The sequence below is a fragment of the Parabacteroides sp. AF27-14 genome (assembly GCF_003635425.1).
GTDB classification, from domain to species: Bacteria; Bacteroidota; Bacteroidia; order Bacteroidales; family Tannerellaceae; genus Parabacteroides; species Parabacteroides distasonis.
Window position 1 is genome coordinate 171,147 of sequence record NZ_QTLZ01000005.1, and the last position, 57,671, is coordinate 228,817.

At 48.8% G+C, this 57,671-nt stretch carries 47 protein-coding genes and 1 tRNA gene (1 of these 48 only partly in view); 7 read left to right on the plus strand and 41 right to left on the minus strand.

What is annotated here, in order from left to right:
• Positions 1–612 carry the 5' end (the start) of a S9 family peptidase gene (locus DWY79_RS07755; protein WP_199705202.1) on the minus strand. The gene continues 1,500 nt to the left of window position 1, outside the view, so 612 of the gene's 2,112 nt are visible here — the first part of the coding sequence; its start codon is at positions 610–612; its stop codon lies off the left edge, out of view.
• Positions 613–697: 85 nt separating this feature from the next.
• Between DWY79_RS07755 and DWY79_RS07760 the strand changes: the two genes are divergently transcribed.
• Complete coding sequence (locus tag DWY79_RS07760) at positions 698–1,186, plus strand: SPOR domain-containing protein (protein WP_005856008.1); 489 nt, start codon at positions 698–700, stop codon at positions 1,184–1,186.
• Positions 1,187–1,478: 292 nt separating this feature from the next.
• On the opposite strand, the gene DWY79_RS07765 is transcribed toward DWY79_RS07760, so the two are convergent.
• The 4 genes from DWY79_RS07765 to DWY79_RS07780 form a co-directional block, all read right to left on the minus strand.
• The gene (locus DWY79_RS07765; protein ID WP_005856006.1) at positions 1,479–2,357 is read right to left on the minus strand and encodes a carbohydrate kinase; all 879 of its coding nucleotides are present in this window, start codon (positions 2,355–2,357) and stop codon (positions 1,479–1,481) included.
• Positions 2,358–2,532: 175 nt separating this feature from the next.
• On the minus strand, positions 2,533–5,268 hold the full coding sequence (locus DWY79_RS07770; RefSeq protein WP_122369147.1) for a substrate-binding domain-containing protein: 2,736 nt from the start codon (positions 5,266–5,268) through the stop codon (positions 2,533–2,535).
• A gap of 44 nt (positions 5,269–5,312) precedes the next feature.
• Positions 5,313–6,221, minus strand: a complete 909-nt coding sequence (locus DWY79_RS07775; RefSeq protein WP_005868094.1) for a hypothetical protein — start codon at positions 6,219–6,221, stop codon at positions 5,313–5,315.
• 5 nt (positions 6,222–6,226) lie between these two features.
• Positions 6,227–7,684, minus strand: coding sequence for an MBOAT family protein (locus DWY79_RS07780; protein ID WP_005868093.1), 1,458 nt, complete (start codon positions 7,682–7,684; stop codon positions 6,227–6,229).
• A gap of 120 nt (positions 7,685–7,804) precedes the next feature.
• On the opposite strand from DWY79_RS07780, the gene DWY79_RS07785 reads away from it, so the two are divergent.
• Complete coding sequence (locus tag DWY79_RS07785) at positions 7,805–8,272, plus strand: WbuC family cupin fold metalloprotein (RefSeq protein ID WP_005855998.1); 468 nt, start codon at positions 7,805–7,807, stop codon at positions 8,270–8,272.
• Positions 8,273–8,425: 153 nt separating this feature from the next.
• Here DWY79_RS07785 and DWY79_RS07790 read toward each other — a convergent pair whose 3' ends face one another.
• From DWY79_RS07790 to DWY79_RS07840, 11 genes are all read right to left on the minus strand, one after another.
• A complete protein-coding gene (locus tag DWY79_RS07790; protein WP_005855996.1) occupies positions 8,426–9,244 on the minus strand; it encodes a peptidylprolyl isomerase in 819 nt (272 codons plus the stop codon).
• A gap of 39 nt (positions 9,245–9,283) precedes the next feature.
• The gene (locus DWY79_RS07795) at positions 9,284–11,128 is read right to left on the minus strand and encodes a U32 family peptidase (RefSeq protein ID WP_122369148.1); all 1,845 of its coding nucleotides are present in this window, start codon (positions 11,126–11,128) and stop codon (positions 9,284–9,286) included.
• Positions 11,129–12,061 carry a homoserine O-succinyltransferase gene (gene metA, locus DWY79_RS07800; RefSeq protein WP_005855991.1) on the minus strand — a complete coding sequence of 311 codons (933 nt, stop codon included), beginning with the start codon at positions 12,059–12,061 and terminating at the stop codon, positions 11,129–11,131.
• Between the two features lie 50 nt (positions 12,062–12,111).
• The gene (locus tag DWY79_RS07805) at positions 12,112–13,344 is read right to left on the minus strand and encodes a 6-bladed beta-propeller (RefSeq protein WP_121960870.1); all 1,233 of its coding nucleotides are present in this window, start codon (positions 13,342–13,344) and stop codon (positions 12,112–12,114) included.
• A 262-nt stretch (positions 13,345–13,606) separates the two neighbouring features.
• Positions 13,607–14,986, minus strand: coding sequence for an efflux transporter outer membrane subunit (locus tag DWY79_RS07810; protein ID WP_008778263.1), 1,380 nt, complete (start codon positions 14,984–14,986; stop codon positions 13,607–13,609).
• Positions 14,983–18,147, minus strand: a complete 3,165-nt coding sequence (locus tag DWY79_RS07815) for an efflux RND transporter permease subunit (RefSeq protein WP_122369149.1) — start codon at positions 18,145–18,147, stop codon at positions 14,983–14,985. Before DWY79_RS07815 ends, DWY79_RS07810 begins: the two co-directional genes overlap by 4 nt.
• On the minus strand, positions 18,144–19,310 hold the full coding sequence (locus tag DWY79_RS07820) for an efflux RND transporter periplasmic adaptor subunit (protein ID WP_008778262.1): 1,167 nt from the start codon (positions 19,308–19,310) through the stop codon (positions 18,144–18,146). Before DWY79_RS07820 ends, DWY79_RS07815 begins: the two co-directional genes overlap by 4 nt.
• A gap of 275 nt (positions 19,311–19,585) precedes the next feature.
• Positions 19,586–20,260: an RluA family pseudouridine synthase gene (locus DWY79_RS07825; RefSeq protein ID WP_122369150.1), complete on the minus strand. Its 675-nt coding sequence runs from the start codon at positions 20,258–20,260 to the stop codon at positions 19,586–19,588.
• Between the two features lies 1 nt (position 20,261).
• On the minus strand, positions 20,262–21,008 hold the full coding sequence (fabG, locus tag DWY79_RS07830; RefSeq protein ID WP_005855977.1) for a 3-oxoacyl-[acyl-carrier-protein] reductase: 747 nt from the start codon (positions 21,006–21,008) through the stop codon (positions 20,262–20,264).
• A 20-nt stretch (positions 21,009–21,028) separates the two neighbouring features.
• Positions 21,029–21,973 (minus strand): 3-oxoacyl-ACP synthase III family protein, encoded by a 945-nt coding sequence (locus DWY79_RS07835; RefSeq protein ID WP_005868085.1) that lies wholly within the window; start codon positions 21,971–21,973, stop codon positions 21,029–21,031.
• Positions 21,974–21,990: 17 nt separating this feature from the next.
• The gene (locus tag DWY79_RS07840; protein ID WP_122369151.1) at positions 21,991–22,584 is read right to left on the minus strand and encodes a TetR/AcrR family transcriptional regulator; all 594 of its coding nucleotides are present in this window, start codon (positions 22,582–22,584) and stop codon (positions 21,991–21,993) included.
• A 150-nt stretch (positions 22,585–22,734) separates the two neighbouring features.
• Between DWY79_RS07840 and DWY79_RS07845 the strand changes: the two genes are divergently transcribed.
• Positions 22,735–22,806: transfer RNA gene (locus DWY79_RS07845), tRNA-Met, on the plus strand.
• Positions 22,807–23,001: 195 nt separating this feature from the next.
• Here DWY79_RS07845 and DWY79_RS07850 read toward each other — a convergent pair.
• From DWY79_RS07850 to DWY79_RS07910, 13 genes are all read right to left on the minus strand, one after another.
• Entirely contained in the window at positions 23,002–24,861 is a 1,860-nt protein-coding gene (locus DWY79_RS07850; RefSeq protein WP_122369152.1) for a ChbG/HpnK family deacetylase, read from the minus strand.
• A gap of 27 nt (positions 24,862–24,888) precedes the next feature.
• Positions 24,889–25,302, minus strand: coding sequence for a PaaI family thioesterase (locus DWY79_RS07855; RefSeq protein ID WP_005855973.1), 414 nt, complete (start codon positions 25,300–25,302; stop codon positions 24,889–24,891).
• A 10-nt stretch (positions 25,303–25,312) separates the two neighbouring features.
• The gene (xpt, locus tag DWY79_RS07860) at positions 25,313–25,879 is read right to left on the minus strand and encodes a xanthine phosphoribosyltransferase (protein ID WP_005855972.1); all 567 of its coding nucleotides are present in this window, start codon (positions 25,877–25,879) and stop codon (positions 25,313–25,315) included.
• Between the two features lie 6 nt (positions 25,880–25,885).
• On the minus strand, positions 25,886–27,211 hold the full coding sequence (locus tag DWY79_RS07865; protein WP_122369153.1) for a nucleobase:cation symporter-2 family protein: 1,326 nt from the start codon (positions 27,209–27,211) through the stop codon (positions 25,886–25,888).
• 8 nt (positions 27,212–27,219) lie between these two features.
• Positions 27,220–29,106, minus strand: a complete 1,887-nt coding sequence (locus tag DWY79_RS07870; protein WP_122369154.1) for an endonuclease/exonuclease/phosphatase family protein — start codon at positions 29,104–29,106, stop codon at positions 27,220–27,222.
• Between the two features lie 14 nt (positions 29,107–29,120).
• Positions 29,121–30,143 (minus strand): low specificity L-threonine aldolase, encoded by a 1,023-nt coding sequence (locus DWY79_RS07875; RefSeq protein ID WP_087343797.1) that lies wholly within the window; start codon positions 30,141–30,143, stop codon positions 29,121–29,123.
• 76 nt (positions 30,144–30,219) lie between these two features.
• Positions 30,220–30,489 carry a type II toxin-antitoxin system RelE/ParE family toxin gene (locus DWY79_RS07880; RefSeq protein ID WP_005868074.1) on the minus strand — a complete coding sequence of 90 codons (270 nt, stop codon included), beginning with the start codon at positions 30,487–30,489 and terminating at the stop codon, positions 30,220–30,222.
• Positions 30,490–30,515: 26 nt separating this feature from the next.
• Positions 30,516–30,752, minus strand: coding sequence for a hypothetical protein (locus DWY79_RS07885; protein WP_005868073.1), 237 nt, complete (start codon positions 30,750–30,752; stop codon positions 30,516–30,518).
• A gap of 68 nt (positions 30,753–30,820) precedes the next feature.
• Positions 30,821–32,503, minus strand: a complete 1,683-nt coding sequence (locus DWY79_RS07890) for a hypothetical protein (protein ID WP_122369155.1) — start codon at positions 32,501–32,503, stop codon at positions 30,821–30,823.
• A 10-nt stretch (positions 32,504–32,513) separates the two neighbouring features.
• Positions 32,514–33,674 carry a DUF4249 domain-containing protein gene (locus DWY79_RS07895; RefSeq protein WP_008780321.1) on the minus strand — a complete coding sequence of 387 codons (1,161 nt, stop codon included), beginning with the start codon at positions 33,672–33,674 and terminating at the stop codon, positions 32,514–32,516.
• Positions 33,675–33,686: 12 nt separating this feature from the next.
• The gene (locus DWY79_RS07900; protein ID WP_122369156.1) at positions 33,687–36,440 is read right to left on the minus strand and encodes a TonB-dependent receptor; all 2,754 of its coding nucleotides are present in this window, start codon (positions 36,438–36,440) and stop codon (positions 33,687–33,689) included.
• On the minus strand, positions 36,437–37,129 hold the full coding sequence (locus DWY79_RS07905; RefSeq protein ID WP_122369183.1) for a hypothetical protein: 693 nt from the start codon (positions 37,127–37,129) through the stop codon (positions 36,437–36,439). Before DWY79_RS07905 ends, DWY79_RS07900 begins: the two co-directional genes overlap by 4 nt.
• A 38-nt stretch (positions 37,130–37,167) precedes the next feature.
• Positions 37,168–38,898, minus strand: a complete 1,731-nt coding sequence (locus tag DWY79_RS07910) for an ATP-binding protein (protein WP_122369157.1) — start codon at positions 38,896–38,898, stop codon at positions 37,168–37,170.
• Positions 38,899–39,063: 165 nt separating this feature from the next.
• On the opposite strand from DWY79_RS07910, the gene DWY79_RS07915 reads away from it, so the two are divergent.
• On the plus strand, positions 39,064–39,408 hold the full coding sequence (locus tag DWY79_RS07915; RefSeq protein WP_121956633.1) for a hypothetical protein: 345 nt from the start codon (positions 39,064–39,066) through the stop codon (positions 39,406–39,408).
• Between the two features lie 119 nt (positions 39,409–39,527).
• Positions 39,528–41,699 carry a BT4734/BF3469 family protein gene (locus DWY79_RS07920; protein ID WP_122369158.1) on the plus strand — a complete coding sequence of 724 codons (2,172 nt, stop codon included), beginning with the start codon at positions 39,528–39,530 and terminating at the stop codon, positions 41,697–41,699.
• Between the two features lie 219 nt (positions 41,700–41,918).
• On the opposite strand, the gene DWY79_RS07925 is transcribed toward DWY79_RS07920, so the two are convergent.
• The 3 genes from DWY79_RS07925 to DWY79_RS07935 form a co-directional block, all read right to left on the minus strand.
• Complete coding sequence (locus DWY79_RS07925; protein WP_005868067.1) at positions 41,919–42,581, minus strand: nucleotidyl transferase AbiEii/AbiGii toxin family protein; 663 nt, start codon at positions 42,579–42,581, stop codon at positions 41,919–41,921.
• Complete coding sequence (locus DWY79_RS07930) at positions 42,536–42,862, minus strand: hypothetical protein (RefSeq protein WP_005868066.1); 327 nt, start codon at positions 42,860–42,862, stop codon at positions 42,536–42,538. Before DWY79_RS07930 ends, DWY79_RS07925 begins: the two co-directional genes overlap by 46 nt.
• A gap of 177 nt (positions 42,863–43,039) precedes the next feature.
• Complete coding sequence (locus DWY79_RS07935; RefSeq protein WP_005868065.1) at positions 43,040–43,261, minus strand: DUF4248 domain-containing protein; 222 nt, start codon at positions 43,259–43,261, stop codon at positions 43,040–43,042.
• A 141-nt stretch (positions 43,262–43,402) separates the two neighbouring features.
• Between DWY79_RS07935 and DWY79_RS07940 the strand changes: the two genes are divergently transcribed.
• Positions 43,403–43,861, plus strand: a complete 459-nt coding sequence (locus DWY79_RS07940) for a hypothetical protein (RefSeq protein WP_005855948.1) — start codon at positions 43,403–43,405, stop codon at positions 43,859–43,861.
• A gap of 41 nt (positions 43,862–43,902) precedes the next feature.
• A complete protein-coding gene (locus DWY79_RS07945; RefSeq protein WP_121956635.1) occupies positions 43,903–44,400 on the plus strand; it encodes a glucosaminidase domain-containing protein in 498 nt (165 codons plus the stop codon).
• Between the two features lie 377 nt (positions 44,401–44,777).
• On the opposite strand, the gene DWY79_RS07955 is transcribed toward DWY79_RS07945, so the two are convergent.
• The 9 genes from DWY79_RS07955 to DWY79_RS07990 all read right to left on the minus strand — a co-directional run bounded on the left by DWY79_RS07955 (position 44,778) and on the right by DWY79_RS07990 (position 57,569).
• Positions 44,778–45,491, minus strand: a complete 714-nt coding sequence (locus DWY79_RS07955) for a PDDEXK nuclease domain-containing protein (protein ID WP_353884499.1) — start codon at positions 45,489–45,491, stop codon at positions 44,778–44,780.
• Entirely contained in the window at positions 45,475–45,744 is a 270-nt protein-coding gene (locus DWY79_RS22990) for a DUF1016 N-terminal domain-containing protein (protein ID WP_233563947.1), read from the minus strand. Before DWY79_RS22990 ends, DWY79_RS07955 begins: the two co-directional genes overlap by 17 nt.
• A 114-nt stretch (positions 45,745–45,858) precedes the next feature.
• Entirely contained in the window at positions 45,859–46,086 is a 228-nt protein-coding gene (locus DWY79_RS07960; RefSeq protein ID WP_005868058.1) for a DUF3791 domain-containing protein, read from the minus strand.
• Between the two features lie 131 nt (positions 46,087–46,217).
• Complete coding sequence (locus DWY79_RS07965; RefSeq protein ID WP_005868056.1) at positions 46,218–47,339, minus strand: DUF4249 domain-containing protein; 1,122 nt, start codon at positions 47,337–47,339, stop codon at positions 46,218–46,220.
• A gap of 179 nt (positions 47,340–47,518) precedes the next feature.
• On the minus strand, positions 47,519–47,908 hold the full coding sequence (locus DWY79_RS07970; RefSeq protein ID WP_057326637.1) for a hypothetical protein: 390 nt from the start codon (positions 47,906–47,908) through the stop codon (positions 47,519–47,521).
• Between the two features lie 110 nt (positions 47,909–48,018).
• Positions 48,019–49,782 carry a RagB/SusD family nutrient uptake outer membrane protein gene (locus DWY79_RS07975; RefSeq protein WP_122369160.1) on the minus strand — a complete coding sequence of 588 codons (1,764 nt, stop codon included), beginning with the start codon at positions 49,780–49,782 and terminating at the stop codon, positions 48,019–48,021.
• Between the two features lie 35 nt (positions 49,783–49,817).
• A complete protein-coding gene (locus DWY79_RS07980; RefSeq protein ID WP_122369184.1) occupies positions 49,818–53,117 on the minus strand; it encodes a TonB-dependent receptor in 3,300 nt (1,099 codons plus the stop codon).
• A 381-nt stretch (positions 53,118–53,498) separates the two neighbouring features.
• The gene (locus tag DWY79_RS07985) at positions 53,499–55,805 is read right to left on the minus strand and encodes a beta-galactosidase (RefSeq protein ID WP_122369161.1); all 2,307 of its coding nucleotides are present in this window, start codon (positions 55,803–55,805) and stop codon (positions 53,499–53,501) included.
• 120 nt (positions 55,806–55,925) lie between these two features.
• Entirely contained in the window at positions 55,926–57,569 is a 1,644-nt protein-coding gene (locus DWY79_RS07990) for a diphosphate--fructose-6-phosphate 1-phosphotransferase (RefSeq protein ID WP_005855923.1), read from the minus strand.
• Positions 57,570–57,671 lie beyond the last annotated feature (102 nt).

Sequence of the window (57,671 nt, forward strand, 5' to 3'; positions counted from 1 at the left end):
CACCCACTCATCCCAATGCTTGTACATTAAATCCGTAATGATAACACCTGTCGCCTTATCCAAATCCGGATATTTATCAGCGGTACTGTTCACGGTTTTCACTTGCGAGATAAACAAGACCTTTTTCTCATCGGGAGAGAAAGCGAAACCCTCGATATCCTTGTCATAATCGGAAAGTCGCTTACGGTCCGTCCCATCCGGATTCATTTCCCAAAGCTGGCTGCTACCACTCTCGTTACATAAGAAAGCGATCTTGGTTCCTCCTTTGATCCATACGGCCTCGTTCTCAGCGAATCCGGTTTTCGTGATTTGCTTATTATCCGATCCGTCAGCGTTCATCACGAAGACCTCACGGTTGCTCTTGTTTTCCGGTACGCTATAATACGCCACCGTATACACCACTTTTTTCCCGTCCGGAGATACGTTCATACCGCCGATACGTCCCATGGCCCACAAAGCTTCCGGGGTCATGCGACCGTCTTTGATCCGGATGTCCGACTTCCCGATAAGGTTCTTATCACCGGTCTCCTTCACGTTCACATCCGTAGCCGGATTGCAAGCACCTAACAGTAGAGATGTTGCCATAATCATTGTTCCGATAGATTTATTCATGCCGTTATAATATATTACAATTTGAGTGCGAAAGTACTAAATATAATTTATATCTTCGCGTTACTAATTATAAGAACTGAACAGTATGAATAAGATTTGGTTATTTGGAGCCGCTGTATGTATGGTATTAGCACTCGGCTCATGTAAACCTAAACAGAGCGCGTACAAGGCTGCTTACGAACAGGCCAAAGAAAAAGAGTCGACGGCTCCTGTTGAGGTTGTAGAACAAGAGGAAGAAGTTGTTGAGGTCGCTCCTGTCTCAAAACCCAGAACCTCTACGGCTACCACTCGTACGGAAAAAATCAACGCCGCTCAAGGCGAGGACGCTAGCCGTCTGAAACGTTATAGCGTTGTTGTCGGTAGTTTCAAGAATAAGACAAACGCTTACGCATTAAAAGAACGTATGCAGAATGATGGCTATAACGCAGTGTTGGGCGAGAACGAGCAAGGTATGTTGCGTGTGATCGTCGCTAGTTTCGACAATAAAGCGGACGCCGCCGATAGCCGTGATGCCATCAAGGCGAAATACGCTCCTAACTTCCAAGACGCTTGGTTATTGGAGAGAGCTTATTAATTGTAAGCTATCAGAAAAGATAAAAGCGGAAGGTCTCGTTAGCCTGTAAGAAGAATCTTGCAGGTTATCGAGACCATTCTATTTGAAGGAAACATAAGGACATAAAAATAGCCCGACTTCAACAGCCGAGCCACTTTTCACCAATCTAATCTAACTTAACCTAAAACAAAAACCATCTTTTTCTTTTTGCCTTTCTCTTCTTATATCCTAACAACCTTTTTACCTTAAAAACGTAATACCTATTCGAAATTGTATAAACTCAAAACATCTAAACACATATGATATAAACGAATTACTCTTCATAAACAGGCCACGCACCTTCTTTCGTACAAACGAAAGCCGCTGTCTTTACAGCGAAATGATGGGCCTCGCTTAAGGACTTCCCCTTTAAGAGCGAGATGATTAGAGCCCCCGAAAAAGCATCCCCCGCCCCGACCGTATCCGCCACCGTGACCTCCGGCGTGGGCAACGTAGAGATCTCCTCTCTCGTATAAATCGTACTATGGGAGCTCCCCGCAGTCAAGACAAACATCCGAAGGCCGTATTTCTCAATAAACCATAAAGCCACTTCCCTCTCAGTTCCATTCAAGCCGAATAAGTCCCGAAGAACGTTAAACTCCTCATCATTCACCTTCAACACATTCGCTAAGTACAAAGACTCCTCGATCAACTCCTTATCATAGTATCGCTGGCGAAGATTGATATCCAGCAAACGATAAGCGTCTTTCGGCGCAAACGACGAGATCGCTTGTATCGTCTCCCGGGACTGACGGGAACGCTGGGCTAATGTACCGAAACAAATAGCGTCCGCTTTCTCCGCCAAATCAATCGCATCGGATGTAGGCGATATATGATCCCAAGCCACTCGCTCATGAATCGTATAAGTAGGGATACCTTCTCGTAACTCTACCTGAACGGTTCCCGTCGGGTAAGGCACTTTCTCGATCAAATGCTGAATATGATTCTTATCCAACTCATCAACGATCTCTTTACCCAACTCATCATCTCCGACAGCGCTGATAGCATATCCCTCAGCACCTAGGCAAGACGCATGATAGACAAAATTAATCGGGGCACCCCCAGCCTTTTTCCCGGAAGGAAGCATATCCCATAATAATTCTCCAATCCCAACGACAATTGGTTTACGTCTTGATTCAGTCACCTGTTCCATGGTCTTTCTATTAAAAACAACTTTCGTACTTATCGACACCGCAAAAGTATATCATCGTTATAAATACAACGATAACTATAGCTACAAGATAAATCACACAAGTTACATAAAAGATTTATTTCCAAGGGACAATAACAGACGTTACCCGTATGTAACATCTGTACAAGCAGCATCCTTACAAAGACTCTATAAACTCGGTTGGCGTTATATTATAAACCGCCTTAAAGCATTTGGAGAAATAGGCCGGCGAGCCGAATCCCGTGGCATAAGCAACCTCGCTAATCGTTCCGGATCGCTGCTTCAATAGGGCGGATGCCTTTTTCAAACGATAGTTACGCAAAAAGTCCGTAGGGGTAATCCCGGACAACTCCTTCACCTTTCGATATAAATGCACACGAGACAGGCCCAGTTTCTCACTGCCTTTCTCTATACTGAAATCGGGATCGCTATAATTCTCCTCTATCAAAGCGATAAACTTACGCATAAACAAATCATCCAGACTCTCTACCTTCCCTTTTGTCTCGATGGAAAGTCCCGCAGGCGATTGAGACTCTTTCAAGAAAACCTCTCGCAAACGATTACGTTCTTCCAACAATTTAATGATACGTAATTTCACGATCTCGATATTGAACGGTTTCTGGATATATTCATCCGCTCCCCCCTCAAATCCATACAAGCGTTGACTGTCATCTGAAAGAGCCGTAAGCAAGATTACCGGGATATGACTGAGGGCCATATCCGACTTAACCCGGCGGCAAAGCTCGAAGCCATTCATCTCCGGCATCATCACGTCACTGACGACCAATGATACATTTTCCTTCAATAGAATATCCAAGGCCTTGGCACCATTCTCCGCTACAAGGACATTAAAATTCCCGGACAACTCATGCTGCAAATAAGCTCGAATATCCCAATCATCCTCAACGATCAAGATCGTATAATCATATTTCTTATTCAACGTTTCTTGAACTTGGGATATATCCAAATGCGCTACACCAGAGGACGATTCGGTCGCATTCGACAGAAAGACACAAGATTCATCAAAATGAGATTTACCTTTCGGGATCTGAACGGTAAACACTGTCCGTTCGCCTTGCTCGCTTTCCACGTGGATCGAGCCTTTATGCATAAGGACAAATTCCCGTGTCAGATGCAGTCCGATACCCGTTCCCGGAGCATAGCTTTGCCCGCTTGTAAAAAAGCGCTCGAATACGGAGGCTAGGTTTTCCGGGGGAATACCCTCTCCATTATCTTCCACCGATAAGACAACCTCCGTCTCCTCCTCCCGCAAACGAATCGTAATCTTCCCCTGCTCCGGGGTAAACTTAAAGGCGTTCGAGAGCAAGTTCGTTAATATCTTCTCCATCTTGTCCGTATCCACCCAAACAAAAAGAGAATCCATTTCATGCAGGAAGGTATAATCAATTCGCTTACTCTGGGCCAGATTATTAAAATAAGATTTCACCTCTTGGATTAAAAAGACCAAATCCATCTTAGTAACCCGCAATCCCATCTTATTATTCTCTATCTTCCGGAAATCCAGCAATTGGTCGATCACACGTTTCAAGCGTTCCGCATTCTTCTTAACGATGCGGATATCATCCGCGAAAGCGCCTGCCGGGGCATCTTGCGCCATCTTGTTCAGAGGCCCGAGAATCAAGGTTAAAGGAGTCTTTATCTCGTGAGATACATTCGTAAAGAACTGCAATTTTTGTGCCGTGACTTGCTCGATACGCTGGTTCGCTACCGAGAGTTCCTCTTTCTGTTGTTGTACCAAACGATTTTTCTCATTCAACAAATGATTCTTCTGGCGCACTTTACGATTAATATAAACCGTGTAAATAGCGGAACCACCCAACAAAAGCGCCAATATCAAGATAATAATCAAGGAACTATAAAGAAAGTTATATTTCGAGAGCAATTGCGACAAATTCGCACGCTGTTTCTCGATCTGGCGTTGATATTCTACCAACCGGTCTGATTGTAAATAAAGGGTACCGGCGTTGGTCTTATCGATCATAGCGGTGCTTAATGCATACTTTTTCGTATAAGCTTGTCCGCTTAAGATCTGCCAAGCAACCTTAATAGCCACCCCACCACCTGTCGGATAATAAAAAGAGGCATCCAACTTACCCTGCGCAACCGCCTCCACGCCTAAGCCTCCTCCCAAGAGTCCATCTACGCCTATAAATTCCACGTGCCCCACCAGCGACGAATCTCGCTCCTCAATCGCCTCACGGGCCCCTAAGGCCATCATATCATTATGAGCGAAAACGATATCGACATCCTCTATGGAATCCAGCTTCAAGACTTCCTCATAGGCATTCTTCCTGTACCAATACCCATCCAACTCCCGGATTTTCACATTCGGATCAATAGACATCGCATCGACAAAACCTTGATGTCTTTCTGTAGCGGAGGAAGAGCCTCTCCGTCCCCATATCTCTAAAATCGTTGTCTCCCCCTTGATCAAGGAGCTGATGTACATTCCGATCGAGCGACCGATCTCGTAATTATCCGCTCCAATATACGTCGTATATTCATCGCTATTAATTTTCCGGTCCAATATGATAGTGGGAATACCAGCCCTGTACGCCTCAACAGCGACAGGCGTAACAGGCTCGGTCTCATTCGACGATATAATCAGCAAATCCACCTTTTTCTTGATAAAACCTTTTATCTGGCTGATCTGAGTATCATTATCCTGACTAGCATCCATTACGACCAACTCGATCTCCGGATGATTTAAAGCCTCTACTTCCATATCACGTATCATGGATTGACGCCAAATATCCGTCATCGAGCATTGAGATACACCGATGACATATTTCTTTTCTTTTTTACCGGGCGAACAGGCAAAGCAAAGAATAAGGAATAGCCAAAGCAGGATATAAAGCGGGTTTCCTTTCATGTGGTATATTTAATTCGATCGTTTATTCTACAAATATACGAAAACTATTCCGAAATTACCCCCAAACAAGTCAAGGTATCTTTTAACAACGGGGTAAATCTATGGATACCGATTTCATTCAAATGATCAGCGTCCCTATAGCAAGAATCAGGTAGCGATACAGCCGTATAATTTAAATAAAAGACCGTTTTATCATCCACATATTCCCGAGCCAAAGAATCCGTCAATTCTCGATAACTCGAAGGAACCCGTTCCATATATTCCGTGGAAACAGGGGCATTGTACAAAATAAGAGACAGATCCCGCTTCTTACATTCCTCTACGATTCGCCCCAACATCTCTTGTTGAAATGAGGATGGCAATAAATAAGCACCCTTATCATCATAGTAATGACGATCGATAATAACGTCTAGTGTTCCCCCGGTCGCCCCCGTGAAAATACGCTCGATCACATTCCTTTTAATCTCAGCTACGCAATTCTTGAACGGAACGCCAAACTCATACGAATACATGACCTCCTTACGGGTTACCGGCGAAACAGCCTCCTGTACCAAGGGTCGCAAATCCTCCCGCTCCTTCAGATGGGGATAAATAGACATATAGGCAGGAAACTCATCTTGATAGGAATCATCGGCCACGGTAAACGTATGATAACCAAACCCCAATATCACGGTTTTCAAATGGGGAAGGTAAGGCGCTTTCAAGCATAAATCGATATAGGTATTGAAATAATTCTCACTGGATTTAGCGTCATTCCTCGATTTCCCCAGCATATCGGCGGATATCGAATGTAAAGGATGGGAATCTCCCAAAATCAATACCTCTACTTCCGGATCACTCTTGAGGCTGGGTACGCTTATATGAAAATAGGAGCGGATCAACAGACAACTAAGCAACCCTAAACATCCTACCACCCCTAAATACCGGAATATAGCTATAAAGAACCTTCTCATACTTATCAGAATTGAAAATAAATGAAACCTTGTGGATTACTGGCGTCGAAACCATAGATGATGATCAGCAATACCGTATAGATAACATACCGAACCGGAAGGCTCAGGTCCTCTATCATCAACCCATGCGCCTGTTTTCGGCCGATCCATTCCACGATGAACATAAGAGCCGTGAAAAAGAAACATTTCTTCAGCAGGAGTTGCCCGAATCCCAAGCCCACAAGTTGAGGAGCCGAGAATAATGAGGCATTGAACATCCGCTCGAGGTACACAGCCGCTTGAGATATATCTTCCGACCGGAACAGAATCCATCCCAATAAGACCAGTAGAAACGTAACTCCCATCTGTGTCAATTCCTTCACAGAGGGAAGGAAACTGTTTTCCGCCACGGAATCTCTATACCTCCTATTTTGACCCAACAATAGCAATGGCAGAAACAACAACGCATGATACGCTCCCCATGCCACAAACGTCCAGTTAGCCCCGTGCCAGAACCCACTTACCAAGAAAATAACAAGGGTATTCCGGAAGCTCTTCCATTTTCCGACCCGGCTCCCCCCTAGCGGTATATAGATATAATCCCGGAACCAAGTCGTCAAAGAGATATGCCAACGCCGCCAAAACTCCGCTATATCCCGGGAGAAATAAGGATACTTAAAGTTCTGCATAAGGTCTATGCCAAACAACCGGGCACAGCCGATCGCTATATCCGAGTATCCGGAAAAATCACCGTAAATCTGTATCGTAAAGAAGAAAGCCCCCAGAAACAAGGTACTCCCATCCAACGTCTGGTAATTCTCAAACACACCGTTCACGAACAAAGCGCAGTTATCGGCAACCACCACTTTCTTGAAAAATCCCCAAAGCATCTGGCGTATACCATCCAACGCCAGATCACAATCGAAATTACGAGGCCGGAGAAACTGAGGTAACAAATGGGTAGCCCGTTCTATCGGGCCCGCCACTAATTGGGGGAAGAAACTGATATAAGCGAAGAATGCCACGATATCATGAGTCGCCTTGATTTTACCTTGGTAAACATCAATCGTATAGCTCAAAGCCTGAAACGTATAAAAGCTGATCCCGACAGGGAGCAAGATATTCAACGTCACGTAATCGGCATCCCAGCCCAATAGGTGAAGGACATTTACCAAATTCTCGGTAAAAAAATCAAAGTACTTAAATACACCCAAGATCGAAAGGTTCAGTAAAATATTGCCGGCACTTATCCACTTTTGGACCGACCGGTTGCCAGCGCATTTCTCCAAATAGACTCCACTCAAGTAACTGCATAACGACGTAAACAGGATCAGCAGCAAAAAGCGCCAGTCCCACCATCCGTAGAACAGGTAACTAACAGCTACCACAAATAGATTTTGCCACCGCAAAGACTTGAAAACAAACCAGTAACCAAAGAAAACCAATGGCAGGAATATAAGGAACTCTATGGAATTAAATAACATAAATATTTAATTTTCAGACTCAAGAATATGTATCATCAAGGCGCAAAGATAAGGAATATCAAGTATTGACCAATAAATATTTCGTATATTCGTAGCTCAGAAATACAATAAGATACAGAGATGAAGATAATCAACGAACAATTACTCGACGAGACCCAGGCCAAAGCCTTGCAGTCTCCCCGCCTGCGAATGAACTATAATTTCCATGAGAGATTGGATGATCCGATCAATCGGTTACTGAATGCCATGGAGCCCGGTACGTATTTGCGTCCGCACCGGCATTTAAATCCGGCGAAAGACGAGATCTTCTTGTTGCTGCGTGGGAAGGTAGCGGTATTCTTGTTTGACGAGGAAGGGAATATCACGGAGAAAACGATACTGAATCCAAAGGAAGGCGCTTATGGAGCGGAGATCAAGGCCGGGACATGGCACGGGCTTCTGGTACTGGAATCCGGATCGGTTATTTATGAGATAAAGCAAGGGCCGTTCGCGCCGCTAGCACCGGAGAACCTAGCGCCTTGGAGCCCCGAGGCGGAAGATACGGAGGGAGTAAAGAAGTATCTGGAATGGCTCGAGAGCCAAATATGATCGATGATACTTTTAGTATAACAAGCTAGCGATCAGCCTCGTATAACAAGAGCTATCCGAGGGTTTTAACAATGCCCATTCTAAAGTGTTTACGATGCCCATTATAAGGAGCTTACAATGGGCATCGTTACCTCCTTATAATAGGCATTGTTATTATTTCTGGAAAACCTTCGTCGATTTAATCATCACGTCGTGTAAAGGACGATCGTTCTTATCCGTCTTTACCACGGAGATCTTCTCTACGATATCGAAGCCTTCCACTACCTCGCCAAAGATCGTTACCGAGCCATCCAGATGCGGAACGCCACCGATTGTCTTATAAATCTCACGCCGTTCGGCCGGGATCACTACCGGGCCTAATACCGCCAACGTATCTTCCACCAAGATGGACGCACGGGCATGTAACTCATTCTCCAAGGAATCGGCGGCCAAGGAAGGATCTTGCTTTTTCAGCTCATCCCGGAATTTATAGTACAACCAGTTGCGGCGGATCTCATTGATACGAGCCTCTTTCTCCGCAAGCTCCTTGTCGTCCAAGACTTTCCCTTGCACAAAACAGAACTGCGTACCGGCGGAGGCACGTTCCGGATTCACGGCATCGATCTCTTTCGCGTCGATCAAAGCGCCTTTCTTATTAAAATGATTGGGTAATATCTCGGCGGGAACGGTATAACCACCATCGCCATCCCCATACAAGGCACCCGGCTCATGCGCCTTACTCTCCGGATCACCACCTTGCACGACAAACTCCTTGATAACACGGTGGAAAAGCATACCCTCATACTCGTTCGACTGGCAGAGCTTTATGAAGTTATCCCGGTGAAGAGGCGTATCGTCGTATAGCAGGACGGTGACGTCTCCCATCGTCGTCTTGATTTTCACATATACGGGTTTATTCGGGTCCAAAGGCTTATCCCCACAAGCTACCAACGTGAGCAAGAGCAGGAACAGCGAGAAAATTTGTCGTTTCATACCTGTTTTATTTATCGGATTAAGTAGTTACAAAGCCGGTTATTCCTCCGCATAGATCAACATCTGGCAATTCTTGCAGTCGAAGCGCAAACGCAAGAGCGTTTCCTTATAGCACAGCAAGTAAGGCTCCTTATAGGGAGACTTCTGCTTCTGGTAAGTAGGGCACCATCCCATACTGTACCTCAGGCAATGTTTCGTGAACATCAAAGGGACATCCTTCTGGGGAGACAACTCGAAAGCGTCTTCCACGGCAGTCACGCCATGCGCCTTATAAAAGGCACCAGCCTTGCTATTGGAGACATTCCCTAAATAAGTCAGACGCTTCTCTGGGAAAGGGATTTCCAAAGTCTCGCCTACACACGGCTTTACCGGACGAGCCTCTTCCCTGCGGTAACGAATCCGCCGGGTAGAGATAAGCCTCTCCACCCCTTGCCTACGCATCTCGGCCAATAAAGAAGAAGGGACAAACCAGTTATCGGACATCGCCACGGTGACCTCCACCGCCTCAAAAGGCGTATTTCCCAACTTAGAGAGCTGGGTACGGATATTCTCCGCTTGATCCCGCCGGGCCGGTTCTTTCTCGAACGGCTGGGTAAGCATGATACGGGCTCCTGTCTCGTCTGTCATACTTAACGTGAAGCCAAAGGCGTTATCTTGAAATTCCATCCGGACAGAGAGCTTCCGCTCGGCGGATGGCTTGGATAGCAGTTTATCAAACTCTTGATCGAAATTCCGGTACAAAGGCATCTTCGGACGGATCGCCGGGCGATCCAACGTAAAGATCCGGTTCGCCTCCACACGGTTTACCCGGAAGCCCTCCAACTCCCCTTTCTCGTTGAAGAAGGTAAGCCCGTCTCCGTTATTCAATTGTTTCAGTCCGGCGATCGTGAAAGAGTTTCCTTTCAGTTCCTTCACCGTACCCACCGGCTCCCCCAAGGACTTAGGCGTATCAAAGCTGGTGATATCCTTCGTGCGCTCCTTCCATAAGAAAGGCGTGAAACCCCGGTTGAAGCTTTTCTCCGCCACAGGTTCGAACGTGTAAGTGCTATGCCCGGCCGAGGCACGACGGTATTCCGGCCGACGGGCCAAGATAGCGTCCAGTTTCTTCCGGTACCAAGCCGTTACGTTTTTCACGTAAGATACATCCTTCAAACGACCCTCGATCTTCAAGGAAGAGACACCGGCATCCAACAACTCCTCCAAGTATTCGCCCCGGTTCATGTCCTTCAAGGATAAGAGATGCTTACCCGATACGATCTCCTTCCCGTCCGCGTCGATCAAGCTATAAGGCAGGCGGCAATACTGGGCGCATTCCCCCCGGTTGGCGCTTCGTCCGCTCAAGGCGGCACTCAGGTAACACTGGCCGCTATAGCTTACGCACAGCGCCCCGTGTACGAAGACCTCCAGAGGCACGGTCGTTCGCTCGGCGATCTCCCGTATCTGGTTCAGCGATAGCTCCCTCGCCAATACGACTTGCGTGAAACCTACCTCTTGCAGGAATCTCACCTTCTCCGGCGTACGGTTATCCGTTTGCGTACTGGCGTGCAAGGGGATAGGCGGAAGGTTCAACTGGGTGATACCCATGTCTTGAACGATCAAGGCATCCGCCCCGGCCTCGTAAAGTTGCCAGATCATTTGCTCGGCCTCTGCCAGCTCCTCTTCTTTCAAGATAGTGTTCAAGGCCACGTAAATACGAGCCGAATAGAGATGGGCGTAATCGCAAAGATGCCGTATATCGTCCAGCGTATTACCAGCGGCGGCACGGGCTCCAAACTTCGGGGCACCGATATACACGGCATCGGCGCCATGGTTAATCGCCTCCCTGCCGCAAATCAGATCCTTAGCGGGAGATAACAGTTCTATCGAACGGGGTTCTTTTCTCATTTACAAGCTTCCTAGTTTTTTGATATCTTCCCGGCGGAACGGGGTCTCTTGGTATACGTAATAGTTCAGCCAATTAGTGAACAGCAGGTTCGCGTGCCCCCGCCAACGTACCACCGGGCCTTGCGCCGGATCGTTGTTCCGGTAATAATTACGAGGCTTGTTGATGGGCAATCCCTTCCCCAAATCACGCATATACTCATCATTCAGCGTATAGGGCGAATACTCGGAATGGCCGGTGATGAAGAATTCCCGTCCGCCACGAGCCATCGCCATATAGACGCCGGATTCCTCGCTCTCGGACAATAAGGTGAGCTCGGGCACCTTCATGATATCCTCCCGGCGAATCTCGGTATGACGGCTATGAGGCACGAAGAACTCGTCATCGAACCCCCGGAAGATCGGAACAAACGGTTCCCGGAGCGAATGACGGAAGACACCGAACATCTTGGCCGGCAAATCATATTTAGGCACCCCATAGAAATGGTATAGCCCCGCTTGCGCCGCCCAGCAGATATAGAGCGTGGAGGTAACATGCGTACGGGCCCAATCGAATATCTGCGTGATCTCCTCCCAATAACTAACTTCCTCGAAAGGCATCTGCTCCACGGGAGCGCCCGTCACGATCATCCCGTCGTAGAAATCATCCGCCATCTCATCGAAATCCTTATAAAATTCCTGCATATGCTCGATGGGCGTATTCTTCGGCGTATGTCCCTTGATCTTCATGAAATCAAGTTCCACTTGCAGGGGTGTATTACTGAGGAGGCGAACCAAGTCCGTCTCGGTCGTTATCTTAAGGGGCATCAAATTCAATACGACTACCCGAAGGGGGCGGATATCCTGCTCCGACGCGCGCAAGGAATCCATCACGAAGATGTGTTCCTTCTTCAGCAGCTCGATAGCCGGTAAGTTCTTTTGTAAATTTAATGGCATTTTCTATCTCTGATTATTATATGAGCGCAAAGATAATGAGAATTTTCTCATTATCGCTTATACTTCGCCACCATGATCACGGGGTTATCCTCCTCGTGCATACCCGCGGCGATCTCCTTTAACTTGCCTTTGAGGTGTCCTTCTTGATAGGCCTCGACAAGTTCGGGGGTATTTATCCGCCACGTGAAGGCGATCTCGTCGTTATTGAAGACCGTGAGGTCGAAAATCTCGTCCACGAGGTTGGCGATCGGTACTTCTTTCGTGAAATCATCGTTATACAGGACATACTCAGATACTTCCTTTGTCTCCCTATCGTACACCAAATCGGTTCTCATCAACCGATAGTAGGTATCCATCATCGCCAAGTTCAATTCTTTCTTTACGGTCTGCATAAAACAATAGCGATCCGTAACCACACCCGGGAAAAGAAAGATCTCCGGGCTCATGGATTGAATAGAGGGAGTCCTTACGATAAAGGGCTTTAATCCATCAGCGGGCGAATAGGTGTAGACCGTATCGCAAGATGGCTCCGTAAGTAGCCAACGATCCCCGTAAGGGACGATACAAGGGTTATTAACCATACCTATGCCCTTTTCGTCGAACAATACTTGCGACACCTTTTTCTCAAAAGGAATCTCTATCTCTTTCGAGACGCTCCCGTCTTGCTTGGATATGAGCTGGAACAGATTTCTAGGCTCCAAGTCCTCCTCCTTGGTCGTGAAATTGAATGTGCGTCCACTATTGGAATCCTGGACGATGAAATGCTCATTGTCGAAATCATACAGGGAATAAAAAGCGCTAAAATCCGCAAACCCGTCCCCATTGAACTTAAAACGTCGCTTGAAATTGCCGTACAAATCATAGACCGGCACACTGCCATCGGCCCTATTCCCCACGAATATCTCCCCTTTCTCGTCATCCAGATAGACACCGCTCGTTGCGGCATACTCCTCGTTCCCCTGCCCTTTCCGATTGATATGCCGAATAGCCTTACCTTTCCGGTCATAAATAAAGATATCACCATCGACGGCCCACATATTTCGTATGATCATCACATCCTTCCCAATCGCCTGCAACCAGCCTAGCGTCACGAACTCGTCCGTCGTCTCCAACGGAATATATTCCACATCAAAAAGATCTTGCAAGATCAGTTCCTTTTTGGGATAATCCTTCGATACGTCCACCACGATAAGATCCTCTTTCTCTTGGGTAGAAGAGGTACCGCAGCCAACCATACCTCCCGTTAATAAAAACATTCCCGCCGCTATCAAGCTCTGTCTCATAATAGTCTTTTCTTTTAGTTTAAATTTAAGGATAAAGGCAAATAACATTCACCTTGCGCAATATAGGGAATTTTTAATGGCTACGCAAAGATCTGTTCGAAAAACTCGTAAATATCTCACTATTTAATGGTTATTATAAATAAGAAAACCAATGGAACCCATCCTATAACTCAATGGGATCTTGTTCGTATTCCATTGAGTTATAGGATGGGTTCCATTGGTTTATAAATTGATATCCATATATCTGCTTTAGGTATAAGGATTAGAAACCTCCCCCTAAAGCCTTATACAGGTATACCACCGACAGCAACTCATCCAGCACGGCATTGTTCAAACCGATCTGGGCGTCCAGCAAACCACGCTGGGCATCCAATACGTCCATGTAGCTGATGACACCGTTGATGTATTGCAGTTGGGCGAGTTCCAGATATTTACTGGCGGAGGCTTCCAGATTCATGCGGGAAGCACGGATCTCCTTCACCTTGCGGACGGTCACGATAGCGTTGTTCACCTCCTTGAAAGCGCCTAATACGCTCTTCTCGTAACTATAGACCTCTTGCTCGTAACGAGCCTTCGCCGCTTTCACTTTCGCCTTGTTCTTCCCCATGGCGAAGATCGGCTGCAACAGGCTTCCGGCAATAAAACCTGCCGGACTCTTCAAGATACTGCTTAACTCATCGCTCTCGAAACCGTAATTACTTGTCAAACGGATCTTCGGGAATAAGTCCGTTTGCGCCACACCCACCTGAGCGTTCGCCGCCCGAAGCTTAAACTCCGCTTGACGCATATCCGGCCGGCGCTCCAGCAAAGAAGACGGTAAGCCGATCGGTAAGGCATCCGGCAGGTGTTGGTCGCTCAAGGAAAGGCCACGGGGGATATCATCCGTATACTCGCCCAACAACATGCTGAGGTCGCTTTCCTTGATCTTGATCTGACGCTCCAGCGAGGGGATCAAGGTCTCGGTACGGGCCAACTCCACTTGGGCTTGGTTGTAAGCCGTCTCGGAAGTAAGTCCGCCCTCATAGCGAAGCTTCGCCAAGCGGACACCCTCACGACGTGCGTCCAAGGTTTGTTGCACGATCGACAACTCTTGGTCCAAGGCGCAAAGTTGATAATAATTGGCGGCTACCTCGGCGATGATGGTCAATCGCAAGGCACGCTGCCCCTCCACGGTCTGCATATAGGAAGCGATGGTAGCCTCGTTCGCCCAGCGGAGGTTGCCCCATAAATCCAATTCCCAAGATAAAGTCAGTTTCGCCCCAAACTCCGGATCGGGCTTCGGATCATCCCCTCCATAGTTCAAGCGTTCCTTTTGCGCATAGATATTCGCACCCACCTCCGGCAGCATATTCGCGAAAGAGATCCGTTTGGCGGCGATCATCTCCTTCACCTTGGCGGCGGCGATCTTCATATCCTTATTATTATCCAGAGCCTTTTTGATCAAATCTTTCAAGGTCTCATCGGCGTAAAGGCTCTCCCAAGGGATATTCTCCACGGACGCCGTATCGGTCGTATCCGTATAAGCCTCGATCCGGTCCGGCAGGTTCAACTCCGGACGTGCGTACCGCTTTCCGATCTTGCAGGAAGAGAACGCCAGCATAGAAACGACGAAAGCGGCTATATAGAAATTCTTTGTCATCATAATTTTCCGTTTTTGTGTCTCTTTAAAATAGAGGTTACCACTTCTTTCTTTTGAGCGATACGTTCCATCCGCATCTTTCCCTTTATCTTATAGATCAAGACGAAAAAGAAGGGAACCAACACGATACCTACCGTAATCGCCACCAGCATACCGAAGAACACGCCCGTACCGATACTATGGCGGGAAGCTGAGCCCGGCCCGCTAGCCAACACCATCGGAAGCATACCCAACACGAAAGCCAACGAGGTCATCAAGATCGGGCGGAAACGCATCTGAGCGGCATGGATAGCGGCTTTCACCACATCTACCCCGTTATCCACCTGTACCTTGGCGAACTCGACGATCAAGATAGCGTTCTTCGCCGCCAAACCGATCAGGGTTACCAGACCGATCTGGAAATAGATATCGTTCTCCAACCCCGTCACCCAGATACCCAAGTAGGCACCCAACGTGGCGACCGGCAAGGAAAGCAATACGGCGATCGGCACGATCCAGCTCTCATACTGAGCCGCCAAGAACAAGAAGACAAACAAGAATACCAACGCCAAGACAAATCCCGTCTGCCCGCCGGCCTGTTTCTCCTGATAGGAAAGACCGCTCCACTCCAGACCGATATTCTCGGGCAGATGCTCCCTAGCGATCCGTTCCATCGCCGCCATCGCCTCGCCCGTACTATATCCCGGGGCGGCTACAGCGTTGATCGAGGCCGTGGTGAACATATTGAAACGCTTGATCGTTCCCGGGCCGGTCGTATATTGGGTCGTGCCCAAGGCGGTCAAGGGAACCATCGCCCCGTCCTTGCTGCGCACGAAGAACAAGTCCAGATTATCCCGGGTAGCCCGGTAAGGCGCCTCCGCTTGGATATATACACGGTAAATACGGTTAAACATATTGAAGTCGTTCACGTACACGGAGCCTAGATAAGCTTTCATGGTCGAGAAGATATCGGACAAAGGGATGCCGAGGAACTTCGCCCGGTCACGATCCACGTCGAAATACAACTGCGGGATCTCGCTCTGCATAGCGGAAGACACACCTTGAAGCTCCGGCGCTCGCGAGGCGTAATACAGGAAGGTATCCGTGGCGCTTACCAAATTATCCCAGCTAGCGTCTCCCCTAGCCTCCAACTGCATTTCCAGACCACCGCTCTCGCCCAAGCCCGGGATTACCGGCGGACGGTTCACATACGACTTAGCCTCGGGGTAATAATAGAATTCCCGGCGGGCATCGGCCATCACGTCCTCTACCTTCATACCGGAGGATTTACGCTCTTCCCACGGTTTCAGGATCACCGTCAGCGTGGCACGCCCTTGGTTCGTACCGACACGGGGACTGCTACCGGTTACGTTCTGTACGTAGGCCACGGCCGGATGATGGTCGAGGAACTCGATCGCACGGTCTGTCACGGCACGTGTACGCTCCAAGGTAGTACCCTCGGGCATCTCCAGCTCTACGGTGAAGAATCCTTGGTCCTCCTCCGGGATAAAGCTGGTAGGCAACACCCGGTTCAAGACGAAGATAGCCACCAGCACCATCCCAAACCCTGCCAAGATACGGCGGGGATTAGCGATGGAGATACGCAACAACTTCGTATATTTCTTATTTCCTTTCGCCAACCACAGATTGATCTTACGGAAAATAAACGCTTTCTTCTTATGAGACGGACGCAAGATGATGGCGCACATCGCCGGACTCAACGTCAAGGCCACTACCGTGGACAGCAACACGGAAACCACGATCGTAACGGAGAACTGACGGTACAACTGCCCCGTGATACCTCCCAAGAAACTCACCGGCACGAACACGGCGGCCAATACCATGGAGGTAGCGATCAAGGCGCCGGATAATTCCCGCATCGCCTTATGCGTAGCCTCACGGGCGGTCACACGCTCCTCGGCCATGATACGCTCCACGTTCTCCACCACCACGATAGCGTCGTCCACCACGATACCGATCGCCAAGATCAATCCCAGCAAGGTAAGCATATTCAACGAGAAGCCGAAGATCAACATGAAACCGAACGTACCGATCAAGGAGATCGGGACAGCGATCGTCGGGATCAAGGCCGCACGCCAATTCTGCAACGAGAGGAACACCACGAGAACGACCAAGAAGAGGGCCTCGAACAAGGTCTTATACACCTCGTGCACGGACTGGGAGATATACTCCGTCATATCAAACGGGAAATTATACTCCAAGCCCTCCGGGAAGTTCTTGCTGATATCCTTCATCGCCTCTTTCACCTTCGTGGCGACCTCCAGAGCGTTCGCTCCCGGCAACATATAGATACCCAAGATAGCGGCGTTCTTCCCGTTGATCCCACTCTCCGTAGAATACGAGGAAGCCTCCAGCGATACCCGGGCCACGTCGCTCATCCGGACGATCGAGCCATCCGGGTTCGCCCGCACCACGATATCCTCAAACTCCTTCACGGTGGACAAACGTCCCGGGGCCATGATAGGCAAGGTGACATCCACGTCCAGCACAGGTTGCTTACCCAGCTCGCCCGCCGCCGATTCCCGGTTCTGGTCTTTCAAGGCATCCTGCAAGTCCTTTACCGTCAATCCCATATTAGCCAACCGATCCGGATACACCCAGATCTGCATGCCGTAATAACGGCTACCGATATTCGATACACGGCCTACGCCCGGGATACGGCGCAATACGTCCAACACGTTGATCGTGGCGAAGTTACTCAGATAGATCTCGTCGAACTTCGGATCGTCGGACATCAAGCTCAAGGTCATCAGCAGGCTGGGTGCCTGCTTCTCGATCGTGATACCATTCTGGATCACCTCGGCGGGCAAACGGCTCTCGGCCAGTTTCACACGGTTCTGGATCTCGACAGCCGCCAAGTCCGCGTCGGCGGATACATCGAAGGTCACCGTAATATTCAAGCTACCCGAGTTCGAGCTACTACTTTGCATATAAATCATGCCGGGCGTACCGTTCAGCTCCTGCTCGATCGGGGTAGCGACCGCTTGAGACACTGTCAGGGCGCTCGCTCCCGGATACGTGGCGCTGATCTTCACCACGGGGGGCGTAATCTGCGGATACTGGTCCACAGGCAACAATGCCAGTCCGATGATTCCGACAATCACGATCAGGATCGATAAGACGGTCGAAAAGACAGGACGGTCTATAAAGAATCCCGGTTTCATTGTTCTTCCTCCTCTCTAAGCGCTTGGATAGCCTTCTCGTCGCCGGCCTCTACCGCATGTACCTTCACGCCCGGCACCAATTTATGATAACCCTCTACCACCACTCGCTCGTTCTCGCCCAAGCCCCGTTCGATCACGACCTTGTTGCCGATCTCCGGGCCGGTCTGCACGAAACGCTTCTCGGCGATATCGTCCCTACGGATGATATAGATGAACGCACCTCCTTTCTCGATCGAGAGCGCTTTCCGGGGAACGACAATCGAACGCTCTCGGACATCCAGCAAGAGCTTCACTTTCGTGAACTGTCCGGGCAATAATTTCTGGTTCGGGTTGGATAGTTCCGCACGAACGCCAAACGTACCGGTCTTCGGGTCCACCAGCGGATCGGCGAAGTCCACGATACCTTTTACCGGGTATTCAGAGTCGTCCGCTAAGGTAACCGTCACGGTAGGCTGCCACGAACGGGTCGTATCCCGCTCGCCAAACTTCACGTTACGACGCTCGGCACGCAGGTAATCCAAGGCGGTCATCTTAAAATCGACCAATACCGTGTCGCTCTTCACGACAGCCGCCAATTTCGAATTGACACCCGGGCCCACCAAAGCGCCCACATCCACGAAACGCTCACTGATATACCCGGACAGCGGCGAGGTCACTACCGTATAGCTCAACTCCATCTCCGCTTGATCCAGATCCGCCTTGCTCATGGCGATATTCGCCTCGGCGTCTTCCAGAGCGGCCGTGGCGTTATCCAAATCCAGCTGGCTGGCGGCGTGTTGCTCGTACAACGGTTTCAGGCGTTCCACGTCACGCCGGGCCTTGGCCGCTTGGGCTTGGCTTTTCTTCAGTTGGGCTTTCGCCTTCTCTACCCTAGCACGATATTTATCGGGATTAATCATAAACAGGGGCTCATTCTGCTTCACCCGTTTACCTTCCTCAAACAACATTTTCTCTAGGAATCCCTCCACACGGGCATGTACCTCGACAAAGCTGGCGGCACGGATACGTCCCACGTACTCACCATAAATCTGCACGTCTTCTTTTGAGGGTTTGTCTACGATCACGATGGGCAATTGCTGCTCTTCCTTATGGTGGCAACCCGTCATCGCTACTACAAGGGCTATCAAGATAACCTGTACTTTTGCCAATCTTTTCTTGCTCATTCTACCTATATAAATTACTTATGTCACATTTGTTATTTAAGAAAGAAAGAATCATTCCATTTTTCTCGAGGACATCGATAATTAACGTTACTTCACTTAATAACAAACCGTATAGCGTTTATGTTAACATTTATACTAAAATTAGGGCATATCCAACTGGGGAATAAATCCACAACCAGCCGGGAAAGTCTACACTTAAAAATAAAAATCCCTTCGAATGAAATGCTTTTTCCATCCGAAAGGATTTCACAGATACCAGATCTTCATCTATTATCTTATTGATCAACCGACAACGCTTTCCACAAATTATCGTCCGGTACGGGAGCGACAATTCGCACGTTCTCTTTTGAAACCGGATGGAGAAACTCCGCACTACGTGCGTGCAAGCTAATGCCTCCATCCTTATTGGAACGATCGAAACCATATTTCAGATCTCCCTTGATCGGACATCCCATCTTCGCCAACTGACAGCGGATCTGATGGTGCCGCCCCGTCTTCAAATCGATCTCCAACAGATAATAATTATCCGAATGGGCGATCAATTTATAACGCAGGATGGCTTTCTTGGCATTCGGCCGCTCGGTATCGTAAGCGTAACTCTTATTTTGCTTCTCGTTCCGCACCAGCCAATCCACCAACTCACCCTCATCCTGCGGGGGACGGTTCTTGACGATCGCCCAATACGTCTTGCGCACCTCACCGACACGAAACATCTCGTTCAAGCGAGAGAGGGCCTTGCTCGTCTTGGCGAAAATCACGACCCCGCTCACCGGACGATCCAGACGGTGCGTGACACCGACAAAGACATTCCCGGGCTTGCAATACTTCTCCTTCAGCCATACCTTCAGCATCTCCGAGAGAGGCTTATCCCCCGTCTTGTCGCCTTGCACGATCTCACGGCAGGTCTTATCTACCGCTATAATATGATTATCCTCGTAAATAACCTCCATATTACATGTTCATACCGCCGTCAACCTGAATAACCTGTCCGGATACATAAGAAGACATATCCGAAGCCAAGAAGGTAGCGATATTAGCCACATCCTCGACCGTTCCACCACGGCGCAAAGGAATCTTCTTGCACCACTCGGCACGTACCTCGTCAGACAGCTGAGCGGTCATATCCGTGATGATGAATCCCGGGGCGATAGCGTTCGCACGGATGCCACGAGAACCCAACTCCTGAGCGACAGACTTAGCCAAGCCGATCATACCGGCCTTGGAAGCGGAGTAGTTCGCTTGTCCGGCGTTGCCATGAACACCTACGACAGAAGACATATTGATAATGCTACCCGCACGTTGCTTCATCATGACCGGGGTACAAGCATGGATAAAGTTGAAAGCGGACTTCAAGTTCACGTTCAACACAGCGTCCCATTGTCCCTCGCTCATACGCATCATCAAGCCGTCTTTCGTGATACCGGCGTTGTTCACCAAGATATCGATACGTCCGAAATCCTTCACGATCTCGGCAACGACGTTATGAGTCTCTTCAAAGTTAGCGGCGTTAGAAGCGTATCCTTTCGCCTTCACGCCCAAGGCCTCGATCTCGGCCTGTGTAGCCAAGCCATTCTCATCGATCACTAGATCCGTGAAAGCGATGTTAGCGCCCTCTTGGGCGAACTTCAAGGCGATAGCCTTACCAATACCACGAGCGGCACCTGTTACGACAGCCACTTTACCTTCTAATAGTTTCATATTACTCAAATTTTTTAATATCAATGTTTAATCAAGCAAGCTCCCGTTGAATAGCCACCGCCGAATACCGTGATAGCGATCAAGTCGTCTTTCTTGAAATTCTTATCGTTCTGGGCATATACCAAGGCCGAGCTTACGGAACCCGTATTTCCCAGCTCCTCGATATTGTGCAAAAATTTCTCGTCCGGCAAGTTCAATTGCTTGGCGATATTCGCCATGATACGCATATTCGCCTGATGGCCGATGAAATAAGTAAGGTTATCCAGCGTATAACCGTTCTTCTCCAACAAATGAAGGACATTCTTAGGCATATAGGTACAAGCTTGGATAAATACGTCACGCCCCTCCGGCATCAAGATACCGCCGTCACGAGGACGCAAGTGAACCGCCTCCATCGCTTTCGACAAATGTCCGAGACCTTGCGTGTAGACCTCTACGATCTCAGCGTCGCCCTCACCGATCCGCTCCTTGGAGATAAAGAAAGCGGCGGCGGCATCACCCCATAAATGGCCCGCCTTCGGGTCTGTCTCATTATAATAAGCGGAGTTCTTATCAGCGGAAAGCACCAAAGCCTTGGAAGCCTTCCCCATGGCGAAATATCCCTCCACAACCTCCAAGGCGTTCAAGAAAGAAGAACAAGCCGAGGATAGATATAAAGCTTTCGCGTCAGCGATAGTATACTCATGTTGAACCGTATGCGCGGCCGTCGCAACCGTATCATAGGGAGAATACGAAGCGGAGACGATCAAGTCTACCTCCGTGATATCGTAAGGCAATTTGGGAAGAGCGTCCTTCACGGCCTCAAGGCTCATGGTATTGATATTCTCCCCCTCTTTCGCTTTCGAGCGGGTATGAATTCCCGTCCGTTGCTCAATCCACTCACTTGTCAACCCGCTCAATTCAAGAAAATGTTGGTTATCTACCCGTTCTTCAGGCACATAAAACCCTGTCGCATTAATAAACATTCCTTAGTGTCTTTGATTTACTTAATCTTTATTCCGTTGAATATTAAATTCATCACATTGTCTCTACGTTTAATCCGCTGGCTGATATTATCACCCATGATCCCCCGGATATAGGGCACCTCCAGTCCTTTCAAGGCATGATGGAGCACGAGGGCGGTAATGTCCGTGTCCGGCATGCTGAATACACCTTCCTTCACGCCATCGTCCAATATTCCCTTAATGATCTCCACTTCCCGAAGGTCGAAGCTCTTGCGTACCTTCTCCACCCGCCATATATCACGGAAGAAGGTAGCTCGCAACGTACCGTTCCGAAATACCAACGCCTTTACAGCGTCCAAGCGGCTATAGATAAACGTCAGCAACTTCTCGTCCGCCGGCAGATCCTTGCTGGCCACGTCCACCAGCATCTTATGAAGCTGGTCCAGCTCCGACTCCACTACCGCCAAATAGATCTCGTTCTTGCTTTTAAAGTACGTATAAAGCGTACGTCTCCCCTTACGAGATGCCTGTGCAATATCGTTCATCGTCGTGTTATCAACCCCCATGCGGGCAAACAATTGTCTGGCCACATCCACCAACCTGTCACGTGTTTTAGAAACTGTCATCGGCATTGTATTGCACATTTTGATTAAAACTGTGCGCAAAGTACTTAAAAAAGATCGTATCTACCAAGTATATTAAAAAAAACTTGCAATAAATTTGTTTTGTAAGAAAATATCCCTACCTTTGCACTCGCAATCAAGAAATGATAGCAACTATATCGCGGAGTGGAGCAGTGGTAGCTCGTTGGGCTCATAACCCAAAGGTCGTAAGTTCGAGTCTTGCCTCCGCAACTAAGAAAAGCCTTCCGGTCTGTGACCAGAAGGCTTTTCTTTTTTCGTAACCCAATGGTTTACGGGGTGGGAATCATTGAGTTTTTCCCGTAATCCATTGACTTACGTACCGCAAACCATTCGCTTACGCCCAACAAGTCATAGGCTTACGTCCGGGGGCTCTTATTGGTTTCCCGGACGTAGGTCCTACAGTTCCTATCTCAAGGCAGGCAAGATATATTTCCATATCAAGTTGATCTCGGCCTGCATATCGCCGATATTCGCAGTCATGGCGATTACCGCATCTTGCTCGGGCAATATAATAATGTATTGTCCATTGGCTCCATCGGCACGAACGGCGTTATGGCGGCAACGCCACATCTGGTAACCGTAGCCTTGTAACCAGTCGCTATCTTTCGGCTTCATCTTCAAGTTCTCCGGTCTCATACCGGCGGGCAAAGAGGCTATCTTGGAGGTGGTGGCTTCCTCTATCCAGCTTTCGAGAAGCAATTGCTTATCGTTCCATTTTCCCTTTTGCAGGAAAAACTGACCCATTTTCGCTAGATCCTCGGTCTTGAGATACAAACCCCAACCGCCGCAATTGATGCCTTGGGGACTCTCTTCCCAAGTAGCGCCGACGATACCCAGCGGACGGAACAGACGGGGATAGAGATAATTGATCACCTTCTCACCGGTCACCTTCTGGATGATAGCGGAAAGCATATACGTGCCGAGACTGTTGTATACGAAATAGGTTCCCGGTTTATGTACCAACGGCGCCGAGAGGAAAATCTTTACCCAATCGGCCTTCTCGTTCCCCTTCTGCCGTACTAAAGCGGTGGGATCGACATCGTGGCCGGAGGACATGGTCAATAGGTGACGTATCTCCAGCTCTTTCAAGTAAGGGCTTACCTCGGCCGGTAATTGGTCGGGGAAGAAGGAGATCACCTTGTCCGTGACCTTCAATTTACCCTCCGCGACGGCGAAACCGATAGCCGTAGCCGTAAAGGTCTTGCTAACGGAGTTCAAGACATGCGGCGTATGGCGGTCGCCCTCACCCAGCCATTGCTCCTTTACGACCTTTCCATGCTGGAGGATCATGATACTATGCAAGTCTTGATCCGCCTTTTTCACCGCCCGCAGGTAATTGCCAAACGCCTTATCCAAGGCTTTCGAGGCTTCCGCACGAGGAAGTTCCTTGGTCAGGTCGTTATAGCTGATCAAGTCTATGTTCTTATCCTTCAAGGCTTGCTTCACCTTCGGACTGGTAAAAAGATCGGTCACGCCTTGACGGTCCATCGCCACGTTCTCGTAGCCGATATGCCCGACGGTTTTCATCTCCTCGTTATCCAAGGCCGGGTGATCCAAGAACATATAGCGTTTACCGGGTTCCAGCTTATCCAGCATCCGGATGAAACTGGCCTCCTTCTCGGCCGGGGTCTTGGAGGCTCCATCATACCCGGAATAGGTGAAATCATATTCCTGCATCGCCTCTACCCGATCCACGACCGGCAGATGATATTCCTCGGACAAGCGGCGCATCAGCTTCACCACCTCCGGATCGAAACCGGTCGATCCCATATGGCCGGAGATATGGCTGATCTGGGGAATGTTCTTCAAGGCCATCTCTATCTGGGCCCGGGCCTCTTGCTCGATCTCGGCCAAGCTCCATGTATTCTCCAGAATGGCCAGACCCGGGTAGGCGGGATTCGGAGACATCATCGGCAAGAAATAGCCATTGCTATCGGTCAAGCTGGGACAATGCGTCAGCGGACGCCATTTCACGTTATCCCATTCGCTGGTCAGCGTCAGGTGAAGCCCGACATCTATCCCCGGGTTCTCCCTCAACAGCCGGGCGGCCTCGGGGAACCACGAGGTGACAACCATAACCTCTATACAGGTCTCCACCCCATTCTTATACCCTTCCATACACGCTATATTGGCGGAACGGAACGACCCCATGTCATCCGCACGGATGATCAGGCGGGGATTCGTGGCAGGCTGGCTGAATGCCGGCCACGTAGCGGCGAACAACAGGCAGCCGCAAAGGATTCTTTTTACATTTGAAGTCTTCATGATATTGATAAATAAGTAACATCTTTTCTATACTTGGGGATGGACCACACAAAAGGTGCCGGAAGATTTGCTCACCAACTTATCGTCGCAATAAATCTCGCACTCACAAAAATGTATATTCCGTCCCGCCTTGATCACGGTACCCTTGGCGATCAGCTCATTACCCCAAGCGGCCCGTAAGAAAGACATTTTCAACTCTGCCGTCAGCACGTCTTTCTCCAGCGGGGTCATCGTATAGGCGGCGAAACCGGCGATCGTATCCGCCAAAGCAGCCAAGACACCCCCATGCGTCACGCCGCTATATTGTCTCTGCTCGTCATGCAAGGGCATATGCGCCTCTACACGACCTTCCTCGATAACCGTGAAGTCGATCCCCAGAAAATTCACATAAGGATTCGTCTTCGCACGGTTAATCAACTTTTCTTTTATTCTCTCATCCATATCTTTTCCTTTAACGAACCGTTATCTTACAATCATCCAGATTATCGATAATGGCGAGGCTCTCCACACGTATGCCCTTTTCACGCAGCAGGTTCCCGCCATCTTGAAACGCCTTCTCGATAATAAAACCCATACCCTCGATCACGGCTCCCGATTGCTCCGCCAACTCGACCATTCCCATGGCGGCGTTTCCGTAAGCCAAGAAATCATCGATAAACAGGATATGATCCTCCGGGGTTAAGAAGTTATTGCTGATACATACCGTATAGTCACGATCCTTCGTGAAGGAATGGACCACGGTAGAGAGCATGTTCTCCATCGTCTTCGGTTTCTTCTTCTTTACGAAGACCACCGGCAACTGCATGATATAACCCACCATAATGGCCGGGGCGATACCGCTCGCCTCGATGGTCACGATCTTGTTTATCTTACGATCTTGAAAACGACGGATAAATTCCTCGGCGATCTTATACATCAACATCGGGTCCATTTGATGGTTGATAAAACTATCCACTTTAAGGATACCGCCGGGATAACAGCGGCCGTCTTGCAAGATGCGTTGCTTCAATAATTCCATAATTTGTTATTCTGTTTGATCTTCTTTTACACGTATAAATAAATTCGCCAGAATGGCCGTCAAGCCACCCGTCGTAATACCGGAGGAGAAAATGCCACGGATCACTTGAGGAGCGGCCCCTAGAATATCCGGCATCAGCTCCACCCCCAACCCCAAGGACAAACTAACCGCCAACACCAACGTGGCCTTCCGGTTGATATCTTGGGCGGCGATAATACGGATACCTGCTGCCGCCACCGTACCGAACATCAGCAGGGTAGCTCCTCCCAGCACCGGATCGGGCATCAAGGAGAAGATAACGCCGACAACCGGGAATAATCCCAACAGGATCAGCATACCCGCGATATAATACCCCACGTACCGGCTGGCGACTCCCGTCAGCTGGATGATCCCGTTATTCTGGGCGAAGATAGAGTTCGGGAAAGAGTTGAAAATTCCGGAGATAAACGAGTTCACCCCATCCGCCAGCACCCCGCCGGAGACTCGCCTCAGGTAGCCTTCTCCCTCGATCGATTTCCCCGATATCATCGAGTTGGCGGTAATATCCCCCGTAGCCTCGATCGCCGTGATCAGATAGATCAATGCGATCGCCACGAATGAAGAGATATTAAAATCCAATCCATATTTGAAGGGAACCGGGATATTAAACCCTCTCAGGTTTTGCGAGGAGACAGCCTCCATATCCACCATCCCCATGGCGAAAGCGATCGCGTAACCGATACACAACCCTAGCACGATGGAACTCATCCGCAAATACTTGTTCTTACAACGATTGAAGAACAAGACACTCAACAAGACGCACACAGCTACTCCGACATTACGCAAACTACCGAACGTACCGTTATCCATAGCCGTATACCCCCCGCCGCAAGCGACCACTCCTACCTTGATCAAGCTCAAGCCGATGAGCAACACCACGATACCCGATACCAAGGGAGTAATCACCGAGCGCAGATACTTAAAAGTACGGCTCACGATCATCTCTACCGGAGAGGCGGCGATACAAACGCCGAAAATAAGGGGAAGCCCTCCCGCCAGGCCAGCCGTGATAATCGGGCCGATAAACGAGAAGCTGGTTCCTTGGATACATAGCAGCCCCGCCCCGACCGGTCCTAATTTACGACATTGAACGAATGTGGATACCCCGGAGGCGAATAGGGCCATGGAAACCAAGAAACCGGTCGTCTCCAGATCCAGTTTCAGCGCCCCGGCGATAATCAAGGGAGGTGTTATGATCGCAACGAAAATAGCCAGCAGATGTTGGATGGCGGCAAAAAGCGTCTCTTTCAAAGGCGGACGGTCATCGATCCCGTAAATCAAATCCGTATTCATCCTGTCTCTTATAATTTCAAGTCTAATAAGGTCTCCCCTTTTGCGTTCAACACTCGTACACTCATCTCGTCTCCTTTCTTCCGCAATACCATCACCGTAGCCGAATCGAGCTTATACCCCCCGCCTACGATCACCGGGAAGTTGTTTCCCAACGAGCCTTTCGGGTGGAAGGCGTATTGATGCGTATGGGCGGATATATTCACGTTGAAAGGGGCTTTCGCCAACAGGTTTCCCCAAAGTTCCGGACAAGGCTCATAGGCATCTCCGTTTCCGTAGATAGGGATATGGTTCAATAAAACCCGCTTCGAGGCTTGCTTAAACTCCTTGCCGCTCAATTCTTTCGAGAGGAAATTCACTTGATCTTTCCGGAGACCGGTGAAATCGTTCAGGCCATAATACACCCATGTGCTATCCGGTTTATCCTCGCCGCAATCCAGCATGACGAAACGGGTATCTCCCCAGTTGAACGCCCCATACGTCTTATCGCCCACATAGTCAAACAAGGCACGCAGGCCGATCGAGTAAGCGTTGCGTATCTCGTGGTTGCCTCTAAGGAAGAAAGCGGGTACATGACTGGCGCCCACCTTCCCGCATAAATAAGCCAAATGATACAAAGCTTCTTTCTCATTGGCGGGATCGTCTATACAATCCCCGTTAAATACCACGAAATCATAAGGGATATCACGCACTTGCCCGTATAAGGCGTCTAGGGTCGGGATATGCTTATGCAGGTCGTTAAAGATCAAGGCCGTGAAATCCTTTTGGGATGCGGAAGGGAGCGTGAAGGTGTAGAACGGGGATACCGCCGTCTCGCCAAACTCTTTCTTATAGGCTTGGTAAAGCATGATCTCTTGCGAGCATACCCGGTAGTAATAGGTTTGCCCCGGTCGTAGGTCCGTCAGCCGGATCTTATTATGCAAGCCGTTGCATATCACTTGACCGTCCACGATGGTACGGGCCTTTTTCAGGTTCAGCGTGTCCGTACCGTATTCTACCCAACTATACGTAGGGACATGGGTCTGCCACATCACCGTTATGCCGCCCTCCGTAGGATTTTGGAGATAGGGCGCCGCATAAAAGATCTCTTCCGGCTTAGCCTTCAGACGAACCTCCGTTACGACCGGGCGATGATCCGATGCCACCGCCTCTTCGGGAACCCATGCGGACAAACGGGTAAAGGGCTGTCCATTCTTTACATAACCCGCTATATAGTCCAAACAGCTATCCGGCGTGAAAGCCGGGAATGTAGCCTGTTTAGGATTGCTCAACAACTGGAAATCCTTGCTGATTTCCGTGATAAAGGGGGAATGCGCCGTAGCGTTCCAATCCCCGGCGATAAACAGGGGTTTATGCGCGGAAGCGGCTTCCCGCCGAAGGATCGGCAAGGAAAGCATCCGGTCTTCCGGCGTCAAGGAAAGGTGCGTGCAGCAGAAGATATATCTCTCAAACTCGACCCATAGCAAGCCCCGTTCCTCCTCCCGTCCGGGAAGGGCGATATAGCGGTAGCTCACCGGCTTCTCCTTGCTCAGCATACCTACTCCGTATTTACCGCCATCAAAGTCGATGGCCGGGGCGTAGGTAGGGAACATCAGGGTGCGTTCTCCCAGTGTCCGGAGCACGTCGATCCCGCCGCTTCTTCCGGTCACGCTATCTACCTCCTGTACGGCGACTACATCGGGGGCTACCTTACGTATAGCCTCCGCTATACGCTCGAGGTCCGTCACCTCATCCATGCCCCTTCCGTTGCGGATATTATAGCTCATGATACGCAACGTATTCCGCTCGGCATCGCCGCTTTGCTGTGCCAATGCCTTATTTATGGGCAAGCATCCGATCATAACGATCGCCCAAATAAACCATTTCCTCATAGGATTCGATCTAATGTTTATATTCATTTTATATCTATACCTTAACCGAATATCTCTTTCAATGACTGCTCGAACTCAGCGATATCCTCGCCGGAAGTATCCCAAGAGGTAACGAGACGGGCCTCGTTGATCTCCTCGTTCCACATATAGAAGAAATATTTATCTTGCAGCTTCCTCAACGCCTCGGCAGGGATCGTGAAGAAGAGCTGGTTGGACTCGATCTTCTGCGTAAAATGAATCTCCGGGTATTGTCGTAGCACGTCCGCTAGCTTGGCGGCGCTGATATTCGCTTTCATGGCGTTCTCCAGCCAGAGGTTATTTTCCAGATAAGGGATGAACTGGGCGGAGAGATAACGTAGCTTCGAGGCTAGCTGGGCGGATTGCTTCCGGTAAAATCGCAGGTTCTCCGTGATCTCCGGGCGGAACGAGACCACGGCCTCTCCCATCATCATACCGTTTTTCGTGCCTCCGAAGCTCAAGATATCCACGCCTGCGTCTACAGTCACTTGGCGCATCGTGCAATTCAGGTAAGCGCAGGCGTTCGCCAAGCGGGCTCCGTCCATATGCAGATACATATCGTACGAATGTAAGAGATCGGCGATCGCTTTCACTTCCTCTATCGTATAGATCGTACCTAATTCTGATACTTGGGAGATATAAACGGCCTTGGGTTGCGAATGGTGGCAAACCCCGAAGTTCTTCAGATGGGGACGGATCAATTCCGGTGTCAGCTTACCGTCCGTCGTAGAGATCGTAACGATGGCGCAACCGGTCATCCGTGCGGGAGCACCACATTCGTCTACGTTGATATGGGCGGTCTCGGCGCACAGGATGCTATTAAACGGACGGGTTACGGCTTGCAGGGCCACGGAGTTCGCCCCCGTCCCGTTAAACACGAAAAAAGGAGAAGCATCCTTGCCGAACACTTCTTGTATCTTACTCGTAGCGGCCTCTGTCCAAGGATCATCACCATATCCAACCGCATGATTATCATTTGCCTTGATGATCGCATCCATTACCCGGGGATGCACGCCGGAATTGTTGTCACTAGCGAAACTTCTCATCTTCAAATCTGATTTTTCGCCAAAAGTACGGATTTAAGATGAGAATGAGGATATCTTGAATTGTTTTTATTTCATATCAACGACGTTGACGGATGCACATCTCCAACCGCCCGGGACTTTGTCTGCAATCCCAAACAATCAAGACCTCTATTGTACAAGACTTGATTTCATAAAATAAGGCATAGTTACCAGATAGCACATAACGGATATTCTCATCCTCTGTCTTGATCCCCATACGAGGAGAAGAAAGGATTAAACGCATTATCGCCCTAAACTCTCCTAATAATTTAGTGCTGTACGTTTTACTCTTATTACGTTTATTATAATAGTCAAAAATTTCGGTCATATCATTCAAAGCTGATTGAGACCAAATCAACTTTCGTTTACCCATCGCTCCATATATCTATCCAGTCCTTCATCTTCAATAAAACGCCCCTCCGAGATATCTTCTCGCGCATGCTTTATGGCAACCTTTACTTCCGGCGAGAAGCGAAGGGCTTGCCTTTCCTCCATCCTATCAATCAAGCTCTTGATACGATGTAACAAATCATCATCATTTATGAGACTGAGCCGTTGTATCAATGATAATTTCAATTCCAATGTTCCCATAATCTTCAATCCGATTTAATTTCCCATAGTAAGGTTACAAAGATAAATAGAATAATCCATATCGCACGCTATTTTACCTGAAATTGTTCCGTCGCGTAGAGGGCCTCGCCGGTTTGGGTCAGGCCCTCGATGGTGATGGTGAAATCACCGGTCAGGTCGGAGGTGGTAAAGGGGATGGATATAGAGGACTCGCCGTTTGTCCGGATATCGGGTCGCCAAAGTAAGGTATGGCGGAAATCCGGAACAGGAGATCGCTTCTCGGCCTCTGTCCGGTAAGCGGGCATATAGAAGATGCGCTGGGCTTGCGTGCCCTCATAATCAAAGAACTGGGTGGAGTTATCGACTACCAGACCCGGGTAATTATGCTCATAAGAGGAGAAGGAGGCGATACCGTCGAATATCTGCCCACCGAATACGTACTTACCTTTATACACATCGATCTTCCGGATTTTTAGGGGATCGTACTTAAAAATGATCTCGTGATCGGTGATGGGGATACCATCCAATAAAACCAATGAGTTACCGATCGTATACCCGATCCGCTCCTCGGTCAGGACCGCCAACCGGCGAACCCCATCCATCTTACGGAAACGAAGGCCGGGGATAAACTCGATAACGACTTCCTCCATCGTCGTGAAACGGGTGTACTCATCTAAAAGATAACTCCAATCCGGTTGCCACTGGAACCAAGGCTTCTCCGCTTTTTCCCGAACCAAGGAATCAGACCGGTAAGCATGCAACACCTGTAGCCCCACGCTCCGCTTCACCAACTCATCTTGCCAAGCGGGATTCAATCTCAAGGCGGGAAGCTCCTTCTCCGGATGCGTAGCGTAAGGAGATTCGATGTCCACCCGGTAGCGAGAGGAGGAAGGGGATAAAGCCACCGTCACGATCTCGTGCGTCCCGGATATATGTTTCGTAAAGAAAGTCACCTCCCCGGCAGCGCCCAGTTGCCCCCCGAAAAGGCGGATCTCCCCCCCGGAAAAGCCCAATAAAGGCCTCACCGCCTCCTTAGACGAAGGTTCGCCCGTAGACAGATCGATCACTTTCCCCGTCAGGATCGGCCCCTCGTATTCCGCCAAGAATTTACGATCGGCAGGCGATGATCCCGTAGTAGGCATGCTTTGTTTCCAATCAACGATACCGCTCCGGGCGGAAGGTTTATACAAGTCGATCCCGGCGATAGAGACCGATAGGGTCTGTAGATCCGGGGGCAGGCCGTTTATCCGGATCTCCCCCCCTGAACGGGTATCATAGGTCATACGGTCCGGCGATACGGAAACCGGGCCCTCTCGCCTCGTAAAAGAGTAAGCGGGCAATAAAGTATCCGTCAGCAGGGCCTCATTCGTCACGAAGGTGTTCACCACCGTCAGCGGCTTCTCAAAGAAGACCTCCTCCCCCTCGTTCCGCATATAACGGGTATAGGCAACCAGCCGGTAGTTTCCGGTCGGCAAGGTAGAAGGCAATTGCAGGCAACCATTCCCTACCCCCTTCTCCAGCACGAGTCGGGCTTGCACGACCGCCGAGGCGCTATCCAGAAGCTCCACATATCCCACCTTGCTCACGTCGGACAACCGTTGGTCCAAATCCGTGGCAATGAATTTCATCCATACAAGCTCGCCCGACAGATAAAATTGCTTATCCGTTTGCAGGTAAACCCGCTCTCGCAATTCCCCTGCGAGAACCGTTTGCCCCGCCCATAAGAGGCAGAGGAGCGACAAGATACATTGTTTTATCATAGACTTCTTCATAGCAACTAAATTATAAATGACTGGTAGGCCACCAAGAGGGCTTCTGTTTCGAACCAAAACGGCCGCAATCCATACAACGTTTCAGCGCATACGTATTACTCGCCGCATTCATCGGATTATAGGAAACATATCCGTAATCCGGATTATTATCATATTCCGATCCCTGTACGATCGTGCTTGCGCAGCCCGTAACCTCGGCCTCATATACCTTCTCTATCTCCGGAAAGAAACGCTTGAGGCGAGTCACTGTCGCTACTTCCACGAAACCGATCACCGGAACCTCCGGGTCCGTCACGCAGCGGATATTCCCTTTCATCTCGGAAGGAATAGGGGCAAACAAGCTACCAGACTCCTCTATGTTCTTCTGCAAATTAAAATAGTAGTCGTAAGCCTCCCGGTGCAACGCATATTGTTCCACCTCCGCATGATACAACATCGAGAAACGGCGATCGCTGGGATGATACGAGGCGATACTTTTGTTAGCGATCACGTTCTGCGTCAGCCTATCGGAACTGCCTAGGGAGATCACCTTCGAGCTGTCCTTCCCCCAGCAATAATACCAATTATTCGATGTAAGTAAATCATATATTACGACCGTATTACCCATTTTCTCGGCAGCCATGAAGATCTCCGCCTTCACCTCCCAATTCTCCTTATACATCCAGCGGAAATAAGAGGATCGATCCGGGGCATTATGCGTAGACACACAGAGACGGACCTCCTCTCCCGGCCCCTTCTTCAGCAAGGAGAGAGAGTCGATCGGAGGCGTTATCTCCGGTCCCAGATAGTCCGACTCATACTCCAGCCCATCCAGCGAGATATGTAGCCGGTACCGGCTACCCGGGTCCAGCTCTCCCATATCCACCTTATACTCTCCCTTCCCGGAAGAATTAGCGCAAGTGAAAACAGCTCCATCCTCACGCTCCACCACCACCTTGGCGTTATTCACGAACTCATCCTCCGTGAAATCGTCGGTCAGGCCCACGCTTCTCCGGAGCTTTATCGTAGTCTCGCCATTCGTGATGATACCATCCACGACCAACAAATCCCGTACCTGCTCCAAACCCTTCGGCTCGTAATCCGTGACACAGGCGGACAATAACAACAGCAAAGCCCCCAGCCACCAATGAAAGCCTTTTATAGAATCTTTTATCTTCGCTTCTTTCCTCATCTCAACTCCCCCCTAAAATTTAATATTATAAGAGACAAACGGGATAGGCACCCCGAATATCGCCATCTTATATCCCTTTAATTTCCCGTTCTCCGATATATAATACACCGAGTAGGCGTTCTTTCGCCCCGTCAGGTTATAGACTCCGAAGGAGATCGTGCTATGCGTAAGCAACGTCAGGTGGTGGCTCGGCTCGATGTTGAACGAGGCGTCCATCCGGAAAAAGTCCGGGATGCGGTATTGATTACGGTCGGAATAATAGACAAACTCACCGCCCCCGTAATGATACTTCGATACCGGCAAGGTGATCGGCCGTCCCGTGCTATAGTCGCAATTCAGCGAGAAGCTGAAACGATGCGTGAACTTATAGTTACCCACGAACTTCAAGTCGTGCGGCTTATCGAAATCGGCGGCGTACCAATCCCCATTGTTCACGGGAGTGACGATCATCGGATCGTTCTGCCGCAGTTGCGTGCGAGAGTAGGTATAGCTTACCCAGCCGTTCAACTTTCCTTGCGTTTTCTTCACCATCAGCTCCACGCCATAGGCACGCCCCTCGGTCCTCAGCACGTCCGTCTCGATGTGGTGGTTCATCAGCAGCTCGGCGCCGTTCCGGTAATCTAGGTAATCCTTCATCGTCTTGTAATATCCCTCCAAGGAGACCTCGATCGTATTGTTCAAGAAATTCCGGTATAGCCCGGCGGCCACTTGCATACCCGTCTGCGGCTTGATGTTAGCGTCGCTCAACTTCCACGTATCCGTGGGCGACATGATCGTCGTATTGGATAGCTTATGGATATTCTGGCGCATCGTATTAAAGCCGGCCTTCACGGAGAAGTCCTCGGTAAAGGCATAACGGGCGGACACCCGGAACTCCGGCCCGTGGTAAGTCTTGAACGCCCCGGTCTTATCCACCGTACCCGTCACGGTAGCCAAGGAAGGCAGTTGGTCGTCGGCATAGAGATTATAGGTACGGGGCCCCAATACGTTAAACATGGAATAACGGACCCCCACGTTCAAGGAGAGTTGGGAGGTGATATCCCAACGATCGCCCACATAGATAGCGGACTCCACCGCTTTCTCCTTCTCCATCCGGTCCTCCTTCACCAACGACTCCCCTCCATAGGGAAGGTATTTCCCCGGCTCCAAGTCGTAAAACAGCGAGCTGGCACCGAAATCCAGCGTATGCTTATCGCTTAGGTAATGCGTGAAGTCCATCTTCCCGTACATCTGGTCGATACGGAAAGCGAGGGAATAAGCATTCACCGGGTTATCCGTATTACGGGTATTGTAGCCATAATGGTCGTAGCCGGCGGTGAGGACCCCCGTGAAACGATCCGAGAAGATATGCCTCCATTTCACCGAGGCGTTGGCGTTCTCGTAGGCATACCGCTCATCCGCGTTAAAGCGGAAACGGTCGTGGCTGTAGTAGCCATTCAGATAGAGGTTGTTCCGCTCGTCGAACTTATGGTTAATCGTGGCGTTCAGGTCGTAGAACCCGGCGTTGCCATCCTTATAGCCGCTCTTCTCGGGGAGTTTCTTCAAGATCCAGTCCGAGTAAGTGGTACGTCCACCCACGATAAAGGAGGTCTTCTCGGAGAAGAGAGGCCCCTCCAAGGTAAGGCGGCTGGTTAGCAAGCCGATGCTCGCCGATCCCTTGAACTCCTTTTTGTTACCCTCCCGGCTGTTGATGTCGAGTACCGAGGAGATACGTCCGCCATACTTGGCGGGGATGCTGCTCTTGTACAGCTCCATGTCCTTCACCACGTCGGGGTTGAAGACGGAGAAGAAGCCGAACAGGTGGGTCGGGTTATAGACCGTCCCGTCGTTGAAGAGGATCAAGTTCTGGTCCGTCGCCCCGCCCCTCACGTTAAAGCCGCTAGAGGCCTCGCCCACCGCCTTCACGCCGGGGAGCGACATGACTACCTTCATGATATCCACCTCACCGAACGCCATCGGGATATTCTTTATATCCTTCACCTTCAGGCGTTCCACGCCCATCGTCGTATTCCGCACGTTGGCGATCTTCTCGGAGGAGATCGTGACCTCCTTCAAGGTGTAGACCTGTTCCTCCAGCTCGATATCCAGCTTGCCGTCGGAATGGAGCATGATCTGCCGCCGGGTGTCCTTCATGCCCATGCCTTGTATGTACAGCTCGTGTCGTCCGGGAGGGAGGCGCAGCGTATAATAGCCGTAAGCGTCGGTAGTAGCCCCGATCATCGGGTCCTTCACGAATACGGCCACGCCCACCATCGGCTCACCGGTCTTGAAATCGCTGATATTACCGGTCACCGTGACCCGGTCCGCCGCCTTGCCCGAGGCGTCGCCGATCTCGTAGACCTTGTTCTCCGAGGTAGCCTTCTGCTGCTTCCGGCCCGCCATCAGGGAGATACCGGAGCCTTCCTCGTCGCCATCGCCCTCTCTCCGCTTCTCCCGCAGGAAGAAGTTCTCGGGCAGGGAGGTCATCAAGGTGTTATCTCTCAACACAAAGAAGGCGCCGCCATACGAGGATACTTGGAAGGGAGTTCCCTCCAACGCACGCCGCAACGCCACCAAGGGCTCTTCCTTCTCACTGTGTACGCTAACGACCATGGAGTCCGTCTCCAAGGGTTGCCGGTAGACGGGCTGTCCGGTCTGCCGCTCGATAGCGTCGAACACGACATTTAAGGTTACTTGCCGGAAATCCAGATCGACCGTCCGCTGCGCCCTCGCCGTCCAGCCGGACAGCAGGCACATTACCATACCGATATATAGGCTCTTTCTCATGGGATCTCGTTTAACTGTTCATACTGTCTCACCACGGCTACGATGGCTTCCTCGGGAGCGTGCTTGAAATCCAGCTTTCGCCGCTTGATATACCGGGCTAACTCCTTTTTCTTGGACTTGAGGACCTTCAACACGGAGCCCTTGCTCCTCACGGTATAGTAAACGCCCTCCTTCCGGATGTAGTATTTTACGGACTGATCGAAGGATTCATCGAGCTTCATATCTTTTATCGTCTTAGATAATATACAAGACCATTTCCCCAGTACGGTACACTTCCCTTCATACAACCGTAGGTAATAGCCTTCCGGCAGGTTGCCCGACCGCTCGTCCGGATACCTGTAGAAGATATCGTACCCATGAAACTCAGCGTAGTCTACCCGATCGCTCGGCAAGACGATATTATAGCGATTGTCCGGAGAGAGCAGTAATAACTCATTCTTGTACAGGTCTAAGCGCATTTTCACGTCCTTGTAGAGAATGCCTTCGAAGCTAAGATCCCCGGGTACGTATTTCTCGCTCTTCAAATAGGGGTGATTTCTTATCGAGGTGGGATATTTTAATTGCTCCTTCCCATGGTAGATCACGGCTTGGCCGGCGGCGGAAGAGACATAGTCATCCACCGCATCTTGTGCCCTAGCCGTAGCGATAGCCAACGCGCATACGCATAAAAACCCCAGAAGCTTTCTCATAAGATACAGATTTAAAGTTTCATGCCAAATATAGGCATTCAATCACAAGCCACCAAATCCCAGCCTTTAAATATCAGTGTTATCAGGCGAAGTTTCGTATTTCCCTTCGTCTCTCTCACTTTAGGATCTTCGGCATAACGTTTCAATTGCCCGGCAGCCTCAGTCCTCAGCGATTCTATCTCCGGGGTGGAGGCGTCACGACGGGCATATTTCACCTCTACGATATAACTATAGACGATCTCCGGTTGATGCAACAAATCGGGCATCATGTAGAAGTCCGCATATCCCTTATTCGCCTCATACTCCGGATGAATTATATAAGTACGGGTCAAGCCCAAGTAAGCCAACAAAAAGCCCTTTACGTGCGCCTCACCCTCGATAAACTCACGGATAGAGCTTTGTCGCTTCAATTCAGAGGCGAAGTACTCAAAGACAGGTTTCCAGTTTCCCTCGTAGGCCATGCTAGCCACGAGCATCCCCAGCCGATCCATCTCGAGGGAAAATAAATCGGCGCTCCGGTAAGCCTCCACCAAATAGGAGTACAACTGCTCACGAACCGTCAAGTTAGGGATCGCCAATAGGGTACTCCCCCATTTAGTACCCCGTATGGTAAGCAGCCCGAAATAATAGAGCAGGCTCTTAAAATTATCCGGTTTTGCCAGATCCTCGGCGGGGAAAGCCGTCTTGATGGTACCTATGGTCTCGCCATTCGTCACGATGTCTTGGATGATAGAGGCGTTCATGCCCATTTTCTTGTCCAAGCGAATCAAATGACGGAGCTTATTATAATCCGTACGGATGTTGTTATCGATCATGTTCTCCGGAACTTTTTTCAACGGAAGATAATGATTCAGGAAATACAGCACCATATCCGAGTTATACATCGGCTCGTGGAGCGAATCTCTCGAGAAACAGTAATTATCGTACCATGGCTTCATCACGCCGATCACCTCATCTACCTCTCCGGCCAGCATATCCACGTCTTTATAATAAGACAACATATCACGTACCTCCCGCTCGCTAAACCCGATAATCCCGTTAAACCGGGGATCGGTGCTCATATTGGCACCGATATTGAATCCACTTGTCACGTCATCCATGGTGACCGGAGAGACTCCCGTGATGAACATACGCTTGATCGGTCCGTTTCCCGTGGCACCCTCTTTCAGCTTATTAAAGAAATAGCGGAAGAACCCCGTGCCATGTGTCAATTTACGGTAATGCTCATTCCCCACATTGGCGAGTATGGCGTTCGTGAAATTATCATACTCATCGATGAACAGGTAGATCGGAAGATCCAGTAACGTAGCCTGCCCGATCAGGTAGTTCAATTTCTCGTCCGCGTTCTTGAGTCTTTTCAATTCACTGGCGAAACCGGGATTGAACATATGTCCGTAAAGCCCGGCGAAAAGATCGAAACGCATCGAGCAATTATCATTGAACGAGGCCAGCAATCGATCCGGGTCCGGATTCACGCCGGCGAAATTAAAATCGAGCACAAGGTATTTCCCTTGCTCCGCCGTAGGATGCGAACCGATATACAGCCCCTCGAAGATTTCCTTGAAACGATCCCGCCTATAGATATCGTAATACCATCTAAGCATGTTGATAAACAAAGACTTTCCAAAACGCCTCGGACGGATCAAGAAGAAGAAATTGGCAGATTCCTCCAACCACTCGATATAATGAGTCTTATCCACATAATAATACGGCTCTTTCCTAATCCTCTCAAAATCCGTCAGTCCGTAAGGAATCTTCTTTATTATCATAGCGATCTTTGTTTTTATGAGTAATTACAAATATAGGCATATATATCCGGCAAAGCAACAACTTCCGAGGAATTATCACGCGGATAATGTACCTTTGCGATGTTTTTAACTTTAACAATTAATCATATATGAAAAAAAATCAGTTTCCGGGAAGCGGAAACAAGCGTGAGAAAGCTGCTGGATAGTCTGGAAAATGCCCAAAAGGCATGGGTGGACTTGAAAAAAGACGCGAAAGGGGCGCATAAGTTGTTTAAAGACTACCAGCCGGAGGAGGATCTGGTTAAACGGGAGAAGATCATCTACACGGGCTCTGTGAAAGACTTCGTGCGGCTGACGCTGCCCATCCTCGATGACCCGCGGTTCCGGGTGAACGGGCAGACGAACCGGGAAGCCATGATACGGGCGCTGGACGAGGTGTTCGAGATACACCCCAACGGCTGCCCGGAGCCAAGGAGCTTCCGGAGCATCCTCTCGACGGCGCAGGAGGAATACGGGAAAGCGCATGAATAAGAAGCTTCCCGTTTTTCACAACAAAAGTTAAAACTTGGGAGGCGTCCCAAAGCGCCTCCCTACCTTAGCGGCATCAAGCCAGAGACACTGGCTCTTTTTTTATCACTTAAAAACATAGTATGATAAACACGTCATTATTCGCCCTTTTCGGACGATACAAGGGAGACGCCTCGCTAGCGGGCGTACTGGAAAACATCCAAAGAGGAACGTACAAGCAGTTCATCGACGAGACGCGGGAGGCGCTAGCGTCGGGCGATAAGGAACTGGCCGCCAAACTAAAGAAAAAACTGCCCGCTTTCACCCCACAGGCCACCTACTCCGGGAAACGCCTCGACCCTCACATCACCCGCTATAACCAATTGGTGGTACTCGACATCGACCACGTAGGGGAACGGGAGCTGGAGCGTATCACCCCGCTCGCCACGGAAGCGCCCTACACCGTGGCGTATTTCCGCAGTCCCAGCGGCGACGGGGCGAAACTCATCGCCTACGCCGCCACGGACGAGACCGCCACGCCGGGTAATCACCGGAGGGTCTACGAAGCCATGAGCCGTTGGTACGCCGCCCGGCTCGGCGTGGAGCTGGATACCTCGGGCAGCGACATCGGGCGGCTTTGCTTCGTATCGGACGATCCCGCCCTATACCTCTCGCCTGCCTACCGCCCTTGGCTGGAGGGTACCGGCGAGCTACCGGAGGGCCTCGCCCCGCTACCCCTTACTTGGAAGGAGGAGGTTAGCGAGACGGCTCCCGGGGCGAAGGAAAGGAAGGTGGCCTCGCCACTGGAGAAGGCACGCCGGACCGCCGAGCGGAAAGGCGCCTACGCCGAGGGCAACCGCAATAACTTCATCTTCGTCATGGCCGCACGGGCGAACCGGCTGGGCGTGAAGCGGGCCGAGATGGAGGCTTACGCCGATACCGCCTTCGCCGACTTGCCGGCGGAGGAGCGCCTCGCCGCCATCGAGAGCGCCTACAGCCACGTGGAGGAGCACGCCGCCGAGACGAGCGCCGCCACCTCCCGGAAAAAGGGCGGGGGCCCGCTGGACGTGGTCGCCGTGGAGGCCTATATATCCGAGCGTTTCCTCACCCGCAAGAACGGCGTGAGGGGGTACGTGGAGGTAGCCACGAAGAAGAAGCGGAACGGTCAAAAGCCGGTCTTCAAGCCGGTGACCGACTACTGGGTGAACTCGCTCTGGCGGAGTCTCCTGAAGGACGGCCACTACTGCTCGCATAACGACATCCGGGCCATACTGATGTCGGACTTCAGCGAGACGTTCCACCCTTTCCGCTCGTATTTCGAGGGGCTGGCCCCGTGGGACGGGGTGACGGACTGGATCGGGCAGCTGGCCGATACCGTGGGCACCACCCGGCCCGCCTTCTGGCGGGGTTGCCTCAAGCGCTGGCTTATCGCCGGGGTGGCCGGCTCCATGGAGCTAGGCGTGGAAAACCATACCATCCTGCTACTGGCCGGCGGGCAGGGGCTGGGCAAGACCTCGTGGCTGCGGAACCTCGTGCCGCCCGAGCTGCGGGACTATCTTTTCACGGGCAATGTCAATCCGTATAGCAAGGGTTTCCCGCAGATGATGGTGGACTGCCTCTTGATCGTCATCGACGAGATGTCCGGCCAGAGCTACGCCGATCTGAACCGCCTCAAGGCGCTCACCTCCACAGGGGTCATCTACTTGCGCCGCCCGTACGGACACTATGCCGAGACGCAGATACGCCACGCCTCCTTCGCCGCCACGGTGAACGACTTGCAATCGCTGCCGGACGATAACGAGTCTCGCCGCTTCCTCTGCTTCGAGGCCACACGGATCGATTACCAGTCGCCCGTGCGACACGCCGACATCTACGCCCAAGCCCTCGCCCTCTTCCGCCGGGGCGAGAAATACTGGTTCTCCGGCGAAGACATCCGAAAGATCAACGAGAACAACGAGACCTTCCGCCAGCGAAGCCCCGAGGAGGAATTGTTCTTCACCTATTTCCGCAAACCGGAGCGTTTTGACACGCCACAGTATCTTACGGCGAGCGATATTATGACGAAACTAAGTGTATTTACACGTATCACGCCGACACGTTCCAATATAGTTACGTTGAGCAAGGTGCTGAAAAAACACGGTTTTAAGCTCACGACAATACGTGGAAAACGCCTATTTGAGGTCGTAGAGATCACTCCGGAACAGGTAAAAGACAATTTTTTGAGCACCCCGGAAGAAAAGGGAACGAAGAAGGAAGATGAAAAGAATCATACTGATAACCAAAACAATACAGCGAATCCTAAACTTCCATTTTAAAGCAGGGGGTGCGCAGGGGTGCGCAAAAAAGAGTGGTTGGAAAAACATTTTAGAAATAAATAAATTTGTATCACACACAGCAGTGTGACACAAATTTACATTTACCAGAAAAGTTTTAGGAAAACACGTAAAGATGCGCACCCTTGCGCACCCCGCTATGTTTCAGCGAAGCTCATAAAGCTCCTCAAAAAGAGTTATGGATATCCTTTCTATTACAAATCAAGACCTTTTTCCCTTCAGAGGAAATGGGAACGAATCAAAGACCTTATCTTGATTTCTAGTCATATCAACCAATCTCCTCTCAATTGCTCTCCAATCGTATTTGCCATTCAGCATAACGATATCCTCATCGAAATCTATATCCTCAAAATAAGTAATGGCCTTGAAGGGCCTGATGACATTTGCCCCCGGAAATTTACGCTCATACATTCCCAACATGGAATTGAAAGGGAAACGGGTGGAGAGGAAAGCGATGTCGATGAAATCCTTTAGCCGTGACCCATCGTCGGCGATGGCAGAGAGCTTCATGGCAATAATATCCTGCATGCTGTACAATCTTATACCGTACTCGATATATGGCTTTTCAAGATACTCATAAGAGTGGGTAATGCAGTCAATCTTTATTCCGTCTATGGAACCTTTCAAGGTGTTCCTCTCCATAAAGCCGGTACGGAATCCATATTTATCCATAAGAAATCTCTCCAATTCCGCCGCATCAAACGGTTTCGGAGTGAAAAGATCTAAATCCACACTTCTCCTATGTCCTAAATACAGGGCTAAAGAAGTTCCTCCCGCCAGATTAAAACGGGTCATCGCATTTTCCGCTTCCAGCTTTTTCAGGAGTTCAAGTGTTTTTCCCGAGACAACTTCCGTGTGTAACATTTTAGTTCCTCCTTTTCAAGATTAAAGACAATACAAACAAAATTCATGTCTCGTGGAGATAAGCTTGGGAGTTCTTTTATTATTTCCCGGAATCCCTCTATACCTCCATATAAATTGAATGCGGCATAAAAATCCTTCAACCATCCTCTTTCAATGACACGCTGTACCACAATCTTCCGGGATTTCCACCAGTCAAAATGTGACAGGTCATACTCCCAAAGCAAGGAGGGAGAGATTGAAGAGTCTCCTGTATATGTCTTATATTCATCAAATATAGTCATTTTCCATCCTTTTTATAATATACAAATCTACTGTATTTTACTGGGGTATACAATTTCCATGCGCTTTTTATTGAGACACGGCTCGGAAACCAATGAGATACGGTCGCTAAGTCAATGGAATCCGTCTCGCTTTCCATTGACTTAGCGCCCCTATTCCACCCGGATACCATCCGGCTCTCACGGCTCGCCGAGCGACTCGATGATGGCCCGCACCATGGCGGGCGAATAGACCCGCTCGCCCTCGTGATAACCCAGCGAGAGGAGGCGACCGGGCAGGCCGGGATAGATCGTTATCCAATGTTGCAGCTTGCGGTGGGCCGAGCGGGGATGCAGGTCGGGCAGGTAGACCTCGGCCAGCTCCATCCGCCCGTATGCTCGTATCTTGAATGTCGTTTCCATATCCTAAAGATAGTGAATCTCCGGCATATATCCATCATTTTCCGGAGAAATAATTCACCCGAAATCACCCTAAGTCACCCAAAGCGACAAAGCCCCCACGCCCTGCCGTATCTTTGTATCAACATTAAAAAACAACACATTATGATCCGCTACAAGAAGTATCAAAACAAGAACGAGAAGAACGTGACAACCTTCAACAAGTGGTATGCCCGTGCCGTATGCGAGGAGACGGTAGACATCGCCGCCTTGGCCGAGCACATGTCCACCCACAACACCCCCTTCTCCACCGGCGCCATCCACGGCATGCTGAAGGACATGGTGAATTGTATCAAGGAGCTGCTGATGGACGGCAAGAACGTGAAGATAGACGACCTCGGCATCTTCAGCGTGGGTATCCGCTCGAAGGGGGCCGTCACGCCGGAGGATTTCTCCACGCAAGGCAATATCATCGGCGTACGCCTCCGTGCCCGTGCCACGGGCAATCTCTCCAGCGCCTCGCTTAAGCTGACGGCCAAGCTCCGTGAGTACACCGAGTACTCGAACGGGGAGGTGACCCCGGGAGGTGGCGGGGGCGATTCCGAGAGCCCGGACGAGATTTAGGGAATTGAAAATTGAGAATTGAAAATTGAAAATTAAGTGATATGGAGATTTCTGTTTTTATACGTGAATACGCTCCGCTGGCTGGGGAGGCCGGGCGGGCGTTCCGGATCGATCCGGTGGTGATCTTGGCGCAGGCGGCCATCGAGACGGGTTGGGGCGAGAGTACGCTCTGCCGGGAGTATCATAACTTTTTCGGCATCACGGCCTACGGGTTGCCCAACGTATGGTGGACCGGCCGGTGGACGGAGCTGTCGCCCCGCTCGCTACGTTTCCGGATCTACCCGGACGATAAGTGCTCGTTCATGGATTACTGCCGCCTGCTTCGCTCGGCCTATCCCCGGGCGGCCGACATGAGCGCCAACCCTACGGCCTTCGCCAAGGAGATCGCCTACAGCCCCTACATCAGCGAGGTGAACGGCGACAACCGGGAAGCCTATCGTAAGCTGATCGTCCAGCTTTGCCGAAAAGTCAGCTCGCAACTATCAATCGTTAATCAAAAGGGCGGGCAGATGCCGTCCCTATCACCAACTGTCAACTAAAATGAAATACCTTGAACTCATCCTCCGTTGCCTCACGGCGCTCCTCCGGGTCATCTTCCCGCAGCATCCCCCTGTTCCCGAAACGACAGACGCTACCGGCGCTGCTCCTTCTCCTGCTAGCCCTCCTCTCCCTCCTCATGCGGGAGACGGAGGTGACGCTAGCGGCGATCGGCGCCTCGCTGACGCTCTTCCGCCACGACGGCACCCCTCCTCCCCACCGCCCCCCGGGGCGGACTGGCTGGGTATCTCCGGCTACACCCTCCTCATAGCGGGGTGCGCGGGGTGCCTCTTGAAGTACTGGGGATATTAGGGGAAATGGGAATATCAAAGATTAAGTTCTTTTACCGGGCACGAGTTACGTACCCGGTAAAATAGTGTCATATATCTTTCGTTTGTCGTAATTCGGAATAATGTTCCCTTGCGATTGATATCGCTCGCCTCAATTTTTCGGAAAGCACTTTCTTATCGGGTAGTTTTGTGTAATATTGCGCTACCTTTATCGGACTATCTTCGTCAAGCATTAGATATTCGATATGCTCTGTATTGCCTTCCGAACAAAGAATTAACCCGATTGGAGATTCTTCACCTTCTTTTCGCTCGTTCTTGTTCAAATAGCGAAGATATAGTAACATTTGCCCTTCGTATTCGGGCTTGAACTTCCCCAATTTGAGATCGATCGCTATCAGACGCTTTAAGCCACGATGGAAGAACAGCAAATCAATATAGTAATCAACCGCATCTACGGTAATCCGCTTTTGACGGTCAAGGAAAGCAAAATCTGTCCCCATTTCCTTAATGAAAAGCTGTATTTGGGAAAGAATTGCCATTTCGAGATCTTTCTCCGAGAATATATCAGGAAGCCCAAGCATATCAAGAAAGTAACTGCTGCGAAATATAAGGTCGGGCAATAGCTGGTTGTTTTCCTTTATCTCGTTCAGCTCTTTGCGTATCATATCTTCGGGTTTACGGCTAATGGCTGTACGCTCATAAAGTTGACAATCTATTTTTTCATCAAGTGTGCGAGTATCCCAATGCTCCATTCTGCACATTTCCACATAGAACGAGCGAGCTAGCTCATCTTTTACTCCCATAAGCGAACGAAGATGAGTCCAAGTCAATTGGGCTACGCACCGCATATCCAATCTCGTCTTCTGAAAAAAGATACGCACTGCGTACACAATGTTTGAGTTTACCATATCCCCATCCGCTTCCATATTTTACAGTTAGCCGGGTAGCCAATTTTTTGATGACTTGTTTACCATATTCGGCACGCTGATTGTATAGTATATCTTCCTTAATACGTTTGCCTACATACCAATTCGTCATACATATCTCAGTATTCAAATAGGTAGCTACTTTACACGTACTCCATCTATAATGCCACATACATCATTATACAATAGTTCTTCCGATGTGGCTAAATTCAAAATATCATCTGCCATAATAAAAATAAATTAATCATCCCACAGCCCCTCCTTGGCGTTTCATGTACATAGTCATTGATTCCAACGCATCGATGAATCTCAACGTATGCATAATGTCATAATGCTCGTCAACCAAACATATGCCACCATATCGTTTGACATAACGATAGACCTGTGGTATACTTAGCCCATTCCGCTCGGCAAAATGACTGATAAGCGACATCAGATATTCCGCCTTATCCCTCAATATATCACTATTCATACCGATTCTCAATTATACGTTTTTACAAATATAGGTATTTTCCATAAACCCGCTTCTAAAAAGCCATCGGTAAATTTTGATCGAATATATATCTTTTATACCTAATCCCAAGCATATATCCACCTCAATAATCAATAATGATCCGTAGGCCACCAAGAGGGTTTATTCTTGGTACCTCGCCCATCATGGGTACAGTCTACACAGCGAAAAGGAGCATAAATATTTGGAGTGGTTGGTGATCCACTATAAATGTAATAGGTATAACCATCTGGTGCTATTCCTGTTAAGATATTTTTCGCACAGTCATAAGAAGTTTCATAGAAATCTCTTAGTTCCGGCATAAAGCGTTTCATAATCGTTGTATTAGTTACATCCACATAGCCTATCACCCATTCTTTAGGATCTGATACGCAAGATATATTACCTCTTCTTTCCGAAGGAATTGGAGAGAAAATACTCCCAGCCTGTTCTATGTTCCTTTGTAAATTCACAAAATAGTCATACGCTTCTTTACGTATACGGTTTTGCTTAACGTCTATATAATAAAGCATTGTCAATTTATCATGATCACGGGGGATCTCTATCAATTTTCTCTTATAGATAAGATTTACAGTCAGTTTATTTGTCGATTCCAATAACATCGCCTTAGAACTATCACGTCCCCAGCAATAATAAGTATTTTTAGATGTATGCTTCTGAAATAAAGTGAATTTATCATCTAAAAAACCAGCGTTTGCAAATAGATCTACATGGAATTCCCATATCTCCTGATAAGTCCATTTATAATAAGTTGGCTCTACCTTGTTATCATGTGTAGTTACGCAGATATATACAGGAGTTTCTGATGCTGAACTTTCAACAGATATACTATCGATCACCGGAGTATCTAGAGGATTCAAATATTCCGATTTATATTCTTTATTATTCCAATTTATTGATAATCTATATTTATACGCAGGATTTAACTCTCCCATCGGTATTGTATAAACTCCATCTTTACTCACGTTCAACGTTTCAAAAACAGCTCCTTTATCTGATTCAACAAAAACATTCGCATCCGTTATCGACTCCCCTTCCTCAAACTCATCCAACATCCTTACGCTATGGCTCAATCGTATCCGAGTCGTATCATTAGTTATAAAACCATCCACTACCAGCAAACCACCTATTTGGTTCACAATATCAGGCTCATAATCGGAGATACAACCCATGAGTGTTAGTAACCCTGTTATGTACATATATAATCTTTTCATATATACACTTTCTTTGGTTGGGAAAATTCATTAATCTATTGATAAAAAATCATATCAATAAGGCTTATAACAACAAAACTTTAAGTTCTAAAATCATCCTTTTAAATTATAAAGGGACAATTAAGTTTTTATCAGAAATCTTAATCGCCCCTCTTAATTTCAGATATTTTAATATACCATTACCTTATATTTATATAAGTTGTCCCAGCGCCAACCCACGTATTACCATCATAAATATCGCATACTAAACGAGCGCCACCAACTGCATAAAAACTAACCGAACAATGATTTGTCCAAGGTGTTATATAAGCTTGCGGTGCTCGTATACTCCATTCCAATCTAGCACCCGGTATTAAAGGGCTATATTCCAGATGATACTCTTCTTGGGCATAACCCCCATTTAGTGTTACGTTAATAGGGCCTGATATAGTAGCAACTATCCCATTTGCCGCATTAGCTTGTAATATAGACTCTTCTATATTTTCTTTGTCCACGTCAATATTAGTTTGCTGAGCATACATAAACTGCATTGATAATAATGCAAGCATAATAAACAGAACTTTCTTCATGGCTCTAAAAATTTAAATTAATAAATACATATACAACTACAAACTTACTTCAAGCAAGAAATAGGATACTTGCAAATCAAGTATCCTATTCTCAATTCGAAATAAATATTTTATTTCCAAGCATCCGGCTGAACCAAATAAGGTTTGCCGTTCTCGTCGTTACCCATGGTCAATACTTGGTCATCAGGAACAGGAAGCATAGTCTTTGCCGCAGGAAGCACAGAGGCTGCCGCAAATTTCGGAATATATTGCTTTTCGTAATTGATATAAGCGCTCAACTCTGAGGACATTACATCACCACCCCAACGAACCAAGTCGAACCAACGCTCACCTTCCATCGCCAACTCAAGCTTACGCTCCATACGGATTGCCTTGATACAAACATCTTTGCTTGTGAAAGCCGCATGCGACGTAGGATATTCAGCGACCTTATAGTTTGCGGCCGCTTGACCGTTTTCTAACTTAATAATATTCACATCCAAAGCTGCACGTCTACGAACATCGTTTACTTGTGTCATCGCCTCAGATAATTGACCAGCGTCAGCTAAAGCTTCAGCGTACAACAATTTAATGTCACGCACACTAAGATATTGCATATTCATAGCAGAACCCGGTGCCCAACCATTAAATAAGTTCTTCATGCCAGCGGCCTCTTCCGCCTTACTAAACACGTGTTTCTTCGGCATAAAGATACCACCATTTACAGGATTACGAACCCAGTCATCCTTAGGCATACCCCAATCTTTGTAAGGGATTCCATAACGACCTACAGCAAAATCCAAACGAGGGTCTACCGCAATACTATTATCTGTTACGACAAATGGCTCATTTGTTCCCGTACCTTTCCTTGAAACAGTCGCTTTATTTCTATATTCACCATTCAAATAAGGTAAACCTTGCGCATCCACTTGGAAAGAGTTCACTAATTCGAAAGAAGGTTGATAGAAACCACAGCATCCACCGGGACCTGAGTTATGCGGATAATTCAGACAGAAAGGAGCACCACCAGTGTTTTCGTCAGCAGCAGAATATTGAACAGAGAAAATAGCCTCTTTACCATTCTCAGTCAGCGCATTGAAGTTGTTATCCAGATCGTCCTCCAATCCATAAGCTGCCCCACTACTGGTTGTACCATTATTCACGACATCAGCTAAAACAGTTTTCGCGGCAGCGATGTCTCCTTTATGCATTAAGATTTTACCTTTTAATGCTTTCGCAGCCCAAACATTCGCACGACCAACTTCAGTCTGAGTTTCCGGAAGATTAGCGATCGCATCGTCAATATCCTTCAGTACATTATCATAAATATTAATATCATTATGTACTTTAGGATCATTCTCCGTATAGGTCTCATCAACCCAAGGAATAAATGGACCAAACACACGAATTCCCTCAAAATAAGCCAATGCACGCAAGAACTTCAACTCACCATAGCGGCTTTTACGATCGGTATCGCTCATACCCGGCATACCTTCAGCGCCTTGCCAAGCTTGAAGAGCTAAGTTCACTCGTTTAGCCATTACATAAACCCACGCCCACTTCTGCGCTATATAGCCATTAGTAGACAGAGTATTATACATCTCTATCTCATTCACCACGGATTGGTCACCCGGGTCGGAACCTTTATTGGCGTCACCACCATAAATACCACCCCATACCCAGTTAAATGGAGATGCTTGATAAGGATCATAACCATCCACCGGAACAGCCAAGCCTGCATAGGCACTAACAGTTAACAATTCCACACCCGTTGGATTGGCTAGAGCGTCCGGTGTCAATGCTCCTTGAGGTTCTTTCCCCAAGAAGTCATCGCCGCAAGAACTAAATGAAAGCGCAGCAAGATAGCCTATCGCCAAAATATATTTACTTTTCATAACGATTCTTTAAATTAAATTAAAACATACACACCTTAGAACGCAAAGTTTACACCAAACAAGAAACGTCTTGTTGAAGGCCAACCGCCCATATCAATACCTCTCTTCAAGTCAGCACCGACACCGTTGTCATCCACATCTTTCATTTCCGCATTTGTATACTCGGGATCCAAACCATCATATCCTGTAATGGTGAATAAGTTCTCCGCTTGCACATAAATACGTAAATTAGAGATAGTAGCCTTCTTCATCAACTCCTTCGGGAATGTATAACCTAGGACCAAATTCTTCAATCTAACGAAAGAGGCATTCTCTACATAGTATGAGCTAGAGTTCGTTCCGGAATAGGTATCAAGATAATCCAAAACAGGTAAGACTGCTTTGCTATTGTCAGCACCCGGTTTCCAAGACAAATCTCTCATGCGAGAAGATTTATTACCCTCGAATAACCAGAAATCAGTAAAGTATTTCGTATTGTTGAACAAATCATTTCCGATCGTTGAGTAGAAAAATGCCGTCAAATCCCAGTTTTTCCACGTTACAGTAGCGTTCAAACCGGCGATCAAGTCAGGATGAGGAGAACCGATAAAGGTGCGGTCATTTCCATCCAACTTACCATTTCCATCTGTATCAGCGAATTTAAACTTACCGACCCAAGCCTTAGCGTCCTCCGCATTTTTAACATCTTGCCCCAGAGGAGGTAACGCAAGTACTTCATCTACGTTCTCATAGAATCCATTCACCTTATATCCATAGAACTCAGAGATAGCATGTCCCTTTGTCGTACGAGTTACATTACCAGAGATACGTGTACCGCCTCCCCACATAGAAGCATCATCAGCCTCAGAGATCTTAACAACCTCATTCTTATAATGAGATAGGTTCAAAGAGAAATCCCATGACCAATCGCCCTTACTGTCTCGATAGTTGAAGTTGAAGTCAACACCCGTATTCTTCATATCACCAAAGTTGATGTACGGTTTTGAAGATTCACCAGCCAAAGCGGAATATTGAGCCGCAATCAACATATCTGTCGTTTTCTTATAGTACCACTCCAATCCGGCACCGAATTTGCCGTTCAAGAATGTTCCATCCAAACCGACATTAAACATTTGGGTGGTCTCCCATTTCGTATCCTCGTTACCAAATTTATCCAAACGATAACCTAAAGAGGTAGAGGTATTAGAACCCGTAAAGTCATAGTTTGTTTTCTTTGGCAATGTTCTATATTCGTAGGCGAAGTTCGTAATACGAGGCACTTCTGAGTTACCGGTAACACCAAAGCCAAAACGAAGCTTCAAGTCATCTAACCAGTCTTTTGTTTTCTCCATAAAAGCCTCTTCAGAGATACGCCAACCAGCAGAGATAGAAGGGAATACACCGTAACGATTATTCTCCGAGAAACGAGAGACACCATCACGACGGATAATACCTGTCAACAGATACTTATTATTATAAGCGTAATCTACACGCCCAAACAGACCAAACAAGGCAAATTCACCTTTATATTTTGATTCTGCGATACGTTGTGCGTTATTCTCACCCATATTCAACTCCCAAGTATTCGTATTATCCTCGTACAAATAATTGTAACGACGACCTTTCAGCGTACGTCCCAAACCATCACGAATAGCCTCGGTACCAAGCAAGACAGTCAATTTATGAACCTCATTGAATGTCTTGTCGTAAGTCAAAGTATTAGTCCAAACCCAACGATAATTAAAATCAGATTGCTCTTCAAAATTGTTTTGGCCCATTGACTCAGAAAACTCAGGGTTCTTCTTTTCCATACGATAATAATAACCATTCGTATAGTCCAAACCGAAATTCGTTCTAAAAGTTAATCCCTTGATAATATCGGCCTCTGCCCATAGGTTACCAAATACGCGGTTATGTGTATAGTAATTATCCTTATTTCTCTTTTGATTGGCAACCGGGTTCTGGAAGTTACCCGTTCCAGCGAATTTTGAACCGGCAAAATTACCTGCGATATCATATACCGGTACATAAGGAGAAGCACGATAAGTCCAAGAATATGGATTACTCTCAGCGCCGCTAGAGTTCAAGCCATTATCTTTCGTAAACGCATAAGTTAAATTCTCTCCTACCCGTAACCAATCACGAACATTGAAAGAGGTGTTAGCACGTACTTGATATCTCTGGTAGTAAGAATCAATAACCGTACCATCTTGCTTGAAGTAATTCGCACTTAAATTATATTGTCCCTTTTCAGTACCACCAGATAAGCCAACTTGATGGTTTTGAATCATAGCCGCACGGTCTACCTCATCCCACCAATTTGTGTCAGAGAACGGCGCATAAGTCGTACCCGGGTAATTATAATCGCCGGGATTAATATCCGTACGACCACCCGCACCAGCTTGCGTCAAATAATTAGGAATAGAAGGACGTTCACCTGTTCCGAATTGCACGTGTGAAGGAAGTTCATTGGAACCTAACAATGCATAGTTACTAGCCTTTGCGTCCCATTCCAAGTTCACACGATCCATAGAATTCAAAACGTCATAGCGCTTGCCTGTTTTCTGAACACCGACATATCCATCATAAGTCAATTTAGGTTGACCGGATCGGGTACCTTTTTTCGTCGTAATCAAGATAACACCATTGGCCGCCTGCGCACCATAGATAGCGGCGGAGGAGGCATCCTTCAATACCTGCATACTCTCGATATCGTTCGGGTTCAAGGAGCTTAAATCTTGGTTACGTGTTGATACGCCATCAATTACGTACAACGGACCATTATCATTAACCGTATTGATACCACGAATACGAACCATAGACTGGGAACCGGGGGAACCTGACTGACCGATATATACACCGGCAGCCTTACCTTGCAACTGCTGGGTAGCGGAAGATCCGGAAGATGCCAAAAGGTCTTTCGTATCGACTACTGCCACGGAGCCTGTGATATCTTTCTTCTGCTGCGTACCGTAACCTACTACTACTACCTCATCAAGGTTTTGCGTATCTTCTTTCAAAGTCACATTTACCACTTCTCCCGAAGCAGGAATTTGCTGAGATACATAACCAATGTAGGAAACGACTAAAATGGAGTTGGGCTCAACTTCCAAGGAATACTTACCGTCAAGGTCGGTAATCGTACCGTTTGTAGTACCTTTTACTACAACATTTACACCCAAAAGGGGTTCACCCTTTGCGTCAGTTACCGTACCGGTAACTTTCTTAGCTTGTTGGGAGATGGACACATTCGCGTTAGACGCGTGGATTGGAGGGGTTACACCCGCACCGACCATAAGGAAACAAAGTGCCAAACCCAGCCCGCTTTTAACAAAAGCCAACTGTTTGTTCATCATAACACAAAAATAGGTTAACATTAATAATTATATCCACTCTTCGGATACGGGTACAAATATAAATTATTATTCTTAATAAACAACAATAGTATGCATATTTTTTTCACATTCCCTTGAACTTGCGGATATGTGTTCGTACAAATAGCTATTATAGACCCAATAAGGCTTATTCTTGTTAACAAAAAGACACCTTCACAAGAATCAACAATATGTTAAAAACCGCAGAAAAAAATACAATCTATTCCTAATTTTTCCGAAGACTTTTAAACCTTATTATCAATCTACAGCACGGTAAATGAGTCTCTTGGGCCATATAAAAGAAAAGAGGACACCGTTTTACCGACATCCTCCTAAGCTCTTATCGCATTAGATCCGTGAGCCTTACCGGCTGCCGGCTATCGATTTACTCACGATATTCGTTACGGCCTCTTGCATCTTCTCGATGACGCCGCTGTTTTCCATCCCGTATTCGGAGGCGATCGTCTCCAGATTCGGGGAACCGATCCAAACCTTGCCGTCCGCATCTTCCCAAACGGAGATACGTAGCGGCAGCTCCAAAGAGATAGATGGATCTTGCTGCATCAATAAAGTCCCGACTTTCGGCGAGCCGAAGACGATCACCTTATTCGGAGGCAGCTTCATCCCTACCTCGCTAGCGTTTCGCCCATGATCGAACACGGCGAACACGGAACCTCCTTGAGACTTGATAATCTCCTCGATCCGCCGCATCGTCTCATCCACGCTAAACGGGCTTACCGCTTTATCCATCAAACGATTCTTTTTCTCCATGGCTGTAATTTTCTTTAGTTTTGTCAAGACAGGAGTCTTGACCGTCCGTACGCTCGACTTCCGGTCATTATTCAGCTGCTCATAAATAACGATTTTATTCTCTCCTTTGTTCAGCCATACGCCCGGTATGTAAAGCGTTTGCTGAGGGCCGGCGTACCAATAGCGACCGATATTGATGCCATTGATGAAAATAATGCCCTTTCCCCAATCCTCCATATCGATAAACGTATCGCCGGTATCAGACAGGTGGAAGGTTCCCTCGTAGAGAACCGGCTTATTCCCCAACGCCGCTACCTCGGGCGAGCCATTCTTATAGACATAAGGTTCACCGGAGGCCAAAGCCGGCATCCGGTCCATCGGGAGCTTGTACATCTTCCAGTCCGATATCTCGCTGCCGTTAATCTTGACCGGGCTGATGATCCCCTTCGTATTGCGGACGATCTCCTCGCCATAATTGATACGCCCCATGTTCTCCACCAAGATGTCCAAGGTAGCGTTGAACGGGATATCGATCTCCATCGCATATTGGTTGAAACAACGGTTTAACTCGCCGACACGCTCGCCATCCACGTAGATCGTAGCGTAATCACGCAAGCCCGGTATCTCCAGACGGCCTTTCAGGGGTTGGTTGAAATGGGTTGAGTACAAGACGTAGCCGTATCCTTGGTTCAATTGCTCGAACGTGAGAGGTGTCGGAGACGTTACCGGTTCCCCTTCTTTCGCCAAGGCCAACACATCGGCTACCTTCGTCAAGGAGATCGACGGGATCTCGATCAGCGGTATAGGGGCCGGAGCCTCGGGGACGTCATAGGTGACGTATTTCCGGATCACGTTGCGGATCGAGTCGAACTTCGGGGTCACCCAACCCGCCTCGCTGATCGGGGCGTCGTAGTCGTAGCTGGTCAAGTCCGGCTGGATATCATGCTTCTTGTCGTAATTGGCGCCACTGGTGAAGCCGAAATTCGTACCGCCATGAACCATATAGAAATTGAAAGAGACATCGTTTTGGAGGTACGTCTCCGTCTGCCTCGCTATGCCGGAATCGCTTATATCGGGGAATGGTTCCGCCCAGTGCATCAGCCAGCCGGGATAAAACTCGGCTACCATATACGGGCCTACTCCCCCGTGATACTCGTTCACCACCTTTTTCAAGTTCTCCACGTTACTCTCCCCGTTCGCCGTAGGCAACGCTCCCGGGGTGGAACCGCCCTCGAACAACCAGCTTCCGTCCGAGGTGAACAGAGGCACGTTGAAACCGGCGTCCGCCAATTGCCGCTTGATCTTGGCGTTGTAGCGGCGATGCTCCTCCAAGGGGATATCCTTACGTTGCGCCACGTAAGAGCCGAACTCGTTCTCGGCCTGCACCATGATGATAGGGCCGCCTTTCGATACCTGCAAGTCGCCGACCTGCTCGTAAAGCTTATCGATATAAAGCTTCGTGCGTTTCAAGAACTCCGGGTTATCCCGGCGGATCTCCATGCCCGGTATATTCTGCAACCACCACGGATAACCGCCGAACTCCCACTCGGCGCATACGTAGGGGCCGGGACGGAGGATCACCATCAATCCCTCCTCTCCCGCTATCCGGATATACTCGGCCAGATTCTTGTCTCCCTCGAAATCCCATTTACCCGGCTCCGTCTCGTGCAGGTTCCAGAAGACATAGGTAGCGACCGTATTCAAGCCCATCGCTCGCATCATCCGAAGGCGATGCCGCCAATATTGGTGGGGGATACGAGGGTAATGCATCTCACCCGAGAGGATCGGGGTTACCTTCCCGTTTACATAAAAATGACCGTCCTTGATCTCGAACGTACGTTTCTCCTTGGCGAACGAGCCGACAGGTATCAGCATCAAAAGGAGCAATAGATAGGTGATTTTCTTGTTCATGGAATCCATGTGTTATAAAGATTTATTTTTAGGTTTAAGATCTCGTGGCAAATGTATGTAAATAAAAAGAGGATGCCAAATAAATGACATCCTCCCTAGCTTATATATTATATAATGTATAAGTCTGTATTAAGCTTGCTCCAACTGCAAAGTCTTAGTCGGCTGGTCGCAAACCTCCGTCGGACCGAAGTACTGGATCGGACCCGGGTATACGTAGCTAGTAGTCAAAGCCCACTCGTCACGGTTTGCGGCGAATGCCTTGAAAGGAGCGCCGTCAAGCTTAACCAAAGCCTTCTGGATAACCGGCTTCATCTCGCCATGACGTTTTTCCATGTTCATCATCATAGTAACAGGGATACCACCGGCGATCCATTGATCAGCGGGAGCGGTCGTGTTACGTACGGAAGACATATAACCTGTCTTACCGGCGGCGATCAAGCAAGATGCCGTGTAACCCAAAGAGTAGCAGTAGTCCGCATCGTAGTTAGACGGAGCGGCGCAACGACCTTCGTAACCGAAGAAGTGGTGTTGTGCGGCGAACTTGCCTACGTACTTGCCCTCGGCTTTCCACTCAGCCAATTTCTTGCCAACCATCTCAGACAATAACTTCTCGGTCTCGATCAAAGAAACCTGTACGTTTCCGTGCGGGTCACGATCCAAAGACAGCTGACGAGCTACGCCCTCCGGAAGAGAAGCGTACAGATCAGAGTTCTCCTTCGTCAACTTGCTGATGATATAAGCACGTTGCTCGCTCTTCTTGATCATCTTGAACTCAGCGTCGTGCTTAGCCAAGAAGTCGTTCAACTCGGCGATCAAGCGTTTCATAGCCGGAACGAACTCGATCAAGCCCTCAGGGATCAATACCGTACCGAAGTTGTTACCCTCGGCGGCACGCTTAGCCACGATACCAGCCACGTAAGTAACGATATCGTCCAAAGACATATTCTTCTCCTCAACCTCCTCGGAGATGATACAAACGTTCGGTTGAGTCTGCAAAGCGCACTCCAAAGCGATATGAGAAGCGGAGCGACCCATCAATTTGATGAAGTGCCAGTATTTCTGGGCGGAGTTACAGTCACGTTGGATGTTACCGATTACCTCGGAGTAAACCTTACAAGCCGTGTCGAAACCGAAAGAGGTCTCGATCTGGGCGTTCTTCAAGTCACCGTCGATCGTCTTCGGGCAACCGATTACCTGTACGCCGGCACCGATAGCCTTGTAATACTCGGCCAATACGCAAGCGTTCGTGTTAGAATCGTCACCACCGATAATAACCAAAGCCTTGATATCAAGTTCCTTCAAGATCTGAAGACCTTTATCGAATTGCTCTTTCGTCTCTAATTTCGTACGACCGGAACCGATCATATCGAAACCACCCGTGTTACGGTACTCGTCGATAATATCAGCCGTCAATTCCATATATTTATGATCGATCAAACCGCCCGGGCCCAAGATGAAACCATACAGACGAGAATCTGCGTTGTGAGCCTTGATACCGTCGAACAAACCAGCGATCACGTTGTGACCACCGGGAGCCTGACCACCGGAAAGGATCACACCAACGTTCATGACAGGCATAGCCTTCTCCTCGTTACTCTTCTCGAATGTAACGATCGGCATTCCGTAAGTGTTCGGGAACAATTTCTTGATTTCTTCCTGATCGGCTACTGATTGAGTATACTCGCCGTCAACGGCTTTCACTGCACCTTTCAACGCAGCGGGTACCTTCGGTTGGTAAGCTGCTCTTGCGATTTGTAATGCACTCTTTGTCATTTCTTAATTGATTTATTTAGAAATTATTTGATACGTGTTCAAAAGTGACGCGAATATAAGGAAAAAAATCCGTATTAATAAAAGAGAAGGGGGATATGTTCA

What these genes read in the sequence shown, in the direction of transcription:
- DWY79_RS07760 (WP_005856008.1), top strand. Translation starts at nt 698, where the DNA reads ATGAATAAGATTTGGTTATTTGGAGCCGCTGTATGTATGGTATTAGCA.
- DWY79_RS07765 (WP_005856006.1), bottom strand. Translation starts at nt 2,357, where the DNA reads ATGGAACAGGTGACTGAATCAAGACGTAAACCAATTGTCGTTGGGATT.
- DWY79_RS07770 (WP_122369147.1), bottom strand. Translation starts at nt 5,268, where the DNA reads ATGAAAGGAAACCCGCTTTATATCCTGCTTTGGCTATTCCTTATTCTT.
- DWY79_RS07775 (WP_005868094.1), bottom strand. Translation starts at nt 6,221, where the DNA reads ATGAGAAGGTTCTTTATAGCTATATTCCGGTATTTAGGGGTGGTAGGA.
- DWY79_RS07780 (WP_005868093.1), bottom strand. Translation starts at nt 7,684, where the DNA reads ATGTTATTTAATTCCATAGAGTTCCTTATATTCCTGCCATTGGTTTTC.
- DWY79_RS07785 (WP_005855998.1), top strand. Translation starts at nt 7,805, where the DNA reads ATGAAGATAATCAACGAACAATTACTCGACGAGACCCAGGCCAAAGCC.
- DWY79_RS07790 (WP_005855996.1), bottom strand. Translation starts at nt 9,244, where the DNA reads ATGAAACGACAAATTTTCTCGCTGTTCCTGCTCTTGCTCACGTTGGTA.
- DWY79_RS07795 (WP_122369148.1), bottom strand. Translation starts at nt 11,128, where the DNA reads ATGAGAAAAGAACCCCGTTCGATAGAACTGTTATCTCCCGCTAAGGAT.
- metA (WP_005855991.1), bottom strand. Translation starts at nt 12,061, where the DNA reads ATGCCATTAAATTTACAAAAGAACTTACCGGCTATCGAGCTGCTGAAG.
- DWY79_RS07805 (WP_121960870.1), bottom strand. Translation starts at nt 13,344, where the DNA reads ATGAGACAGAGCTTGATAGCGGCGGGAATGTTTTTATTAACGGGAGGT.
- DWY79_RS07810 (WP_008778263.1), bottom strand. Translation starts at nt 14,986, where the DNA reads ATGATGACAAAGAATTTCTATATAGCCGCTTTCGTCGTTTCTATGCTG.
- DWY79_RS07815 (WP_122369149.1), bottom strand. Translation starts at nt 18,147, where the DNA reads ATGAAACCGGGATTCTTTATAGACCGTCCTGTCTTTTCGACCGTCTTA.
- DWY79_RS07820 (WP_008778262.1), bottom strand. Translation starts at nt 19,310, where the DNA reads ATGAGCAAGAAAAGATTGGCAAAAGTACAGGTTATCTTGATAGCCCTT.
- DWY79_RS07825 (WP_122369150.1), bottom strand. Translation starts at nt 20,260, where the DNA reads ATGGAGGTTATTTACGAGGATAATCATATTATAGCGGTAGATAAGACC.
- fabG (WP_005855977.1), bottom strand. Translation starts at nt 21,008, where the DNA reads ATGAAACTATTAGAAGGTAAAGTGGCTGTCGTAACAGGTGCCGCTCGT.
- DWY79_RS07835 (WP_005868085.1), bottom strand. Translation starts at nt 21,973, where the DNA reads ATGTTTATTAATGCGACAGGGTTTTATGTGCCTGAAGAACGGGTAGAT.
- DWY79_RS07840 (WP_122369151.1), bottom strand. Translation starts at nt 22,584, where the DNA reads ATGCCGATGACAGTTTCTAAAACACGTGACAGGTTGGTGGATGTGGCC.
- DWY79_RS07850 (WP_122369152.1), bottom strand. Translation starts at nt 24,861, where the DNA reads ATGAAGACTTCAAATGTAAAAAGAATCCTTTGCGGCTGCCTGTTGTTC.
- DWY79_RS07855 (WP_005855973.1), bottom strand. Translation starts at nt 25,302, where the DNA reads ATGGATGAGAGAATAAAAGAAAAGTTGATTAACCGTGCGAAGACGAAT.
- xpt (WP_005855972.1), bottom strand. Translation starts at nt 25,879, where the DNA reads ATGGAATTATTGAAGCAACGCATCTTGCAAGACGGCCGCTGTTATCCC.
- DWY79_RS07865 (WP_122369153.1), bottom strand. Translation starts at nt 27,211, where the DNA reads ATGAATACGGATTTGATTTACGGGATCGATGACCGTCCGCCTTTGAAA.
- DWY79_RS07870 (WP_122369154.1), bottom strand. Translation starts at nt 29,106, where the DNA reads ATGAATATAAACATTAGATCGAATCCTATGAGGAAATGGTTTATTTGG.
- DWY79_RS07875 (WP_087343797.1), bottom strand. Translation starts at nt 30,143, where the DNA reads ATGAGAAGTTTCGCTAGTGACAACAATTCCGGCGTGCATCCCCGGGTA.
- DWY79_RS07880 (WP_005868074.1), bottom strand. Translation starts at nt 30,489, where the DNA reads ATGACCGAAATTTTTGACTATTATAATAAACGTAATAAGAGTAAAACG.
- DWY79_RS07885 (WP_005868073.1), bottom strand. Translation starts at nt 30,752, where the DNA reads ATGGGAACATTGGAATTGAAATTATCATTGATACAACGGCTCAGTCTC.
- DWY79_RS07890 (WP_122369155.1), bottom strand. Translation starts at nt 32,503, where the DNA reads ATGAAGAAGTCTATGATAAAACAATGTATCTTGTCGCTCCTCTGCCTC.
- DWY79_RS07895 (WP_008780321.1), bottom strand. Translation starts at nt 33,674, where the DNA reads ATGAGGAAAGAAGCGAAGATAAAAGATTCTATAAAAGGCTTTCATTGG.
- DWY79_RS07900 (WP_122369156.1), bottom strand. Translation starts at nt 36,440, where the DNA reads ATGAGAAAGAGCCTATATATCGGTATGGTAATGTGCCTGCTGTCCGGC.
- DWY79_RS07905 (WP_122369183.1), bottom strand. Translation starts at nt 37,129, where the DNA reads ATGAGAAAGCTTCTGGGGTTTTTATGCGTATGCGCGTTGGCTATCGCT.
- DWY79_RS07910 (WP_122369157.1), bottom strand. Translation starts at nt 38,898, where the DNA reads ATGATAATAAAGAAGATTCCTTACGGACTGACGGATTTTGAGAGGATT.
- DWY79_RS07920 (WP_122369158.1), top strand. Translation starts at nt 39,528, where the DNA reads ATGATAAACACGTCATTATTCGCCCTTTTCGGACGATACAAGGGAGAC.
- DWY79_RS07925 (WP_005868067.1), bottom strand. Translation starts at nt 42,581, where the DNA reads ATGTTACACACGGAAGTTGTCTCGGGAAAAACACTTGAACTCCTGAAA.
- DWY79_RS07930 (WP_005868066.1), bottom strand. Translation starts at nt 42,862, where the DNA reads ATGACTATATTTGATGAATATAAGACATATACAGGAGACTCTTCAATC.
- DWY79_RS07935 (WP_005868065.1), bottom strand. Translation starts at nt 43,261, where the DNA reads ATGGAAACGACATTCAAGATACGAGCATACGGGCGGATGGAGCTGGCC.
- DWY79_RS07940 (WP_005855948.1), top strand. Translation starts at nt 43,403, where the DNA reads ATGATCCGCTACAAGAAGTATCAAAACAAGAACGAGAAGAACGTGACA.
- DWY79_RS07945 (WP_121956635.1), top strand. Translation starts at nt 43,903, where the DNA reads ATGGAGATTTCTGTTTTTATACGTGAATACGCTCCGCTGGCTGGGGAG.
- DWY79_RS07955 (WP_353884499.1), bottom strand. Translation starts at nt 45,491, where the DNA reads ATGGGAGTAAAAGATGAGCTAGCTCGCTCGTTCTATGTGGAAATGTGC.
- DWY79_RS07960 (WP_005868058.1), bottom strand. Translation starts at nt 46,086, where the DNA reads ATGAATAGTGATATATTGAGGGATAAGGCGGAATATCTGATGTCGCTT.
- DWY79_RS07965 (WP_005868056.1), bottom strand. Translation starts at nt 47,339, where the DNA reads ATGAAAAGATTATATATGTACATAACAGGGTTACTAACACTCATGGGT.
- DWY79_RS07970 (WP_057326637.1), bottom strand. Translation starts at nt 47,908, where the DNA reads ATGAAGAAAGTTCTGTTTATTATGCTTGCATTATTATCAATGCAGTTT.
- DWY79_RS07975 (WP_122369160.1), bottom strand. Translation starts at nt 49,782, where the DNA reads ATGAAAAGTAAATATATTTTGGCGATAGGCTATCTTGCTGCGCTTTCA.
- DWY79_RS07980 (WP_122369184.1), bottom strand. Translation starts at nt 53,117, where the DNA reads ATGATGAACAAACAGTTGGCTTTTGTTAAAAGCGGGCTGGGTTTGGCA.
- DWY79_RS07985 (WP_122369161.1), bottom strand. Translation starts at nt 55,805, where the DNA reads ATGGATTCCATGAACAAGAAAATCACCTATCTATTGCTCCTTTTGATG.
- DWY79_RS07990 (WP_005855923.1), bottom strand. Translation starts at nt 57,569, where the DNA reads ATGACAAAGAGTGCATTACAAATCGCAAGAGCAGCTTACCAACCGAAG.